The organism is Nocardia sp. AB354 (assembly GCF_049538315.1).
GTDB classification, from domain to species: Bacteria; Actinomycetota; Actinomycetes; order Mycobacteriales; family Mycobacteriaceae; genus Nocardia; species Nocardia nova.
Genome location: NZ_JBMVFU010000004.1, coordinates 1 through 57,671, shown reverse-complemented (window position 1 = coordinate 57,671; position 57,671 = coordinate 1). Strand labels below are relative to the sequence as shown.

Below are 57,671 nucleotides of genomic sequence, written 5' to 3'. Positions count from 1 at the left end.
TCGAAGCGCTCAGTTGGTGCGAACCCGCAGACCCGGGTTGTCGGAGAGCACCTGGTTCACCGGCTGCGCGAACAGCTGGGGCGCGTCACCGGTCAGGGCGCCGATCAGGTTCGGGATCTCGCAGATCGGGTAGTCGGCGACCGAGGAGGCGCTGGAGATGCCCAGGGCCATGGTGCCGGTGACGATCGGGCCGCCCGAATCACCCGGCAGCGCACAGATGTTCGCCGAGAAGGCCTGGGTCAGGTCACGGTCACCGACCTGCACGGTCTGATCCACGGCGTTGACCACGCCGCAGCTGAAGCCGGTGCGCGAACCCGACTTGCAGACCGGGGCGCCGACGACGGGATCGGCCACACCGGTGATCGCGATCGGCGCGGCACCGGGGACCCGGACCAGGTTGTTGGCGAAGCGATCCCGGCTGCCGCCATCGATCGAGACGATCGAGTAGTCCTGGTTGCCCAGGATCGACTTCTGGAACGAGCCCAGCTGGGCGCCGATGTGGTTGCCCGGCAGCAGCTCGAACATGCCCGGCGCGTTCGCGGTACCGGCGGCCGGAATGTTCGGATCGCAGTGTCCGGCAGTGATGTTCACCGGGTTGCCGTTGCGGTCCTCACCGTTGAAGCCGGTGGAGCAGACCAGCTGCATCTTGCCGGCCACCGAGGCGTAGGCGTCGCCGCCGGCGCGGGGAGCGTTGGGCTGCTCACCGGCAACCGGCTTCACCTGCGCGTCGGACTCCGGCGGGCCGACCGGGGGAGCGGCCATCACGATCACGTGCGCCGGGTCGACGAAGCCCGGCATCGGCACGCCGGCCTTGTCCACGCGCACCGCGATGCTGTTGTTGACGGTATCGATCACGACGCCGCGCACGGCCTGCACGACGGCCTCGGGCTGGCCCGAGAGCCACTGCTGGAAGGCGTTCTTCTCGCTGCGCAGCACGGTCTGGCTCTTGGCCACGTCCTTCACGCCGAATCCGGCGTCCTGAGCGGCCTTCTTCGCCTCGTCGAGGCCCTGGCCCGGGGCCAGCGCCACCACGGCCTTGCCGGCGTCGTCGAGCCACGCGCCCGCGAACGCCTGCGGGAACTGACGCTGCGCGGTGGCCGTGAAGGCCGCCACGTGCTGCGCCACATCGGCGCGGTGCAGGTACTCCTCCGGCGAGATCTTCAGGTCGCGCTGCACGGCCGCGACGAGATCGGCAGGCAGGTTCGGGGCCGGGGCGGGCGCGGGGTCCGCGGACGAGGTCGCCGCGAGCGGCCCGAGAACCAGAACCGCCGCCGAGGCGGCGACGGCCGCGCTGCGGAGGCGGGTGCGCGGGGCACGTCCCGCGGCGGACGAAAGTCGGATGCGTGGCAGGAGCATGAGGCGACTATATGGGGTTTGCGCGGCTATGCCTACTTGTCGCGGACTTTGGCCGAACTCACACCGGGCATACCGGAAATCGATACCCGCTGTTCACCCGGTCCGTATCGCACCGAGGGGCACGTCCGCTCCGGCGGACGTGCCCCTCGGCGCAGTGGAAGGATCGTCAGCCCGCGTTCGGGCGCGTACGCACCGTGATGCCGGCGCCCAGGCCGCCACCGGAATTGGCGTCGATATCGCTCAGGATCTGCCGGATCGGAATGCCCAGCGTGGCGGTGCCGCCGTACTGCGCCAGATCCATGTTGGCGGCCTTGCAATCCGGTGCGTCGGCGGCGTTGGAACCGCTGGTGATGCCCAGGGCGAGGGTGCCCGAGACGATCGCCCCGCCGCTGTCGCCACCGAGCGTGCACGCCGAGCTGGCGAAGCCGCGCACGGTCTTCGATTCGCCCTCGGCGGTGAACAGCGCCGTCTCGACCCGGTCGGCCACCACGAACCCGCAGGTGAAGGTGGACGACTGTCCCGACTTGCAGATCGGGGCGCCGGTGATCGGTTCGGCGGTTCCGGTCAGTGTGAGGGTGGTGCCGTTGCCGCCACGCACCGAGGGCTGGTCCATGCCGGCGGTGATCGCCCGCTCGTTGAGCTTGATCACCGAGTAGTCCAGTCCGGTGCTGCCGCCCAGCTGCGCCTTCACGAAGGTGCCGAACTGTGGGCTGGCCTTCAGGTTGCGCACGTTCGGCAGGTAGACCCCGGCCTCGGAGTTGCCCTTGCCCACGTTCGGATCACAGTGTCCGGCACTGATATTCAGCGCGTTCCCGGCGGCGTCGATGCTGTTGAAGCCGAAGGAGCAGACGTCCACCGACTTCAGCGCGGAATCGTCGAGGGAGGTAGGAGCGCTGATGTAGGTGTCGCCCGCCATCGGTCGGTGCTCGACCGGGCCGCCGCCGTCGGGCGAGAGCACGACCTTGACGTTGGCGATCAGGGTCGGAAGGTTCAGCAGGTGACCGGCCGGGGTGTTCGCGACGCTCAGCACCAGCTGGCTGTTCAGGAAATCGATGGCGACCGAATTGATCCCGGCCGACAGTTCCCGCGGCAGCCCGCCGATCCACTTGACCAGCTGGTCGAGCGAGCTCTCCAGATTGTCGGCCGAAATCGGCGCCAGGCGAGTCTGATATCCGGCGGAGTTGGCGATGCGCGCGGCGTCGAGCGAGGTCACCGCCATCACCGGCTTGCCGTCGGCGCCGAGCCACGCCCCGGCGAAAGCCTGCGGGTGTGAGGAGCGGAATTCGCGGGCGTAGTCGCGCAACTGCTGGGCCCGGGCGGCACGGTCCAGATACTCCGCGGGCGACATCTTCAGATCGCGGCCGATGGCCTGCACCAGTTCGGGCGGCAGCGTGTCGGCCGCCGACTGGGCCGGCGCCGGATCGGCGAGCGCGGGCGATGTGGCGATCCACGGGCCGAGAAGCAGAGTCGAAGCGAGGGCGACAGCAGCAGTTTTCACCGACGCGCGTGCCACCGAGGCGCGTCCGACCGTGGCGCGACGCGCCGCCAACTTGCGCATGGAGTCCCTTCGTCAGGCACATACGTGCCGGCCACCCGTGGGCGGTAAACCATTGGGTGGCAACAGCCCTCGACCATCAAACAGACCGCTCGCCCGGTGCGACGTCCGGAACGACCGGTCAGCGCATCACTTTAGGGCACAACGGCGTGAGTTTCGCTACGAAATCATCACGGAGTCGGTGACTAGGAGAACTGCAGGCCCGGCGGCAGCGGCAATCCGGGCACCGGTTCCAGACCGTTGGGCGTGGTCGTGGTGGTGCGCGGAGTGGTCGTGGGCCGTTGCCACGTGGTGGTCCCCGGCGGCGTGGTCGGCGTCGGAGTCACGGTCGGCGTGGGCGGCGGCGGTGGCGGCGGGGTGGTCGTCGTCTCCGTCGTCGTCTCCGGGTACTCCTGCGGGGCGGGTTCCGGCGCAACGGGGGGCGGGGGTGGTGCGACCGTCGTCGTCACCGGCGGCGTGGGGGCCTCCGCCCGGCCGGAAACTCCGGTCGTGGGGACCGGAGTGGCGGCGTCGTCGTGCAGCAGCAGGGCCGCCGCGATGCCACCGAGGACGAGACCGGCGATGGCCGCGGCCGCGGCGATGAGCAGCGGGGTGCGTCGACTGCGCTTCGGCTCGGCCGGTGGCACTTCCGCCGGGGCGGCCACGGTGGCCGCGACGGTCATGGCGGCGGGTTCGGCCTCGGGCGCGGGTTCGGCGGCGGGCATCGCCGCCGAATACGCCTGAACCGTCCCGTCGGCGGCGTGGACAGCGGGCAGCACATCGGTGACCACCAGCGCGTTCTCGGTGCCGGTCGGATCGGGCGGGGTGGTCCCGGCCGGAGTCGCGAGCACGGCTGTCAGGGCGGCGCGGGCAGCGTCGCGCGCATGACCGCGGCTGTCCTCGGAGGCCGGCAGGTCGGCGTCGCTGACCAGAACCACCGAGCGCAGCCCCAGGTAGTCGAGGGCCTCGCGCAAACCGCGCACATACTCGGCCGGCCAGTCGCCGGGATGGGTGGCGTAGAACTCGGCCGGGCCGCTCAGATGCTCGGCGGCCAGGTTGATCAGGCAGAAGATCGCCGTTGCCACCAGATCCTCGGCGCGGTAGGCCTCCCCGTCGTCGACGGTGATACCGGCGGGATCACCGACCGACCGGACGAATCCGGTGATCGAGTGGGTATGTCCGGGCGGCGCCTCACCACCGAGCGCGGTATCGCCCTCGTCGGACATGTGCAGCACCGACTCGCGCGCGATGTACAGGGGTTCGGGCGTCTCGTCGGTTTCGCCACCGCTGGTGACGATCGCCGCGATGCACTCATCCTCGGCGATCCGCAGGCCCACCCCTGTGGCCATCCTCAATACCTCGCTTCGGTGTCTCGAGCGCGCCGATCACACGAGTAGCGAACCGTGTCCCATTGCGCGGAGCATCGACAATAACTCCGAGCGCGATCCGGCTCCGATTCGACGCCGGATCCGCGCGACATGATGCTCCACCGTCTTCGCGGAGATGTACAGTCGAGCGCCGATTTCCCGGTAGGTGAGGCCCAGCAGGACCAGCTCGGCCACCTCGCGCTCGCGCTCACTGAGGACCGAGGCCGCCGCCGGTTCGGGGGTCGCGGTACGCGGAGCGGCCGGAGTCCCCTCGGGCGCGGCCGTGGGCCGGGAGCCGGTGCGGACCGTGCGGGCCAGTTTCAGCAGGGCTGTCGCGGTGGCCGGATCGCCGGCGCTCAACGCCGCCTCACTGGCCAGCCGGGCCGCATCCCAGACCATGCCGATCGCGGCCAGCCGTCGCACCGCGGCCGTCACCCGATCCTCGGCGACCTCACCGCGCAGCACCAGCACCCAGGTGCGGCCCGCGTCGGCGAGGATCGCGGCATGCGGATCACCTGCCTGCGCGGCCGTTTTCAGCAGTCGAGCGGGTGGCATCAGTTCGTCCGGGCGCTCGTGGGCGATCGCGGCCTGAATCTCGTACCAGTGGAACACATTTGCCCAGGCCGGGGGATTTCCCGCACTGCGCAACACATTTCGCGCCGCCTCGACCAGCCGGGCTATCCGTTCCTGCTCGCCGAGGCGGATGGCGGCCAGCCACAGCTCACCGATCGGCAGCAGCGCGGGCAGATCGGCGTCGACCTCGTCGAAGGTCGGATAGGCGGCCTCCCAGGCGCGCAACAGGATTCCGTGGTCTCCCGCGCGGCGGGCCAGGCCGACCAGGACGCCGTGCGCGAGCAGGCGATCGCGCGGGGCCAAGGCGGTGGTGTCGACGGCCGCGACCGTCCCGGCGGCGGTCTGTTCGTCGCCGCCGAGCATCGCCGTCCATGCCGTCAGCACCCGGATCTGCGGATCGTGCGGATCGGTGCCGCGCAGGGCGTCGGCGGCGCGGCGGGGTTCACCCATGCTCAGGCACAGCAGCGTCGCGAGCGCGACCGGCGCGCACGGCAGCATGCGATCCTCCGGCGCGGCCGTGCGGGCCAGCTGGATCAGGGCGGCCGCGGCCGACGTTGCGGCACTGCGAGATTCGCCGGTGATGCTCTGCGCCAGCGCGGTGGCGAAACGGCCGGTGCGGGCATTGGATTCCGTGGGCGGCCACTGCGCCGCCGAACCCGACACCGCTTGCGCGTCGCCGACCGCTCCGGCGAGGTGGAACACCGCCGCGGCGGTCGCCCAGTCGGCGCCGGTGCGGGCGGTGCCGAGCCAGGCGTACAGCTGCACCGCCCGGCCGATCAGTCCCCGGCGGGCATGGACGCTCGCGCTGATCCGCACGGCGGCGGCGAGATCCGCGGGTGGCGCGTCGCTGCGCGCGAGTACGGGTTCGGCCAAGCGCAAAGCGGATTCGTCGTCACCGCCGAGGGCGGCCGCGGTGGCGCGGGGGATGGCGATCCGCTGTGCGTCGTACCCGCTGGCCACGGCGGCGGTGTAGTACCGGCTCGCGTCGCTGCCCGCGTTTTCGGCTGCGGCGCGCAGGAATTCGGCCAGCCGATCGTCGCGGACCCCGGATTCGGCGAGCTGCAAGGCCGTGTGGTCGCGCAACAGCCCGGCCTCGAGGCGGGCGGTGAGCAGGCGGCGCTGAATCGAGACGAAACGGCGTTCGCCGACCAGGGTGCGCAACGGTTCGATCGCGGGACCCAGCAACAGGTCGGCATCGGTGATCAGGGCCCCGGCGCGGGCCCGGTCGACGAGTCCGACCGCCGTCGTCTCGTCGGTGCCGAGCACCTCCGCCAGCTCACTCGGATCGAGGCCGGCGCCCGTGGTGGCGACCGTCAGCACCTCGAGCAGTTGCGGTTCGGTATCGTCGAGAAGAGCTCGCGCCCAGCTGGTTACGGCCTGGTCGACGGCCTCGATGCCGCCCTCGAGCCGGGTGGCGCAGGCGGCGGTGAGCGCGGCCACCACGCCACCCGGTATGCCGCCGGTGTGCCGGTGAATGTGGTCGGCGACCGGACGCGGCACGGTCATTCCCAATTCGCGGGCGAACGGAGCGATATCGGCGGTGCCCAGCGGCCGGAGTTCGATCACCCGGCCGCGTCGCGACACCGCGTCCGCCAGCGCGCGCAGGGCGCTGTCGTGCGGTTGCGGCCGGGTCGCGACGATGATCGTGCGCGAATCCGATTCCACGGCGGCGCACAGCTTTTCCAGCTGTAGCTGGTCCAGGGTGTGGGCGTCGTCGACGACCACGGCGGCGCGGGTATCGGGCGGGGTGGTGGTCGCGCTCACATCGTCGAAGCAGCCGATACCGCTGCGCCGCAGGCGATTTCGCACCGCGGCTAGCAGCGTGGACTTCCCGGTGCCGCACCGTCCCCGAATCAGGTAGACGAGCGGATCCGGGGAGTCCGAATCCAGTTCCCGAAGAATCTCCCGCGCGCCCGGAAGGGCGCCGTATGCCACCGCGAGGTTGCCGACCACTGTCACCGATCCTCAGTTGCCTTCGTGGGGCAGCACCTTGCCCGGTGCCTGCAGCACCGTGCCGAGGGTGTTGCCTGTCTGGTCGAGACCATCGTTCAGCGTGTTGCCCAGCGTATTTCCCAGCGAACCACCGGGAGAGCTCGGAGTGGTGGGCTGGGAGGGCACCGAGGGCGCGGACGGCGTCTGGACGGGCGTCTGCGGGGGTGCCTGCGGGGCAGGGGAATTGGGTGCCGGGGAGTTCTGTGCCGGCGTGTCCGGGGCCGCCGCGGAGGCGGGGGCCGGTGAATTCGGGGCCGGGGAGTTCGGGCCGGCGGAATTCGGTGCGGCCGTGCCCGTGGCCGGGGCACTTGCCGAGTTCTCGGCGGCCGTGCCGGCGCGGGTGGTGCCGGTGTTGTTCGCGGCCGTCACCGGGCTCCCGGCCGTCGGATGCGCGGGGTCGGTGGCGCCGGCCGGGGCGACACCCGCCGAGGTCGCCGCATGAGCCGCGGACGTCGCCGCCGCGGGAGCGGGCGACGAATTCGACGGACTTCCCGCGGTGCCCAGGGCCAGGGTGCCGGTGGCCACCGCGCCCACGGCGATCGCGGCGCCGGCGATGAAGGCGACGCGGCGCCACCGGTTGGTTCCTGCCGGCGGGGCGGTATCGGCGGGCGGCGGTTCGACGACGGTCCGGTCGCCGATCGCCGGCAGGGCCGTGGTCGTGGCATCGTCGGAAAGAGCTTGTGGCTCGGTCGAATCGAGCGCGAGATCGGGTACGGCCAGGGCCGCGGCGTGATGCTGCGCGTCGGTGTACAGGTCCGCCGCGAGCAACGTCGCTCCCCGGGCGCTGAGCGAACCGGGATCGGCGACCGGGGCGATCGGGATCGCGAACTCGCCGGAGATCAGTTCGGTGAGCAGGCCGATGGATGCGCCGCCACCGGTGAGCAGGATCCGGCCGACCTGGTCGATGCCCACTCCCGCGCGCCGCACCGCCTCGTGCACGAGGTTCAGCGAATCCGTGAGCGGTCCGCGGAACAGATCCTCCACATCGTCACGCACCAGGCGCACATCGCGCGCGATACCGGCCAGACGGACCGGAACCATCGTGGCGGTCTCGGTCGAAAGCCGGTGTTTCGCATCGGCGCAACGGTTTCGCAGTATCGACAATTCGCGCTCGACAACCGGGTCGAACGGGTCGAAATCCGTTTCTCCCAATGCATTTGCCAGCACGTAGCGCATCGTCAGTAGATCGAATTCCGCGCCGGAGACCTCGGTGGAGCGAACCGGTTCGCCCAGCAACCCCGAGTGCGGGCCCGAACCCACGACCGACACCGTGGTGCCGGTGGCGCCGGAGTCGTAGATCACGACGGGGGTGTCGGGCGGGAAGGGCGTGCTCGCCTCGAGCCGACGGAGCGCGGCGAGTGGTTCCGCGACCAGTACCACCGCTTCGCCGCCTACGCGGTCGAGCGCGCGGCGCTGTGCCTCGACGATGTGTGCGGGCCACCACGCCGGTACGGTCGCGACCACGGAATCCGGATCGAAATCGGCGACGACCTGGGAGATCGTCTCGGCGACCAGATCGGCGGCTGCGACCGAAGAGCCGTCGGGCAGGAGAATATCGACCGGATCGCCCACGCGGGACAATAGATTCTCCGACAATTCGGGCGCCGATCCGAAACGGTGGCGACGAATGTGAACAGAGACATTTTCCGGGTCGGCGCTCGCGGAAGTGGAGCCGGTCGCGGCGACTGTGCGCGACGACCCGACCGTGATGCCGAGCGTCAGGCCCTGAGTCATTCGAGAACCCCTGTCGTTGGTATTTGCGGTCGTCACGAATATTTGCGGTCGTCACGATCTATCCCACTGTCGGTTGCCGGGGGGCCGCCGTTACCCCTGATCCGGAAGCTTTGGGGAAAGTCCCCTAATGCGCCGGATTCCCCTATCGAGGCCGATACGGAAATCAGGGGATTCGCCCCGTTTCGCGTAACGCCGGGGCTTCTTAGCGTGAAAGGCAATTCGACTGCTGCGGATCGACGATGGTCCGCCGATCCAGGAGACGATCTGCGATGACCCCCAACGCCATTCTCGAATTCATCCTCAACCTGTTGCGCGACCACGAGGCCGCCGTCGGTTACTGCACCAACCCGACCGAATCGCTGTGCGCGGCCGGACTCGAGGCGGTGACGCCGGAGGATATCGCCGCCGTGGCGCCGATGGTCGCCGAATCCGCCCTGGTCACGGGCGGCTCGCAGCTCGCCGCCATCGTGGCGGCCGGTGGCGGCGCGGCAGCCGGCGGTGGTCTCGGCGCGGCGGCCGGCGGCACCGGTGGGCTCGCGGGCGGCCTGGCCGGCGAAGCGGGTGCGATCAGCGAGGCCAACCTGGGCGCCGGGGCCGCGCTCGGTGGTGAAACCGGAATCGAGGCCGGCGCGGGCCTCGGGCTCGGTGCGGGACTGGGTGCCGACCTGGGGGCGGGGCTGTCCGCCGGACTGGGCGCCGCCGCATCGGTGGGCGCGGGCGCCGCGGCCGGGCTCACCGCCGGACTGGGCGCCCTGACCGGGGTCGCGGTCGGACTCGGCGGCGCGCTCTCGGGCACCGGCACCGCCGGCACCGATCTCGGCCTCTCCGCCGGAATCGAAGGCGCCGCCGACACCATCGCGCAGGCGGGTGCCGACCTCTCCACCGAGATCGGCACCGGAATCCAGGCCGGAATCTCCTCCACCGCAACAGGTTTGACCGAAGCGACGGCAGGTCTCGGCGCCGGCATCTCCGGCCTCGGCGCCGGGCTCGGCGGAGCGCTGAGCGGCGCGGCCGAAGCCGGCGCGGGCTTGGGAACCGAACTCAACGGAGCGCTCGGGGGTGCGGCCGAAGCCGGTGCCGGCCTCGGCGCAGCCCTCGGAGGTGCCCTGAACGCCGGAGGTGAACTCGGCACCGGACTCGAAACCGGTCTGGGCGCGGGCCTCGGCGGTGCCCTGGGGGGCGCGGCGGAAGCCGGTGCCGGCCTCGGGGCCGCCCTGGGCGGTGCGGCAGCAGCGGGCGCGGGCCTCGGAGGTGCGCTGGGCGGTGCGCTGAATGCGGCGGGTGACCTGGGTGCGGGGCTGTCCGGTGCGGCGGGCGCCGCGACCGGGGTGGGCTCCGAACTCGGTGGCGCGTTGGGCGGTGCGGCCAACGCCGGTGCCGGTCTCGGTGGCGCGCTGGGCGGTGTTGCCGAGGCGGGAGCGGGTCTCGGTGGTGCGCTCGGCGGCGCGGCGGAGGCCGGTACGGGTCTCGGCGGTGCGCTGGGTGGTGCGCTGAATGCGGCGGGTGACTTGGGTGCGGGGTTGTCCGGTGCTGCGGGTGCGGCGACCGGGGTGGGCTCCGAGCTGGGTGGCGCGTTGGGTGGCGCGGCGAATGCCGGTGCCGGTCTCGGTGGCGCGCTGAACGTGGCGGGTGACTTGGGTGCGAGGTTGTCCGGTGCTGCCGATGCCGCGACCGGCACGGGCTCCGAACTCGGTGGTGCTTTGGGTGGCGCGGCCGACGCGGGTGCTGGGCTCGGTGGTGCGGCGGAGGCCGGTGCGGGGCTCGGCGGTGCGCTGGGCGGTGCGCTGAATGCGGCCGGTGACCTGGGCGCGGGGTTGTCCGGTGCGGCGGGTGCGGTGACCGGCGTGGGCTCTGAGCTGGGAGGTGCCTTGGACGGTGCTGCCAACGCGGGTGCTGGTCTGGGAGGTGCGCTGAGTGGTGCGGCGAATGCCGGTGCGGGTGTGGGTGGTGCGCTGAACGCGGCCGGTGACTTGGGTGCCGGGCTGTCCGGTGCGGCGGGTGACGCGACCGGGGTGGGGTCCGAACTCGGTGGCGCGTTGGGCGGCGCGGCGAATGCCGGTGCAGGACTGGGAGGCGCGCTGGGCGGTGTTGCCGACGCCGGTGCCGGACTGGGCGGTGCCTTGGGTGGTGCCGTCAATGCTGGTGCGGGGCTGGAAGGTTCGTTCGGGAATTCGGTCCATACGGGTGGCGATCTGGGTGGTGCGCTCGGCGGTGCGGCCCACGCGGGTGCCGGACTCGGTGGAGAACTCGGGGGCGGCGCTGGGCTCGGTGGCGCACTCGGGGGAGCGGCGAATGCGGCTGCGGGCCTTGGTGGTTCACTCAGCGGGGCGGCCGATGCCGGTGCCGGGATCGGGGGCGATCTGTCGGATGCGACACAGGCGGCCGGAGATTTGGGCGGGGCGCTGAGCGGTGCTGCGCAGGGTGGTATCGGTGGTGCACTGAACGGTGCCGCGAATGCCGGAGCAGGACTGGGTGGTGCTGCGAATGCCGGTGCGGGGCTCGGTGGTGCCTTGGGTGGTGCTGCGAATGCCGGTGCGGGACTGGGTGGTGCCTTGGGTGTTGCTGCGAATGCCGGTGCGGGACTGGGTGGTGCCTTGGGTGGTGCTGCGAATGCCGGTGCGGGACTGGGTGGTGCCTTGGGTGGTGCTGCGAATGCCGGTGCGGGACTGGGTGGTGCCTTGGGTGGTGCCGCGAATGCCGGTGCGGGACTGGGTGGTGCCTTGGGTGGTGCCGCGAATGCCGGTGCCGGTCTCGGTGGGGCGCTCGGCGGTGCTGCGAATGCCGCCGCGGGACTCGGGGGTGCCGCCGGTATCGGAGCGGGGCTCGGCGGGGCGGTGGCTTCGGGGGCGCAGGGTGCGACCGGGTTGGAGACCGGGTTGTCCGGTGGTCTCGGCAGCGGTGTGCACACCGGGGCGGATCTGTCCGGGGCCGCGGCCTCGGGTGCGCATGCGGCCGGGGATCTGTCGTCCTCGCTGTCGGGTGCGGCGACGTCCGGTGTGAACAGCGCGACCGGCCTCGGAACCTCCCTGTCCGGATCAGCGGATGCGGGCGTCCACGGTGCCGGCGACTTGGCGACGTCGCTCTCGGGAGCGGGCGCCAGTGCCGTGCACAGTGCGGGCGACCTGGGCACCTCGTTGTCCGGCGCCGGTGCCGGGGCTGTGCACAGTGCGGGCGACCTGGGGACATCGCTGTCCGGGACCGCCGCGGCGGGTGTGCACAGTGCCGGTGACCTCGGGACCTCCTTGTCGGGGACCGCGGAGTCCGGTCTCCACGGTGCGGGCGATCTGTCGACCTCGCTGTCGGGCGCGGCGGATTCGGGGTTGCACGCGGGCGCCGATGCGAGCTCGGGTCTGACGGGTTCGGTCGACTCGGGGCTGCACGCGGGCACGGATGCGTCCTCGGCACTCTCGGGTACGGCCGCCGGCACCTGGTCCGGTGTCGATGTATCGCACGCGTTCGGCAGCGGTGTCGGCACCGATATCTCCGGCGTCGGCGCCTCGGGTATCGGCGGCGGCGTGGACAGCGCCCTCGGTGCGCACAGCGGCATCGACAGCACCCTGGCGGCGGGCGGCAACAGCTCGCTGTCGGGCGGGCTCGACACCGGCGGTCACACGGATTCGAGCCTGTTCGGTGACACCTCCGGCCATGCCTCGACCGTCACCGATACGCACGCCTCCGGCGACATCACCGGCGGACTGCTGCACTGAGGGTAGCGAAGAATCGGTTCGGTCAACGAAACAGGTTGGGGTGCAACGAAAATGAGCAGTGTGGTCGTGGCGGATACCGCCCCGGAGGCGCCTGCCTCACCGCTGTCGCGGATTCTCGCCGAAACCATCACCGCCGCGCGCACCGCCGATCGCGACGATCTGGTCGGCCGGCTGGAGGTGCTGGCCGACCGGATCCGCGACCCCCGCCGCCGCATCGTGGTGGTGGGCCTGGGCAACCAGGGCAAGAGTCAATTCGTCAACGCGCTGCTGAATCTCGACATCAGCCCGGTCGGAGACGATGCGACTACCGGGGTACCGATCGTGCTCTCGCACGGCGCGCAGGCCCGGGCCGAGACCGTCGTCACCACGCCGTCCGGTGACGAGCGGGACAACCGGCGAATTCCGCTGCCGCTCGGCGATATTCACACCGTCACGCCGCAGTCTCCGCACGGCCGCGTGGCGCGGGTGGAGATCGAGTTGCCGAATCCGCTGCTGGCCGACGGGATCGTCGTCATCGACACCCCGCCGGTCGGCGGCCACGCAACCGCCACGGCCGCAGCGGTTCTCGCCCTGGCCCCGGCCGCCGATGCGGTGCTGCTGCTCTCGGATGCCTCCACCGAGCTGACCGAACCGGAGGTCGACTTCCTGCGGCAGGTGCGCGAACTGTGCCCGGCCGTGGCGCTGATCCTCAGCAAGATCGATCTGTATCCGCATTGGCGGCAGGTATTGCAGGCCGACCAGGCGCATCTGGAGCGCAATCGCCTGGCGCTGCCGATCATCCCGGTCTCGGCGCTGCTGCGCAGCCACGCCATGCGGCTGCAGGATCAGCAGCTGGGCCGGGAATCCGGTTTCGGTGTCCTGTTCGACTTCCTGCGGGAGCAGGTGGTCGCCCGGGACAAGGCGGCGGCGCAACGCGCGGTGGCTCTCGACATCTCCTCTGCCGCAGAACATCTCGCACTGGCGCTGAGCAGTGAACTGGTCCCACTGCGCGACCCCGAACGCGGTGCGGCCGCCATCCGCGAACTGCGCACCGCCAAGGCGCAGGCCGAGGAGCTGCATCGCCGGACCGCGGCCTGGCAGCAGACGCTGGGCGACGGCGTCACCGATCTGGCCGGCGATATCGACCACGACCTGCGAGACCGGTTGCGCGCCATCGGCAGAACCGCCGAGGAATGGATCGACGAGAACGATCCCGGCCGGCTGTGGGATCAATTGGAACAGTGGCTGATGCAAACGACCGACACCGCCATCGGCGACAATCTGCTGTGGACGCATCATCGCGCCATCCACTTGGCCGAGCGGGTGGCCGAGCACTTCCTCGAATTCGGTGCGGTGGATCTGCCTGCGGTGCGGTCGGGTTCGGAGTTGGAGGAGTCCCGGGTGGCGGCGGTGACGCTGGCCGATCTCGAGCCGGATCTCGGCATCGGCCACAAGTTGCTCGTCGGTATGCGTGGTTCCTACGGCGGTATGGTGATGATCGGCCTGGCCAGTACGGTCGCGGGCCTGGCGCTGATCAATCCGGTGTCGCTGGGCGCGGGTGTGTTGCTGGGCGGCAAGGCGTTTCGCGACGACAAGCGAGAACGGCTGGCGCGCAAGCGAAGCGAGGCGAAGATGGCGGTGCGCCGCTACCTCGACGATGTGAGTTTCGAGGCGGGCAAGGAGTCGCGCGACCGGCTGCATCGCATCCATCGCATTCTGCGCGATCACTTCACCGGCATCGCCGACCGCAGTCTGCGTTCGATCAACGATTCGCTGCAGGCCGCGCAGGATGCCGCCGGAGTGGCCAACGCCCAGCGCACGCAGCGGGGCGCGGAACTCGAGCGGCAATTGCGAGTGGTGGCCGAGCTGCGACGTCATGCCGATGCGATGCTGCCGCCGGCGGGCCCGTCCGGACGTCATGCGCGCGGGGTACAGTCCTGACCCACGGCACCGGGACTCCGAGCCTGCGGCCCTGGGATTCCCAGCCCACGGCACCGGGATTCACAGCCTGCTCGGGTACGGTCGACGCGTGAGTTACCAGGTCAGCGACCAGACGCCGGGCATCGTGGGGGAGGCGCGCCGGTTGGTTTCGGCGGCCCGCCACGCCTATGCGCCGCGGTCGCGCCCCGCCGCGATGCTCGGTGACTGTGCGCGCCGCCTCGACCAACCGCTGCGGGTGGCGCTGGCCGGGCAGCTCAAGGCCGGTAAATCGACGCTGCTCAATGCGCTGGTCGGACAGGACATCGCACCGACCGACGCCACCGAGTGCACGCGGATGGTGACCTGGTACCGCCACGGCCCGGCCCCGCGCGTGAGCGCCCTGGCCGCCGACGGCGCGAGCGCCGATGTGGTGGTGCGGCGCACTCCCGGCGCCGACGGCCTGCCCGGGGCGCACGGTCTGAGTTTCGACCTGTCGGCGCTGCGCTGGAACGCCGCCGGTGAGCACGAGGTCGACCATCTGGATGTGCAGTGGCCGGCCGCCACCCTGGCTCGCACCACCATCATCGATACCCCGGGCACCTCGTCGCTGTCGCGGGAGGTGTCGCTGCGCACCTCACGGCTGCTCACGCCCGACGAGAATGCGGCGGTGACCGTCCCCGAGGCCGACGCGGTCGTCTATCTGCTGCGCCGGCTGGACGCCTCCGATATCGGGTTCCTGGAACGCATCGGCGCCGGAGGTACTGCCCGGCAGGGTGTTTCGGGTCCGCTCGGCGTGATCGGGGTGGTCTCCCGGGCCGACGAGATCGGCGCCGGCCGCATCGATGCCCTGCATTCGGCCCGCGAGGTCTCGGCCCGCTTCGCCACCGAACTGGAGCGAACCGGATTGTGCCAGGCGGTCATTCCGGTCGCCGGCCTGCTCGCCTTCGCCGGCGCGACGCTGCGGCAGCGCGAATTCGATGCCTTCGAGGCGCTGGCGCGGATCTCCGTGGACGATCTGAGCATCGCGCTACTGTCCGCGGACCGATTCGCGCATCCGGAGTTGCCCCTGCCGGTGCCGACGGAACTGCGGGCCCATCTCGCAGCCCGGTTCGGCCTGTTCGGCATTCGCATGGCGGTGACGCTGATCCGGCTGGGCGTGCGCGACTCCGCCACGCTGGCACGCGAACTCGGCGAGCGCAGCGGCGTGGAGGAACTGCGCACGGTGCTCGACGTGCAGTTCGCCCAGCGAGCCGATCAACTGAAGGCGCATTCGGCGTTGACCGCCGTGGCGCGGATCGTGGCCGCCCATCCGGGAACGCGCGCCGACGACCTGCTCCCCCATATCAACAGCCTGTTGGCGGATGTGCACGGATTCGCCGAGCTGCGGCTGCTCGGGCGGTTGCGCACCGATGAATTGCCCCTGCCCGCAGACGATGTCACCGAGTTGTACAGGCTGGTCGGCGGATCCGGTGTGGCACCGCATCTGCGCCTGGGATTGCCCCCGGACGCTCCGGGCGGCGAAGTGCAGGCACATGCGGTGGCGGCGGTGCGGAAGTGGCGTGGTCGGGCGCGCCACCCGCTGGCCGACCGATTCACCACCGAAGCCTGCCTGACGGCGGCGCGGAGCGCGGAGGGAATCGTCGACCAGTTGCGGGAACCGGAAACCACCCCGATGAGCCGCGTGCGTCCGCCTCGCGCCCGCTGATCCCTCGGCGCTGTGATGTGTCTCGCATCACAGCGGGGGCCGGTCACAACCTCGTCCTGCCCGTGTCGAAACCGGATGTAAGGGCCGAAAACTCGGCCGGGCACCGATCCGAGGACACATCATGCCGACCGTCGTGACTCTCGATTCCTTCGTCAACTACCGCGAGAGCGGCACCGGACCGGTTCCGGTGGTCTTCCTGCACGGCAACCCGACCTCGTCGTATCTGTGGCGCAACGTGATTCCGCACGTCGACCCGCTGACCCGGGTGCTCGCGCCGGATCTGATCGGCATGGGGGATTCGGGCAAGCCCGGTATCGCCTACCGATTCGCCGATCACGCCCGCTACCTCGACGCCTGGTTCGACGCCCTGGAGCTGGACGAGGTGGTGCTCGTCGGGCACGACTGGGGCGGCGCGCTGGGTATGGACTGGGCCGCGCGCCACGCCGACCGGGTGCGCGGCGTCGCGGTGGTGGAGACATTCCTGCGACCGCTGCGCTGGTCCGAGATGCCCGAGCAGGGGGCGGAGCTGTTCCGTCGGTTCCGGTCACCGGAGGGGGAGCAGATGATTCTGCGCGACAACATGTTCATCGAATTCAATCTCCCGTTCGGCGCGCGCAGCCTGACTCCGGCCGATCTGGACGTGTACCGAGCGCCGTACCCGACGCCGGAGTCGCGGCGGCCGATGTTGGTGTGGCCGCGCGAGATTCCGTTCGACGGAGAGCCCGCCGATGTCGCCGCCGTCATGGACGACTACGGCCGCTGGATGGCTTCCACACCGGATATCCCCAAGCTGGTGATGGCTGTGGATGCCGGCGTCGGCCTCGGATCGTCGGACGCGGTGGATTGGGCGCGGCGGACCTTCGCGGCGGTCGAGGTCGTCGGGATCGGTCCGGCCGGACATCACGCACCCGAGGACCGTCCCGACGCCATCGGCGCGGCCGTGGCGACCTGGCTGCGCGACTCGCGGCTCACCGAACCCCGCACCGCGGTCCGGACAACGCCGCGGTGACCTGCGCCGTTGCGGTGCCGCTCGCGGCACCGCACGATAGGTCGATGAGCGTTGACGGGCCCGACGAGCGGGCGGCCGAGACCGCACTGGTCGATCGCGCCGTGGCCGGCGACCGGACCGCCATCGCCGACGTGGTGCGGCTGTTGCAGGATCCGTTGTACCGCTTGGCGTTACGGATGACGGGAAATCCGCCCGATGCCGAGGACGCGGTGCAGGAAATCCTGCTGCGTGCTGTCGGAAATCTCGCGAGTTGGCGCGGCGAGGCGAAACTGACGACCTGGGCCTATCGCATCGGCGTCAACTATCTGCTGAACCAGCGCCGGCGCAGCCCGCAGGAAGCGGCGCGGCTGGACCTGGACGGCTTCGCCGCCAATCTGCTCGAGGGGCTGGCCGAACAGGAGTACCGGGGGCCCGAGGCGACGGTGCTCACCCGCGAGGTGCGGCTCGTCTGCAGCCAGGCGATGCTGCAATGCCTCGCCCGTGACGAGCGGGTCGCGTTCGTGCTCGCCGATGTCTTCGAACTGAGCTCGGCCGAGGCCGCGTGGATTCTCGGCATCGGCGCCCCGGCCTATCGGAAACGGCTGGAACGGGCGAGGACTCGGCTCGGCAACTTCCTGAACGCCACCTGCGGTGTGGCGAATCCGGCAGCGCCGTGCCGCTGCGCGCGCCGCGTGCGGACCGCCGTCGACCAGGGCCGGGTGCGGCCCGGCGCACACGGCCTGGGCGGTCATCCGGTGGCGCCCGGTGGCCGCAGCGCGGCCGATGCCGAGAAGCAGATGATCGGCCTGCACGATGCCGCGTCGATACTGCGTGCCCACCCGGACTACGCACTGCCGCCGGCGCGGCTGGACGCGATCGCGAAACTGCTCGATTCCGGACGCTTCCCGCTGCTCGACCGCTGAGCGATCACACGTCGGACGACGAACTCGACGGGTCCACAAGGATTTTCGCGTGATGCTCGGGACTGCCCAGGGCGGTGAAGGCGTTGTCGACACCCGCCAGCCCCACGGTTCCGGTGATCAGCGGAGCCGGGTCGACCTTACCGCCGGCGATCATGTGCAGGGTATCGCGGAACTCGCCCGGATCGTAGCCGAAGGCGAAGCGCAGTTCGATCTCCTTGTTGATCGCCATCGCGGGCCGGAAACGGTCGGTCTCCATACAGACCCCGACCACCACGATGCGCGTCAGAGGCGGTGCGTCGGTGAGCAATTGGTCGATGATCCCCGGCACGCCCACACATTCGAACACCACCGGCCCGCCCGGCGCCGCGTCCAGGCTGTGCGCGAGGCGGAACAGATACCACCAGGGCAGTTTCGGGATGCTGCGCAGTCGCGTCATGGTGTCGAAACCGAGATTGAGGATATCGGTGACGCCGGAGATGCGACCCTTCGCGGGGTTGGCCGTCCACGGTGATTCCAGATTCGGATCCACCACCACGTTGGCGCCACACCGGCGCGCCAGTTCACGGCGACGCGGTGAGAAGTCGCTGGCGACAATGTTCTTCACGCCGGCGGCGCGCAGCATGCTGATGACCGCCAGGCCGATCGGTCCGCACCCCACCACGAACGCGGGCTGGTTGCGGCCCACCCGACTTTTGCGCACCGCATGCCAGGCGACGGCCATCGGTTCGGTCAGCGCCGCATGGTCGGTGGCCAGCCCGTTCGGCACCGGGAACGTCATGGATTCCTGCACCACGACCTGTTCGGCGTAGCCGCCGGGCGCCTGCTCCGACAGTCCGGTCAGTTCCGGGTCGCGGCCGTTGCGCACGATCGGCAATGCCACCACGCGGGTGCCCGGCTGCCAGCGTTTGCGGCAGTCGGGCCCGTATTCGACTATCTCCCCGACGAATTCGTGGCCGAGCACCACACGCTGATGGGAGCGCATGAAATTCCGGTAACCGGTGGCGGCCGCGAGTTCGGCCAGTTCGTCACAGTGCAGACGGGCGTGCAGATCGGAGCCGCAGATCCCGCATCGCGACACCGCGATCACCAACTGGCCGGGCCCGGGTTTCGGCGCCGGGATATCCGCGACTTCCAGCTTGCCTTCCGAACACACCACGGCCTTCATATCCGCACGGTACCGCGCGGGATGGGCCGAATCAGCGGGATTGCGGAGGAACACCCGCGGACAAACTGTCCAAAGATCCCAGCAGGTCGACCAGCAGGAATTTCACCAGCGGCGAGGTGCAGCCCCGTTCGGTGCAGCCCACATCCGAGGACCCCAGCATCGGGCCGTCGGTGAAGCCGGGCTGCGCGGCGGCCGCGTTCCCGGCGGCGAACAATCCGCCCGTCGTGAGTGCGGCGGCCACACCGGCGGCGGCGAGACTGCGTTTCATCGATTCCTCCATAGTCGATCGGTCCCGACCACATCGACGCGACTGTATGGGCGGCCGCCATCTGCCGGAAAGACCCCAGAGGTCGGGGGTCGCCCGAATCCCGCACCGACACGCCGTGATGCGGATGCCGAGTCGCTACCATCCAGGGGTGAGCTCTTCTGGGTCCGGAATGCCGGGTATGCCCGCACCCGGCAGCATGCGGGCCCGCGATATGGACCGAGTTCAAGCGCGCACCCTGCTCGATGCCGCATTCGACGAGGGCCAACTCGGCGCCGACGAATACCACGACCGGTCCGACCGTGCGGCCACCGCGAAGACCGTCGGCGAACTGCGGAATCTGGTCGACGACCTGCAACCGCCCGCCGGTGGTGCGCAATGGACACAGCCGCCGGGCCCGCCCCGGCGAGCGGGCCGCTATCCGGCTCATATCCGTGCCCGCGACGCCGACCGTGCCGAAACCTGCCGTGCCCTCGACACCGCACTGGCCGACGGTCAGCTCTCGGCGGAGGAACATCAGACCCTCACCGATCTGACCACGGCCGCCGAAACCCTGGGCGATCTGGCCGAACTGACCGCGGACCTGCAGCGCCCGGCCGAGGCGCCGATCGATCCGCGGGCGGGAGTGCAGAGCGGGACGGCGTGGTTCGCGGGCACCGCGGCGGTGGTCGTGCTGGCCGCCGCGGTCGGCGGATATCTGCTGACGCATCGAGCCGCCCCCGAGCCCGCTCCGATCGCGGCCGCGGCGCCGCAGGTGATACGACCCGTGGTGATCGAGACGCCCGACCTCACCACGGTGGCCGGCTTCGAGAAGTTCCGCAGCGACTATCAGGCGAAATTCGGCGACACCACTGTCGACGACCTGACCCTGTTTCCCGATTTCGCGTCGGTCGACCGCACCTCGGCGCGGCAGCCGAATCGGGTGGCCGACTACTCCTATCGGGGCGGTTTCATGGCCTCGACCGCCGTCACCACCCGCTCGGCCGACAAGCCGATATTCGACCTCGCCGCGGTGAACACGTCCGCGCTGGGTGATCTGATCGCGCGGGCGGTACCGCTGCTGAAGGTCCCCGGCGGCGCGGTGAGTCATATCGGCATGGGTATCGACACCATTACCAAGGTGCCCACGATCAGCATCTACGTCGGGAATTCGTTCAACGAGAACGCATACCTGGAAGCCACGCCCGCGGGCGATCCGATTCGCGTCTACCCGTTCCACACATAGGTGCAGCCGATGGGAACCTTCGCCACATCCCGCCGACCGGGCGCGCCGGCCGGGGCCGCGAACAGCCGTCTGCGCGTGCGTGATTCGGATCGCGTCGACGCCTGCGCACTGCTGGACGCCGCCCGCGACGACGGTCAGCTCTCCGACTCCGAGCACGGGCGGCGCACCGCCGCGGCGATGCGGGCGCGCACCTTCGCCGACGTGGAGAAGGTCATCGGCGATCTGCAGATTCCGGCAAATATGGCCGACGCCCCCGTCGTGCGCCCGGCGCGACGACGGCGTGCCCGACGGTGGGTACTGGCGGGCGGTGCGGTGGCGGCTGCGGCCCTGATCGGCATGTTCTGCGGCTGGGTGAGCAGCGACGACGGTCCGCTCGCCGACCACACGCCGCCGGATATGACGACCGCCGCCGGTATCGAGGCGTTTCTGTCCGATTACCGTCAGCACTACGGCGATCTGCTCGCCGACGACGTGACGCTGATGCCGGAGAACGCCTCGATCGAACGGCCCCGCACGGGGGATCGGTCGATTTCCGAAAGAGCTTCCTACAAGGGCGAATTCGACACCTGGACGACCAGCAGCCGGGATCCGAAACTCGAGCCGATAGACCTCGCCACGATCGATGTGCCGAAATTGGTGGCCCTGCTGGCCGGAGCTCCGCGAACCGTCGGGTCGCCGCAGACGAAGGTCAGCCATCTGATCATCGGTCGCGACAGCTCCGCGCCGGATCACCCGCCGACGGTCACCATCTTCACCGAAGGCGCCCGCAGCGGGCATCTGGTGGTCGCGCCGTCCGGTGAACCGCTGGTGGTCTACAAATCCCAGCCGTGAGGCAGGAGACGTCGGCCGTCCTCGCCGGCGGGTTTGACCTGCGCGTCTCGGGTTAGCCGGATAGTGAATCGCCGGGTCGACGAAAGTGGGGTGTCGCAGATGAGCGCGAACGAGGATCGGATCGCCCGGGAACTGCTCGACCGAGCGGGGACCACCTATGCGGCCGAGGCGGGAATCACTCTCGCCGACAAACCCGCTCCGCTGTTCCAGCTCCTGGTGCTGGCCCAGCTCATGAGCGCCCGGATCACCGCCGATATCGCGGTCGCCGCCGCGCGTGAACTGAGATCGAGCGGCTACCGCACCCCGCAGCGCGTCGCCGAGGCCGACTGGCAGGACCTCGTCGATGCGCTGGGGCGCGGCCACTACCGCCGCTACGACGAATCCACCGCCACCCGGCTCGGTGAGAACGCCACCATCCTGCTCGACCGCTACCACGGTGATCTGCGGAAACTGGCCGCCGAAGCGGAGCGGGATCCGGACCGGCTGGCCGAATCGCTGCAGCAGTTCAAGGGCATCGGCCCGACCGGCGCCGAAATCTTCCTGCGCGAAGTTCAGGATGTCTGGACCTGGGTGCGCCCGCATTTCGACGACCGGGCCCGCAAAGGCGCCGATCTGCTGCATCTGTCGACCGATCCGAAGCGCCTCGACCGCCTCGGCCCTTCCGGCCACGACGCGGAATTGGCCGCCGCCCTGGTCCGGGTGAGTCTCGACAAGGATCTCGCCGACCGGGTACTCGCGGCCGCAGGCTGAGCATCGGCCGGTCGAAATGCCTGGTCATTCGCGTATTGCGGGACCGGGCGCGGTGACCGCCGCGTCCGCTCCGCCGGGCCGGGAAATTTTTTCCTCCGGCCGGGAATGAACCGTCCGCCCCGCTCGTTGAGCTGATCGACGCAAGGTTGAGTGAAAGCGACTCAAGTCTCTGGTTGACTCCGACGGGATCGGGGGGCAGGATTGAGCCGACCACGCTCAGTGTTGCTGAGGACCGTGCTCCGTGCGGTGTCAGGGGCGAGGTCCGGCCGGCACGAACAGTGCCACGCGCAGGGTCGCCCCTGCACCACACACAGTTACATCACCTAGGAGGAACCACTATGGCTCGTGCGGTCGGTATCGACCTCGGGACCACGAACTCGGTCATCGCTGTTCTCGAAGGCGGTGAGCCGGTCGTCGTCGCCAACTCGGAAGGTTCGCGCACCACCCCGTCGGTCGTCGCGTTCGCCAAGAACGGAGAGGTTCTCGTCGGGCAGCCGGCAAAGAACCAGGCGGTGACCAACGTCGATCGCACCATCAAGTCCGTCAAGCGCCACATGGGCGAGGACTGGACCGTGGAGATCGACGACAAGAAGTACACGGCGCAGGAGATCAGCGCCCGTACCCTCATGAAGCTCAAGCGCGACGCCGAGTCCTACCTGGGCGAGGAGATCACCGACGCGGTGATCACCGTGCCCGCGTACTTCGAGGACGCGCAGCGCCAGGCCACCAAGGAGGCCGGCCAGATCGCGGGTCTGAACGTCCTGCGCATCGTCAACGAGCCGACCGCCGCCGCGCTGGCCTACGGCCTGGACAAGGGCGACAAAGAGCAGACCATCCTGGTCTTCGACCTCGGTGGCGGCACCTTCGACGTCTCGCTGCTGGAAATCGGCGAGGGCGTCGTCGAGGTTCGTGCCACCTCCGGCGACAACCACCTCGGTGGCGACGACTGGGACAACCGGATCGTCACCTGGCTGGTCGACAAGTTCAAGGCCAGCTCGGGCATCGACCTGACCAAGGACAAGATGGCCCTGCAGCGTCTGCGTGAGGCCGCGGAGAAGGCCAAGATCGAACTGAGCTCCTCGCAGAGCACCTCGATCAACCTGCCCTACATCACCGTGGACGCGGAGAAGAACCCGCTGTTCCTCGACGAGCAGCTGACCCGCGCCGAGTTCCAGAAGATCACCTCCGATCTGCTGGACCGCACCCGCGCGCCGTTCCAGTCGGTGATCAAGGACGCCGGTATCTCGGTCAAGGACATCGACCACGTCGTGCTCGTCGGTGGCTCCACCCGTATGCCCGCGGTCTCCGAGCTGGTCAAGGAACTGACCGGCGGCAAGGAGCCCAACAAGGGCGTGAACCCGGACGAGGTCGTCGCCGTCGGCGCGGCCCTGCAGGCCGGTGTGCTCAAGGGTGAGGTCAAGGACGTCCTGCTGCTCGACGTCACCCCGCTGTCGCTGGGTATCGAGACCAAGGGTGGCGTGATGACCAAGCTCATCGAGCGCAACACCACCATCCCGACCAAGCGGTCGGAGACCTTCACCACGGCCGACGACAACCAGCCGTCGGTGCAGATCCAGGTCTTCCAGGGTGAGCGCGAAATCGCCTCGCACAACAAGCTGCTCGGCTCCTTCGAGCTGACCGGCATCCCGCCGGCCCCGCGCGGCGTGCCGCAGATCGAGGTCACCTTCGACATCGACGCCAACGGCATCGTCCACGTCACCGCGAAGGACAAGGGCACCGGTAAGGAGAACACGATCAAGATCCAGGACGGCTCCGGCCTGTCCAAGGAGGAGATCGACCGGATGATCAAGGACGCCGAGGCGCACGCGGCCGAGGACAAGTCGCGTCGCGAGGAGGCGGAGACCCGCAACCAGGCGGAGTCGCTGGTCCACCAGACCGAGAAGTTCATCGCGGACAACTCCGACAAGGTGCCGGCCGAGACCAAGGAGAAGGTCGAAGCGGCCATCGCCGAGGCCAAGCAGGCCCTGCAGGGCAGCGATATCGCCGCGGTGAAGTCCGCGGTGGAGAAGCTGGCCACCGAATCGCAGGCGCTGGGTCAGGCGATCTACGAGGCTTCGGCTGCCGAGGGTGGCGCCGCCGCCGACGGTGCGGGCAACGCGTCCGCCGGTGACGACACCGTGGTCGACGCAGAGGTCGTGGAAGAGCCGGAGAAGAAGTGACGGAACAGAACCCGAAAGAGGAGCCGGTCACCATCGTCGACAACCGAAAGATCGACCAGGACGGGAAACCGTCCGCTCCGCAGGGTGATGTGAGCGAGGCCGTAGCCGGAAACGACACGGCTTCGGCCTCCGCTTCGGTCGGCGAGGGCGACGCCCTCGCCGACAGCATCAGCGCCGAATTGTCCGAGCGCACTGCGGATCTGCAGCGGCTGACCGCGGAGTACGCGAACTACCGCCGCCGCGTCGACCGCGACCGCAAGGCCGCCATCGACTCGGCCAAGGCCGCGGTGGTCACCGAATTGCTCGGTGTGCTCGACGATCTGGATCGTGCCCGTGCCCACGGAGATCTCGAGTCCGGACCGCTGAAGTCGGTCGCGGACAAGCTCGCCGACGCGCTGCAGAAGCAGGGCCTCGAGGAATTCGGTGTCGAGGGTGAATCTTTCGACCCGACCCTGCATGAGGCCGTGCAGCACGAGGGTGAGGGACACAACCCGGTGATCGGGGTGGTCATGCGTAAGGGTTACCGCTTCGGCGACCGCGTCCTGCGCCATGCGCTGGTCGGAGTCACCGATGGGGTAGCGGATCTGTCCGATTCGTCGGACACTGCGAATGCCGGCCGAGATGCCGACGGTGCCGAGTAACACACAGTCGCGCAATGTGACGGAAGGAGGAGATGCCCGGTGAATCGGGAGTGGCTGGAAAAGGACTTCTACAAAGAGCTGGGTATTTCCTCCAGCGCGACCCAGGACGAGATCAAGAAGGCCTACCGGAAACTGGCCCGGGATCTGCATCCGGACAAGAATCCGGGAGATACCAAGGCCGAGGAGCGCTTCAAAGCGGTCAGCGAGGCGCATGCCGTGCTGGCCGATCCGGAGAAGCGCAAGGAGTACGACGAGGCCCGGCGGTTGTTCGCCAGCGGCGGCTTCGGCCGCGGCGGCTACGCCCCGGGCGGCGGCTACACCGGCGGTGGCGGCTTCTCCAACGAATTCAACCTGGGTGACATCTTCGGTGGTGCGGCCGCCGGCGCGGGTGACGGCGGTCTGGGGGATATCCTCGGCGGCCTGTTCAACCGCGGTGGCACACGGACCACGTCGCGCCCGCGACGGGGCAGCGACGTGGAGACCGAGACGACTCTCGGGTTCCGCGAGGCGGCCCAGGGCGTGACCGTTCCGCTGCGGATGACCAGTCCGTCGCCGTGTACGACCTGTCACGGCAGCGGCGCCAAGCCGGGCACCAGCCCGCGAGTGTGCCCGCACTGCAACGGAACCGGCGTGATCAGCCGCAACCAGGGCGCGTTCGGGTTCAGCGAACCCTGCGACGACTGCCGTGGCACCGGCTCGATCATCGACGACCCGTGCACCGACTGTCACGGCACCGGCATCCAGAACCGGACCCGCACCATCACCGTGCGCATCCCCCCCGGGGTGCGCGACGGGCAGCGGATTCGGCTGGCGGGCCAGGGCGAGGCGGGTCTGCGGGGCGCGCCCGCAGGTGACCTGTACGTCACCGTGCACGTCAGCCAGGACAAGGTCTTCGGCCGCAACGGCGACGATCTGACCCTTGTGCTGCCGGTCAGCTACAGCGAATTGGTGCTGGGTACAACGGTTTCCGTGCCTACACTGGAAGGCAGAGTCGGAGTGAAGGTGCCACCCGGCACCGCCGACGGCCGGACGCTGCGAGTGCGCGGGCGCGGTGTGCCCAAGCGCGGCGGCGGCGCCGGTGACCTGCTGGTCACGGTGAAGGTCGCGGTACCGCAGAAGCTGGACGACGAAGCAACCGAGGCGCTGCGGCGCTACGCGGAGGCGGAGAAGGCCGGCGGGTTCGACCCGCGCGCAGGTTGGGCAGGTGCTTAATGAACGGTGATCCGAAGAATCGGGCAACCGGCACCGAGTACTTCATGATCTCGGTGGCGGCTCAGCTGGCGGGAATGCACGCGCAGACGCTGCGGACCTACGACAGGCTGGGATTGGTTACGCCGCAACGCACTTCCGGCGGCGGCCGACGTTATTCGTCCCGGGATGTGGAACTGCTCCGCGAGGTGCAGCGCCTGTCCCAGGACGAGGGCGTCAACCTGGCCGGGATCAAGCGGATCATCGAACTCACCAATCAGGTCGAGGCGTTGCAGCAGCGCGTGGGTGAATTGACCGCCGAGGTCGAACGCCTGCGCGCCGGGCATCGCCCCGATATGGCTCCGCCGCAACGCAGTACCGCACTGGTGGTGTGGCAGCCACGCAACAAACGGCGGTAGGCGGTTTCGGCTCTGTGCCGTTCCGCGACCGAACACACCGTGCGACAGCGCCCCCAGAGCGGGGGCGCTGTTCGCGTATCCGGGCCTCGTTCCGGCGCTCAGCATGCACCCGGCAAATGTGAAAATCGCATATCGAGTCGTGCACAACCGCTCTCGAACACGCCGAAATACATGGCGTGTCACGGTCTTTGAGTCGGTTTCCAGGGGCCTACACACTACTGGACCTCGGTTCTGCCGAATTACTTCCCTGTTGTTCCTTCAGTGCGTCCCGCGCCCGGCAAACCTCGCCTACACTCGGTCTCCATCGGCTGCGCCGCGTGTCCGGCGGCACCGCGCTCACCGGACCGGCCCGAGTTCGACGTGCGAAATGGGGTTGTGGACAGATGGATTCGCGGACCGTCGCGCTGATCAGAACCACGTTCAAGGCGGTGGCCGCGGAGGAAGGCGGCCCCGAACAGCTCGCCCGATCCTTCTACGCCCTGCTGTTCACCGAATATCCGCAGCTCCGGGATTTCTTCCCCGCCGCTCTGGAGGTGCAGCGCGACCGGCTGGTCAAGGCCATCGGGTATGCCGTGGACCGGCTGGAGGAGCCCGAGCAACTGCTGCCCTTCCTGGCGCAGCTCGGCCGCGACCATCGCAAATACGGTGTGGTGGCCGAACACTATGCGGCCGTGGGTAATTCGCTCAAGAGCGCCCTGCGTGCACATGCCGGCACCGAATTGTGGACCGATGAGGTGGAACAGGCCTGGGACGCCGGCCTCGCGTTGATCACCCAGACGATGATCGGCGCCGCCGACCAGGAGACGACGCCGCCGGTCTGGACCGGAACCGTCGTCGAACATCGCGAGGTGCTGTGCAATCTGGCCGTCGTCCGGCTGCAGCTCGACCAGCCCATGACCTATGCGGCCGGACAATATGTGAGTGTGCAGATCCCGGCCCGCCCGCGGATGTGGCGGTACCTGTCCCCGGCGATTCCGGCGAATCCCCAGGGCGAGATCGAATTCCATATCCGCAGCGTCAGTGGCGGCTGGGTCAGTCCGGCGATGGTCGGCCATACCGCGATCGGCGACCAGTGGCTGCTGGGGGCGCCGCTCGGCGGGCTGGGGGTGCCGCGCAACACGCGCCGCAAGATGCTGATGGTCGGCTGCGGCACCGGAATCGCTCCGCTGCGCGCGCAGTTGCTGGCGATGTCGCACCGCCGGTCCAATCCGAAGGTCCACCTGTTCGTCGGCGGACACCATCCGTGCGATCTCTACGATCTGCCGACGTTGAGCGAACTGGCCGTCGCGAACAAATGGCTCACCGTCGTTCCGGTCACCGAAAGCGACGAAAACCCCTGGTGGTATTACCATCCGGAACGTGTCGAGCCCGATCTTCCGGGCATAGCGCCGCGCGAAACGGGACAGATCGGAGCGGTCGTGGCCCGCGGCGGCGACTGGTCGGACTGCGATGTCCAGATCGTCGGATCACCGAGTACGGTGCAGACCACCAAATTCCGGTTGATGGCGGCGGGCACGCCCACCGAGAACATTCGCCACGATCCGCTGTTCTAGCCGGCGCGGATCAGAGCCCGTCGAAGCGGATCGCCTCCGGCGGCGTACCCGTATTGACCAGCACTTCCAGTGTGGCCTGGGTCATTCCGGGCGAACCGCACACCAGGACCTGGTGGTGCAGCAGCGGGCCCATATCGCCCACCACGTCGGCCAGCGTGCCCTCCATCATCTCGTCGACATCGAATCCGACATCCACGCGGCAGCTCTCGTACCACTGGTCGACCCAATTCGGGTCCTCGGCCCTCTCGACCACGGGAATCACCGTGAGCCAGGGCATTTCGCCGGCGAGCAGGTAGAGCATGTCGGAGGCGTAGAGGTCGCGCGGGCTGCGTCCGCCGATGAACAGATGCGTGCGCGGCGGCTCCGGGCGACGGGACAGATCCAGCAGGAGCGAGCGCATCGGCGCCAGACCCGTTCCGCCGGCGATCATCACGAGGTCGGTGGTGCCGGGGTCGACGCTCAGCCACCCCGCGGGAGCGCTGATCCGCCACTCGTCGCCGGGAGCCGTTTCGGTGACGATCGATCCGCTGCACCATCCGCCCGGGACGGTGCGGACGTGGAATTCGAGTTTGCCGTCCAGCGAGGGCGGCAGCGCGGGCGACAGCCGGCGGCGCATACCGGGATGCTGCGGAATCTGGACCTCGACCGATTGGCCCGCCTCGAACGGGACGAATTCGCCGATCAACCGGACCACGGCGAGATCGTGGCGCAGCCGATGATGTCCGACGACGGTCGACGACCATTCCGTCGGCGCGTCCAGCCGAATCTCCCCGGTCTCATCCGGACCCAACGTCACCGTTCCTCCTGTGATCCGAGGGACAGCTCCCGCCCCCGAAAAGTCTTGTGCCGGGCGCAGTCCCGTGCGCTCGCGCCCGCCCACCAAGGTACGCCGCGGACGCCGGGTTGCCTACCGATTGCCGCTCACACCGGGTCGGCGCTGATGATGTGTTCGGGGGTGCCGACCGCCAGCAGCGCCCGCTTGGTGTCGGCGATCATCCGCGCCGATCCGGCGATCTGGATCTGCCGATCCGACCACGAGCCGAAGCTGGCCACGACCGCGCCCAGATTCCCGATCAGCCGCCGATGCATGCCGTATGGCGGGTCCGCGGGCGGATGCGGATGCCACCACGGATTCGTGTCGCTCTCACAGACCGGCACCACCGTCAGCCACGGATTGCTCAGCGACAGCTGCCACATGTTCTCCACGTCGTACAGATCGCACGGATAGCGGCCGCCGATGAAGAAGTGCACGCGCGGGTTCACGCCGCGCCGGCCCATCTCGATCAACTGCGCGCGCAGCGGCGCGATTCCGGTCCCGGAGCCGATCATCAGCACGTCGCGCTGGGATTCGGTGTCGATGTGCAGGCCGCCCAGCGGCCCGGCGATCAACCAGGTGTCGCCGACCTCGGTTTCGCCGACGATCGCGGGACTGACCCAGCCGGTGCGGATCTTGCGGACGTGGAATTCGATCTCGCCGTACGGGTTGGTGGGAATGGCCGGGGACAGATACCGCCACATCTTCGGCCGCTGCGGGATCGAGACCGGTACGTACTGCCCGGCCTGGTAGGGGATCGGCTCGTCGGACTGCAGGCGCACGATCGCCAGGTCGTCGAGTACGCGCCGATGGCCGACCACCGTCGCTTCCCAATACGGTCGCGAGGTGTCGGAATTGGCGCCGATGGCCATCGAGGCCGAGATCAGGATGGCGATATCGCGCCAGCCGTCCTCCAGATCGGGTGTCCAGAGCGGACCGTTGTAGGTGACGAAGGCAGCGAGCAACGCGCGTCCGGCGGCATCGTAATGTGCCGCCGCGACACCGTATTTGCGGTGGTCGAGGGCCAACTGTTCCAGGAACCGCTGCGCGCGGTCCCAGTTCTCCAGATGATCCAGCACGAACTGGATGGCGGTGACAACCCGCTTGGGCTGCATATCCATCGTGTGCGGGAACAATTCGCGCAGGCCGGGAGCCTCCGCGAACAGATGCCTGTAAAACGCGCCGATCAATCGTTCGGGCCCTTGCGGCGCCTCGACGGTCGACCGGAAGTTGGCGCGGACCAGCGCTGCCGAACGCGCATCCACGACGTCGAGCTTCCTTTCCTTCAATGTGTCCGACTACAGCTGCCGTGTCGTCGGCCCCCGCGGACCAGTATCCCCGAAAAAACCGTGGTCGTGCGGTGATGAGCGGATCACTTTACCCAGATCCACCAAGGGTGAAACGATTGGCCACAGGTTCCTGAAATATGTCAAACTTGAGTGGAACAGACTCAACTCCTACCGCGTTGGACTACTCAGAAGAGTCGGACCGCCCGGACCCGACCGACCACAACGCGAGACGACCGTAGGAAGGTGATCGTGGACTCGTTCAACCCCACCACCAAGACTCAGGCTGCCCTGACGGCTGCCCTGCAGGCGGCTTCGGCCGCCGGAAATCCGGAGATTCGTCCGGCTCACTTGCTGGTGGCGCTGCTGGATCAAACCGACGGCATCGCCGCCCCCCTGCTCAAGGCTGTCGCGGTCGACCCGGCAACCGTGCGACGCGAGGCACAGGACATCGTCGACCGGCTGCCCCGCGCGACCGGCGCCACCACGCAGCCGCAGCTCGGCCGGGAAGCGCTCGCCGCGCTCACCGCCGGCCAGCGCCTCGCCACCGAACTCGGTGACGAGTACGTCTCCACCGAGCATGTCGTGGTGGGTCTCGCCGAAGGCGACTCCGATGTCTCGCAGCTGCTGCTGAAGTACGGCGCCACCGCGGACGCGCTGCGCGAGGCGTTCACCGCCGTGCGTGGCAACACCCGCGTGACCAGCGCGGACCCCGAGGGCACCTATCAGGCGCTGGAGAAGTACTCCACGGACCTCACCGCCGCCGCGCGCGAGGGCAAACTCGATCCGGTCATCGGCCGCGACACCGAGATCCGGCGCGTGGTACAGGTGCTGAGCCGGCGCACGAAGAACAACCCGGTCCTCATCGGCGAGCCCGGTGTCGGTAAGACCGCCATCGTCGAGGGGCTGGCCCAGCGCATCGTCGCCGGGGACGTTCCGGAATCGCTGCGCGGGAAGACGCTGGTCTCGCTGGACCTCGGTGCGATGGTGGCCGGCGCGAAGTATCGCGGTGAGTTCGAGGAACGGCTCAAGGCGGTGCTGGAGGAGATCAAATCCAGTGCCGGACAGATCATTACGTTCATCGACGAGCTACACACCATCGTCGGCGCCGGCGCGACCGGCGAATCGGCGATGGACGCCGGCAACATGATCAAGCCGATGCTGGCACGCGGTGAACTGCGCCTGGTCGGTGCGACCACGCTCGACGAATACCGTCAGCACATCGAGAAGGACGCCGCCCTGGAGCGCCGCTTCCAGCAAGTGCTGGTCGGCGAGCCGTCGGTGGAGGACACCATCGGCATTCTGCGCGGACTCAAGGAGCGCTACGAGGTACACCACGGCGTGCGGATCACCGACTCCGCGCTGGTGGCGGCCGCGACCCTCAGCGATCGCTACATCACCTCCCGGTTCCTGCCCGACAAGGCGATCGACCTGGTCGACGAGTCGGCCTCGCGGCTGCGCATGGAGATCGACTCGCGTCCGGTCGAGATCGACGAGGTCGAACGGGCGGTGCGCCGCCTCGAGATCGAGGAGGTCGCCCTCGCCAAGGAAACCGACGAGGCGTCCAAGCAGCGACTCGACAAGTTGCGCCAGGAACTGGCCGACGACCGCGAGAAGCTGAACCAGCTGATGGCGCGCTGGCAGAACGAGAAGCAGGCCATCGACTCGGTCCGCACCATCAAGGAGCAGCTGGAATCGCTGCGCGGTGAATCCGAGCGCGCCGAACGCGACGGTGATCTCGGCAAGGCCGCCGAACTGCGGTACGGCCGCATCCCGCAGCTGGAGAAGCAGCTCGCGGAGGCCGAGAAGAACGCGGGCAAGGCCGGCAGCGGCAGCCTCGAGGACGAGGTGATGCTCAAGGAGGAGGTCGGTCCGGACGACATCGCCGAAGTGGTCTCCTCGTGGACCGGCATCCCGGTCGGCCGCATGCTCGAGGGTGAAACCCAGAAGCTGCTGCGGATGGAGGAGGAACTCGGGCATCGAGTGGTCGGACAGGCCGAGGCCGTCACAGCGGTCTCCGACGCGGTGCGCCGCGCCCGGGCCGGGGTCGCCGACCCCAACCGGCCGACGGGCTCGTTCATGTTCGTCGGACCCACCGGTGTCGGTAAGACCGAGCTGGCGAAGGCCCTCGCGGACTTCCTGTTCGACGACGAGCGCGCGATGACCCGCATCGATATGAGCGAGTACTCCGAGAAGCATTCGGTGGCTCGCCTCGTCGGCGCCCCGCCCGGATATGTCGGCTACGACCAGGGCGGCCAGCTCACCGAGGCGGTCCGGCGACGGCCGTACACGGTGGTGCTGTTCGACGAGATCGAGAAGGCGCACCCCGACGTCTTCGACATCCTGCTGCAGGTACTGGACGAGGGGCGGCTCACCGACGGCCAAGGCCGCACGGTGGATTTCCGCAACACCATCCTCATCCTCACCTCCAACCTGGGTGCCGGTGGCGACAAGGAGTTCGTGATGAACGCCGTGCGCTCGGCGTTCAAACCGGAATTCCTCAACCGCCTCGACGACGTGGTGATGTTCTCCGCGCTCAACGAGGAGCAGCTCGAGAACATCGTCGACATCCAGTTGGCGCAGCTGCAGAAGCGGCTCTCGCAGCGGCGGCTGAAGCTGGACGTCAGCGATTCGGCGCGGTTCTGGCTGGCCGTGCGCGGCTACGACCCGGTCTACGGCGCCCGGCCGCTGCGCCGGCTGATCCAGCAGGCCATCGGCGATTCGCTCGCCAAGGAGCTGCTGGCCGGTGAGGTCACCGACGGCGACCTGGTGAAGGTCAACGTCGCACCCGACGGCGACGGGCTGATCGTCGGACGGTGACGACCGAGCCGTCCGGGATTCGATGAACGGGGCGCGGTGTGTGAGTGAATCGCACACCGCGTATCCGCCGGATTCCGCCCGCGCAGGTTCCGGATTCCGCTCGCTCGGGCTTCCGAGGTTGTCGCACTTCGCTGAAGCAACGCCGATCTGCACCTACCCTGGTGAGCATGACGAATCCGAGCGACCCGTGGGCGCAGCGTCCGGATTCACCCGATACGCCGACCGAGAAGCTCGGCGCATCGGGCCGGCATCCGGACGACGGCGCTGACCACACGACGGAATACTCGGAAGCGTACGGTCGGAGCCCCGGGCCGTACGAGAACACTCGCCCCTACGGACATCCCGGGCCCTACGAACAGACCGCGCCCTACGAATTCCCGTCCCATCCCGAATATGAGGGCCGGTACTTCGAACAATCGCCCGGCCCGAACGCGACCCGCGAACTTCCGCCCTACGACAGCCAATGGGGCGCCTACGAATCCGGGTACAGCGAACCGGGTGAATACCCCCCTTACGGTTCCGGCGCCCCCGGCCCCACCGGCCCCCAGGGAGCAGTCGGCCCGACCGGACTGCCCGTCGAACCGCCGCGGCGACACCGCACCGGCCTGTGGATCGCGCTGACCGCGGCCGTCTTCGTTCTCGTGGTCCTCGGCGGCATCGCCGCGGGCCTGCTGCTCGCCGGCAACGACTCCTCGTCCTCCGATGCGGCCGCCACCGGCCGGCCCGCGCCGACGCGCGTACCGGTCGTCCCGCCGAACCCGTCCGGCGGTGCGCAACCCAGCCTCCCGCAGCTACCGGGCCTCGGCGACATCGACGGTCTCGGGGCGACCATGGGGACCGTGAACAGCAACGACGGAACGACCATCATGCTGCAGTCGATGCTGGGCAACTCGGTCACCGTGCACACGGACGCGCAGACCCAGGTGATCTCGATGGGATCCGGGAAGGTCTCCGATCTGAAACAGGGCGACATGGTGGTCGTGCAGGGCGACAAGAACCCGGACGGGTCCATCAAGGCGAAGATCATCATCAGCACCCAGTTGCCGAGGTAATCCGCCTCCGCATCGCTGCGGCGGGATCGTCGTCACTGCCGCATGGAGGCGGGGGTCGTGCCGGTCATGCGGCGGTAGAACTTCACGAAGTTGGTGGCCTCGGAGAAACCGAGTTCGCGCGCCAGCGCTGCGACGGTGACGTCGGTGGTGGCCAGGCGGCGGCGGGCTTCCAGCGCCAGTCGTTCGTCGAGATACCGCTTCGCGCTGATACCCCGGGCCCGGCGCACCGACCGGTCGATGGTCTTGGCGCCGGCGTGCACGGCTCGCTCGTAGTCGCCGACCCGATGCCGTCGTGGAAATTCGGCTTCGACCGCCGCCGCGAAACGCGCGAAGACCGCGGACACCGGCCCGTTGTCCGCCGCAGCGCCCGGCGCCGCGGCCACCAGTGGGGTGAGCGCCAGGCGGAGTGCGTCGGCGATATCGCGAGCGCACGACGGCGCGGCGAGCACCAATTCCAGATGTCGCAGTGCCGTCGTGACGAGCGGATCTCGCGGATCCGTCGCCCATCGGCTCGGCCGGGCCGGATCGTCGGCGAACGTCGCGACCCGATTGCCGGGGGCGAGGGCGTCGGGGGTGAACAGGATCGCGGTTCCGTGCAGCCGGTCGGCATCGAGCACCTGATGAACCTGTCCGGGCCGCAACCAGAACACCGCGCCCGCGGCCAGATCGTCCGGACGGAAGTCGACGGCATGGCGGCCCGCGCCACCGGTGATCACACCGACGACGTGGAAATCCGGGCGAACCGGCCGGTGCCGCACCACGCCCCGGAAAACATCCGGGAGGCGCCGCAGCTCGACCGCACGGCCCGCAGCAGCGGGTGCGTAGCCGACGCCGAGTACGTGTTGACCTGTTTCGACCATGACCGGTCGTAAAACTACCTCGTCATGGCGTCCTGAGCGGAGTGGGATGGAGATATCCGACCAGAACGGAGCACGATGAACACCCTCGCCACCCGCGCCCGGCGCTTCCATCTCCGCGACTCGGGCGGCACCGGCCCGGCCGTACTCTTCTTGCACGGCAACCTCATGGACTCGACCATGTGGGACGGCGTCGTCTCGAACCTCTCCGGCTACCGCAGCATCCGCTTCGACTTCCGGCTGCACGGTGATACCGAGGACGACGGTCTGCCCTTCACCTATTGGGACGCCGCGCGCGACGCCCTGAGCGTCCTGGACGCGCTCGACGTGCCGGCCGCTCACATCGTCGGTCACTCGCAGGGCGGATTCACCGCGCTGCGGGCGGCCCTGCTGGCCCCGGCACGTATTCGGAGCTTGACACTCATCGATACCGCCGCGGATCCGTTCCCCGGCCCGGCGCTGGAACAAATGGCTCGCATCCGGGACGGTTTCGCCGCCGGTGCGGTCGAGGCGACCGGGGGCGCGGTTCTCGATCTGCTGCTGGGTGACGCCGCGGCGGTCGAGCATTGGCTGGCCCGGATACGACGGCAGCCTGCCGATCGACTCGCTCGCGCAGTCGGTGTGCTGATGGGCGCCGACGGAATCGCCGGCCGCCTCGCCGAGATCACCGCCCCGGCGTTGGTCGTCCACGGCGGCGCCGACCTGCCCATTCCCGCTGCGTCCGGCACCGCCCTCGCCGCCGCGCTACCCGGCGCGGAACCGCTGGAATTGCTGGACGGTGTCGCGCACACCCCGCCCGTGACCCACCCCGCCGCGGTCGCCGCGCTGCTGCGCACCTTCCTCGATGCGGCGGCCGACGATGCCCCACAACGAGTTTCGGCAACCGCACCCGCGCCGTGAGTGCGACGCCGCGGGTGCGGCGCCTCCGCCGTGCCCGCTCGGGGGTGTGACGTCGGAAGGCAGGCGCGAACCGCGGGACGAACGGGCGCGAGCAATTGCACCCGAACCCACTAGACTCAGGTGCGATGACAGCAGCAATCTGGTTCGGCCTCGCGGCGATCGCACTGGTAGGTGCGATCGTACTGCTGTATTTCGATCGCGTGCAGCGGCAGCGGACCGGACACGTACGGCAGGTCTGGGCCAAATCCCAGGGATACACCTACGTTTCGGTCGAACCTTCGCTGGCATCGACATGGCGGCGGGGCGCGATGGCCAAACTGGGGTATCTGTCCGCGATCGATGTGGTTTCCGGTAATCGCAAGGGCGAGAAGTTCGTTCTGTTCGATCTGGAGGACGCCGCGACGCTGGTCGCCGTGCGCCGCCAGATCGGCTCGGACATCGATATCGACCTGCGCCTGAAAACCGCCGCCCCGCCCAAGGACGCCGATCTGGAACTGCTCGGCGCGATCGGCGACCGCGTGGTCTTCGCCACCAATCCGGACGTCGCTCGCCACGCCGTCGACCAGCGGATGGTCCACTTCATCGAAACGCTGCCGCATACCGTGCAGCAGTTGTGGAGTGAGGGCAACTGGACGCTGGGCATGTTGCCGGTCGGCACCGCGTCCAAGGATTGGGAGGCCGCGATCGATGCCGTGCTGCGGCTCTCGGGTCTGCTGCACGTGCTGCCGCCGGTGGCCGGCGGCGACCGCGGCCGCCTGGAATCCGATCAGCACGATCCCGGTCGTCCGCGCCCGAATGCCGAGGAACCCGGTGAAGCCGACCAGGGCTACCGCGAGCAGGGCTACGCCGACCAGGGCTACCGGGACCAGAGCTACGACGACCGGGCCGACCGCGACTTCCGCGATCAGGATTACGGCGACCGGTTCGAGCGCTACGAAGACGACGGATTCGACGACGAGCAAGGTCCAGGCGACCGGTTCGACGACGACCGCGATTTCCGTGACGAGCGCGCATCCGGGCCCCGGGACGGCGACGCACACGGCGGCCGGAGCCGGTTCGCGCACGAGAACGTGGACGGCAACGACCGCGGAAACATCGCTCGTGGCGGCACCGACGCACCGGCCGGCCCCCGCCCCGGCGACGCTCGCCCCGGCGACACTCGTAACGCCGGTGAGCGCCCGGCATCCGATTCGGCGGACCGCGAGTCCGGTGTGATCGCCGCGCCGGTCGGCGATCTCGCGGGCGAGGCCGAGCAGCAGCCGCCGCGCCGCCCGGCGCTCGCGGTGGTGCCGGATCCCCGCAACCGGGTCCGCCGTAACTGGCCGCCCGCCGAGGAATTCCTCGAGGACGAGGAAAACAATTCGGCCGCAGCGGATTCCGATGAACCGCAGGCCGAGGACGAGCTGCCGCAGCGGCCGGGCGGTCCGTTCCATCCGGGGTTCCGTCCCTATCAGGGCCCCGCACCGCGGTGACCGGTCCGGTTCGCGAACCGGTGTCCGGGCACCGGGATTATCCGCCCGACACTAGGTGGTTGACGACCCATGACCGATAGCCCCGCAGATCCGGGGGCCGCACGCCTCCCCGGTGCCACCCGTCCGGTCGCCCTGGTGACCGGACCGACCTCCGGTATCGGCCAGGGCTACGCCACCCGCCTGGCTTCCCTCGGCTACGACCTGGTGCTGGTGGCGCGCGACGAGCAACGCTTGACCGCCCTCGCCGCGGAATTGCAGCACCGCTTCGATACCCGCAGCGAGATCCTGGCCGCGGATCTGGCGCGCGAGCAGGACCGAAACACCGTCGCCGAACGGCTCGGCGAGGGCGTGGACTTCCTGGTCAACAATGCCGGATTCGGTATCTCGGGTGAGTTCTGGACCGTGGATCCGCGGGAATTGCAGGCCCAACTGGATGTCAATGTCACCGCGGTGCTGCAATTGACGCGTGCCGCACTGCCGCCGATGATCGCCGCCGCCAAGGGTTCGGTGGTCAATGTCGCCAGTGTGGCCGGGCTGGTACCGGGCCGCGGCTCGACCTATTCGGCCTCCAAGGCCTACGTCATATCCTTGACCGAGGGCCTGGCCGGCGGACTGGCCGGGACCGGGGTCCGGGTGCAGGCGCTGTGCCCGGGATTCGTGCACACGGAATTTCACGAGCGTGCCGGAATCGAGATGTCGTCGCTACCGAAGCCGATGTGGCTCGACGTCGATCAGGTGGTGTCCGGTTCGCTGCAGGATTTGGAGAAGGACCGGGTGATCAGTGTGCCCGGGGTGCAGTACAAGGTGCTCACCACCGTCGCCGGGCTGATCCCGCGGAATCTGGTGACCCGGCTCAACCGAGGCATGTTCAACGCACGGGGAAGGACATAAACCCACATGATCGAATCCACCACCGACCGCGACAGATTGGCCGAGCTGGTCCGGGAGCTCGCCGTCGTGCACGGCCGGGTGACCCTGTCCTCCGGTAAGGAGGCCGACTACTACGTCGATCTGCGCCGGGCGACCCTGCATCATCAGGCGGCGCCGCTGATCGGCACCCTGCTGCGAGAGCTGGTGTCGGACTGGGAATTCGACGCCGTCGGCGGGCTCACCATGGGCGCGGATCCGGTGGCGCTGGCGATGCTGCACGCCCCCGGCCGCCCGCTGAACGCGTTCGTGGTGCGCAAGGCCGCCAAGACTCACGGCATGCAGCGCCAGATCGAGGGGCCGGAAATCTCCGGTAAGCGTGTGCTGGTCGTCGAGGACACCACGACCACCGGCAATTCGCCGCTGACCGCCGTCCGGGCACTGCGCGAGGCCGGTGCGACCGTGGTCGGCGTCGCCACCGTGGTCGATCGCGAGACCGGCGCCGACCAGGTGATTGCCGAGGAGGGACTGGAGTACCGCTCCATTCTGGGCCTGAAGGATCTGGCTCTGGGTTGATATTTGGGCCTGGGTTAGCCTGGACGCTGGTCTTATGTACGACAGCGTGAAGGGTCGAGTGAGTCTCCTGTGGTGAGCATTGCAATCAACGAGGGTCGCAAGAATGTTGCGATGCTCGGCATCGGGGCATACCGGCCGAAGCGTGTCGTCAGCAACGCCGACGTCTGCGAGGTTCTCGATTCCACCCCGGAGTGGATCTTCGAGCGCACCGGCATCCGCAATCGTCGCTGGATCAGCGGTGACGAGACCCTGCGCTCCATGTCGGCGGCCGCCGGGGAGCGGGCCGTCATCAACAGCGGTATCGATCGCAGCAAGATCAGCGCGCTGATTCTGGCTACCTCCAGCTGGCTCAAGCTCACCCCGCACGGCGCGCCCTCGGTGGCCTTCGATCTCGGGATGAACGGCATCCCGGCTTTCGACCTCACTTCCGGTTGCGGCGGATTCGGCTATGCCCTCGGTGTGGCGGCCGATCTGATCCGGGCCGGTTCCGCCGAATACGTGCTGGTGATCGGCGCGGAAACCATGACGGTCGGCCTGGACCCGACCGACCGCGGCACCGCCATGATCTTCGGCGACGGCGCCGGTGCGGTCGTGGTCGGCCCGAGCGACGTCAACGGCATCTCCCCGACGGTGTGGGGCAGCGACGGGGAGAGCGCCGAGGCGATCTCCCAGGACGTCAACTTCTTCGACTACATGGACCGGGCGGAGCGACTGCAGGGCACCGATCCCGAGGTGGAGCCGGTGGGCCGGATGGCGCTGCGGATGGAGGGGCCGCGCGTATTCCGTTGGGCCGCAGTCACTCTGCCCCGCGCCCTGTCGACCGCACTGGAGGTGTCGGGCGTGGCGAAGGAGGATATCGAGGTCTTCGTGCCGCATCAGGCCAACGCGCGCATCAACGAGCTGATGAAGAAGAATCTAGGCCTCGCCGACGACATCCCGATGGCCAACGACATCGAGAACACCGGCAACACCTCCGCCGCGTCCATCCCGCTGGCCATGGAGGAGATGCTGGTGACCGGTAAGGCCAAGGGCGGACAGCTGGCCCTGCTGCTCGGCTTCGGCGCCGGGCTGAGCTACGCCGGGCAGGTGGTCACCCTCCCGCCCAAGCCGATCGAACCCAGTTTCTGACCGGCCGCGACCGTCGCACCGGTCCACCGTCGTCGTGGATTGATGAGGAGATTCCGAATGGCGCGACCGTTCCGTGCTGCGTACGTGGGTGCCGCGGTGATCACCGTCCTCGGCGCGGCCACCGGGCGGGACCGGTGGCAGTGGGCGACGAAGCCGCTGCTCATGCCCCTGCTGGCGGCCGATGCGATCCAGGCCGGGCGCGCGTCGAGCGCTGGTGAGGTCTCCCCTGGTGAGACGGACCGGCGAGGGGGCGAGCACGCCTCCGAGACGGCCGGCCATGGCAACGCCGAGCCTGCTCGCGCGACGGGTGACCGGGGATCGCCGCAGTCTGATCGGGCTCTTCTGCTCGGGTCGCTGGCGGCCGCCACCGTCGGCGATGTACTCCTGATGGATCCCGACGACGACCGCCGTCTGGTCGCGGGCGCTTCGGCTTTCGCGGTCATGCAGTGCGGATACTCGGCGCTGTGGTGGCGGCGCGGTGCGCGGCCGCAGCCGATGGTCGCGGCACCCCGGCTCTTGGCGTGGCTGGGCGCCGCCATGCTGTTGCGGGCGCGCGCGCCTCGCATCGCCGCGCCGCTGACCGCCTACGGTGCGACACTGGGCACGGCGGCGACTCTCGCCTCCGATCCGGCCCTGGCTCCCGACGCGAAAGTCGTTGCGGGGACCGTGGTTCCGGGAAGCGACCCGCGCAGCCGCCTGGCTCTGGGTGCGCTGTTGTTCACACTCTCCGACGGCATGATCGTGCTGCGTCGCCTCTTCGCTCGGACGACACGGTCGCGCCGCGCGAGCGAGGCCGTCATCCTCGCGACCTATGCCGGTGCGCAGTATCTGCTGACGGCGCCGACCCACTTCGACTGAACCCCACCGCCATCGCGCGACCGCGCGGGCGGCTGCTCACAGGCAGAGCATGATCCGATCGCGGTCGGCCGGATCCACTCGGATCGAAATCGTCTCACCCACATGCATTCTCGGCCGGTCGATCGGTGCGACGTCGAAAACGACCGTGCCCCGATAGGTTTCCGAACCGGGAACGGTCAGCTCCAGATCGAGTTCGGTCAGTTCCGTGTGGTGATCGGTGTACTGCAGCGGATGCACCCCCTCGATGGTCGCCCACCCCTCCAGCCCGTGCCGCAACAACCGCCGATCCGACCGCGACGGCCGCTGCGCCAGCAACATTCCGATCCCCACACACGATCCGAACGCCCCCACCATCGCCATGATCTGATACGGCTCGGTCCCCGGCGGCGTGTGCTGATGCACCCACCCCAGCCAGACCCCGAGCACGATCACATACCCGACCGTCACCCCGAGCACGGTCCGAAGAATGCGTACGTGGTCCATAACCGCCTCCACCACCCCGCGGATACCTCAAGAATAAGCCTCACCCCTCCCACCCCGCCCACATAGCGCATAACGGACAGACACGTTTCGGCCACCCGGCGGCTACGGTGCCCAACCTTGCGACGCTCACCGCGCACGGGCAGCCGCCCGGCCCGTCGCCGATCTTGTCTATTCGGCTCGGGATCCGTTCAGTGCGTGCAGATCAATGGCCACCGGAGTCCCGGAGAGGTCGAGCCGGATCTCCGAGCAATTGTCCGCGACCAGCTCGTAATAGTCGCCGACCAATCGGTAGGCGGTGAGCGTAGGCGGTGCGTCGAGATCGACGAGCCAGTAGTGCGCGATCCCGACCTCGGCGTATTCGGCGAATTTGGCGACGCGATCGGTGCGCCGGGAACCTGGCGACAAGATCTCGACCGCCACCGTGACATCTTCGGGGCGCGCACGCGGAAGGTTGTCGGCTATGGCGGAGCGATTCAGAACCATCACGTCAGGGACACGCACCGTGGGCGGGTTGTCGGCATCGATCGCGATTTCCGCCTCGGTCACGACGGCTAGGTCGCCGGGAAGCTGAGGCTGGATTTGCGCAGCCAACTGCCAAATTGCGAACTGATGCCGCAGCACCGGCCTCGGTGACACGATGAGTACCCCCTCCACGAGCTCGTAGCTACGGCTGTTGTCCTCCGGCAGCGCCTCCCAGTCCGCCATCGTCAGTAGACGATCGGGCCAATACATAACCACGTGCTCACCTCCTCTCGTTTGCCCTGGTCCTCTCAGTGTTCCACAGGTGACCGAGGGCTCCGGGCAGTCCAGCGGCGAGCCGCTGCCGCAACGCCTATCCCCGTAGGCGCAGCACCGCCATGACCCGGCGGTGGTGGGTGTCGGACGGGGGGAGGTCCAACTTCAGGAAGATGTTGCCGATGTGTTTTTCCACCGCGCGTTCGGTCACGGTGAGGGTGGTGGCGATGGAGGCGTTGGTGAGGCCCTGGGCCATCAGCTCCAGGACTTCGCGTTCGCGCGGGGTGAGGCGGGCGAGCGAATCCTGTTGCCGGGCAGCGCCGAACAGCTGGCTCACCACCTCGGGGTCGAGAGCCGTACCGCCGGTGGCGACGCGCTGCAGGGCGTCGACGAATTCGCGGACGTCTGCTACCCGGTCCTTGAGCAGGTAGCCGACACCGCCCGCACCGCCGGCGAGAAGTTCGGTGGCATAACGGGTTTCGACCCATTGGGAGAATACGAGCACTCCGGTGGCGGGAAATTTCCGGCGCAGTTCGATGGCGGCGAGCAGACCTTCGTCGGTGAACGAGGGCGGCATCCGCACGTCGACCACGGCGACGTCGGGACGGGTTTCGGCCACGATCTCGCTCAGCCGGATCCCGTCGCCGACCATGGCCACGATCTCGTGACCGCGGTCGGTGAGCAGGCCGGCCAGACCGTCCCGCAGGATCGCGCTGTCCTCGGCGATCACGATCCGCAGGGCGTCGGCGGTGCGGCCGGCCTCGGCCGTACTCATTGCGGGCCCGCGATCGGCAGGGTGACGGTGATGTTGGTGGGCCCTCCGATCGGGCTGTCGACGGTCAGGTTGCCGTCGACGGAGCGCGCCCGTGCGGCGAGACCGGCCAGACCACCGCCGACCAGCCGCTCGGTCGGCGCATCGGCCCCGGCCTCGGATTCACCGCCCATCGGACCGGGCTGTCGCACCCCACCGTGACCGTTGTCGCGCACGCTCACCATCATCGTCGCGGCGCCCGCCGGCGCGACCGACACCCACGCCGCGGTCGCCCCCGAATGCTTCACCACGTTGGTGAGCAGTTCCGCGACCGAGAAATACGCGATCGCCTCGATCGCCGGACTGGGCCGCTGCGGCAGGTGGACGCGCAGTTCGACCGGTATCGCACAGCGCGCGGTCAGCGTCTCCAGCGCCGGTTCCAGTCCCAGTTCGAGTGCGGGGGGATGGATGCCGCGCACCAGTTCCCGCAGCTCGGCGATGGCGTCCTTCGAGCTCGCCCGGGCATCGGCGATCAGCGCGGCCGGGTCGGCGCCCGCGGCGAGTCGCTCCTCGGCACGCCCCAGCGTCATCGCGATACTCACCAGCCGTGCCTGGGTGCCGTCGTGCAGATCGCGTTCCAGCCGCCGCAGCGTCGCCGCGGAATCCTCGACCGCGACGCGCCGGCTCTCCTGCAGTTCGACCATCCGCCGATCGCCCGCGGTGGGTGTCAGCAACACCAGCATCAGCCCGCGATGCGCCCAGCACACCGCGCGCACGAGCCACGGCAGCAGGAAGCAGCCGATGACGCCCAGTGCCGCCAGACCGAGTACACGCGGCCAGGTGTCGATGTAGTAGTCGCCGAATTGCGCCATCGAATGATGTTCGCGCCCTTGCGGATCCACGTTGACGGGGTGGAAAACCGCCCACGGGACGGGGGAGATCGCGGTGAAGACGGTCACCGCGATCACGGTCAGCACCACGTATCCGACGAACACCCCGAGGACCGCCTCGGCGACCAGGAAGGCCAGTGCCCGCCATGCGGTGCGATCGGTGAAGACGCTGCGGAACCAGCCCACCAGTCCCGGCCGGGCGGCGAAATTCGGCGGAGCCGGCAGATCGGCGGACAGTAGCGCGGCACCCACGGCCCGGTAGACCCGTCCCCAGATCCGCCCGCCCAGCAGCACCCCGGCCAGCAGCGGAGCGCCGATGATCAGGATCGAACTGTAGAGCCCGACGCCGTAGCCGACGAACAGATAGGCCAGCACCAGACAGCCCAGAATCGCGGCGACGACCAGGTAGGCCAGCTCTTTCCAGGTGCGTGCCTGGAACGGGGCGCGCAGGATCGCCCGCAGCACCGACCCGGCGGTCGGGCGCGAGCCCGGACGGTCGAGTACGAGCGTCGGTTCGGCGAGTGTTTCGGTCATAGCTTCCATGCTGGTCGGAGCCGATCCGCGCAGCGAGGGAGCAGACCGGCGAATCGACGGTGTGGACAGCACCACCATCGGATCCGACGGTACCGGGCGCGGCTACGATGACCGGCGTGAATCACCCGCTCCAGCCGCTGCCCGACCCATCGGACGGCGATGTGCCGGGCCCGACCGAATGGGGCGAGCATCCGCACGGCGTGGGTCCGTGGCGCGACGAATTCGGCACTGAACCGCCGGACGATCCGCGTCTGGATCCGGAACTGCTCGCGCACGGCGACCGGCGCAACGTGGTCGACGCCTACCGGTACTGGTCGCGCGCGGCGATCGTCGCCGATATCGATAGCCGTCGCCATCCGTTCCACATCGCGATCGAGAATTTCGGGCACGACGCCAATATCGGCACGGTGGTTCGCACCGCGAATGCCTTCGCCGCGGCGGCGGTCCATATCGTCGGACGCCGGCGCTGGAATCGGCGCGGCGCCATGGTGACCGACCGGTATCAGCACATCGTGCACCACAGCGATATCGCCGAACTGCTGGAGTTCGCCGAGCGCGAGAATCTCACCGTGGTGGCCGTCGACAACGTGCCGGGTTCGGTGCCGCTGGAAACCGCCGCGCTGCCGCGTGATTGCCTGCTTCTGTTCGGCCAGGAGGGTCCGGGCGTCACCGAGGCCGCCAAACGGGCCGCGGTCATGACGGTATCGATCGCGCAGTTCGGCTCGACCCGCAGTATCAACGCGGGTGTCGCCGCCGGAATCGCCATGCACGCGTGGATAACTCAGCATGCGGACCTCGAACGTTCTTGGTGATCATCGGGAATCACGCAGTGCCGCGGCCGTCGCGGATTCGCGGCAGCGCAGCAGTTCTTCCGGAGTGCCCTGGAAGACGATCCGGCCGCCGTGCCGGCCGGGGCCCGGCCCGAGGTCGATAATCCGGTCGGCCGCGCGGACGACGTCGAGATTGTGTTCGATGACGACCACGGTGTTGCCCCGGTCGATCAGATGGTCGAACAGCTGGGTCAGCGTATCGATATCGCGCAGGTGCAGCCCCGTCGTCGGCTCGTCGAGGACATAGAGGGTGTGCCGGTCGCCGCGCGCGAGTTCCCTGGCGATCTTCAGCCGCTGACATTCCCCGCCGGACAGCGTGGTCAGCGACTGTCCGAGCCGCAGATATCCGAGTCCGACCTCGTCGAGATGCCGCAGACCCCGCGCGACCGCGGGCAGTCGCCGCATCGCCTCGGCGATGGTCAGATCGTCGATATCGGCGATGGTCAAGCCGTCGACGGTGTAACCGAGCACCCGATCGGTGAACCGGCGTCCGCCGCACGCCGAGCACACCGTTTCCTGACCGTCCATGAACGCCAGGTCGGTATAGATCACACCGGCGCCCTCGCACACCGGGCAGGCTCCCTCGGAATTCGCGCTGAACAGGGCGGCACTCACGCCGTTGCGCTTCGCGAACATGGTGCGTACCGCGCCGGCGATCCCGGCGTAGGTGAGCGGGGTGGACCGCCGATTGGTGCCGACCGGACGCTGATCGACCACGGTGGCCGGATGCCGCTGCACCAGTTCCGCGGCCAGACTGGACTTACCCGAACCCGCGACGCCGATGAGCACGGTCAGCACACCGGTCGCGATGTCGACCGAGATGTCGCGCAGATTGTTGCGAGTCGCGTTGTCGATCCGCAGTTTTCCGGTCGGCACCCGCGGGGTGCGGCCGGTCCGCCGGATCCGCAACGCCTGCCCGGTAGGTGTGTCCACGGTCGCCAACCGCTCGAAGTCGCCGGTGAACACGATTCGCCCGCCCTCGGCCCCCGCCCCCGGACCGACCTCGACGATATGGTCGGCCACCCGCATCACATCCGGATCGTGTTCCACCACCAGAACGCTGTTGCCCTTGTCCCGCAACGATTTCAGCAGTTCGGTCATCGGCCGCACATCGTGCGGATGCAATCCGACGGTGGGTTCGTCGAAGACGTAGAGCATTTCGGTCAGACTGCTGCCGAGATGGCGAACGGTCTTGATGCGCTGCGATTCTCCGCCGGACAGTGTCGTCGTCGGACGTGACAGCGACAGGTAACCGAGGCCGATGTGCGCGAGGGCGCGGAGCCGCTCGTGCAGCGCGGACACCACCGAAACCATTTCGGGGTCGCGCACCTCGGTGATCAGCTCGGCGAGTTCGCCGATCTCCATCCGGCTCATCTCGACGATGGTGTGGTCGAGTACCCGCGCCGAGCGGGCCGCCGGATTCAACCGTTGCCCGTCGCATTCCGGACACGGTCCCGAGTGGGTGAACCGCTGCAGCACAGCCTGTTTGCGTTCGGACAGGTTGTCGGAGGTGTGCAGATACACCCGCTCGAACAGCTCGATCACGCCTTCGTAATCCTTCGGCGGACTCGGCCGCAGGGCCGCGGCGGCGGGCCCGCCGTGCAGCAGTGCGTCGCGTTCGGCGGGCGACCATTCCCGCAGCGGCACGGTCGCATCGAAGGCTCCGAGTTCGGCGTAGCGGCGGTACCAGTACTGACCGGCGGCGAAGCCGGGCAATCGGATCGCGCCCTGCTCCAGCGAGAGATCCGGGTCGAGCACCTGCTCCAGATCGGGAACCAGCGTTTCGCCGAGACCGGAACAGGCCGGGCACATTCCGGCCGGATCGTTGAACGAGAAGTGATTGGATTCCCCGACGTACGGCTGCCCGATACGGGAGAACAACAGCCGCAGATAGGTGTACGCATCGGTGATGGTGCCGACCGTCGAACGGGCGTTGCCGCCGAGCCGCTTCTGATCGATCACCACCACCGGCGAGAGGCCGTCGATCAGGTCCACCTCCGGACGCGTCCACCGCGGCAGCCGATTGCGCACGAACGGCGGATAGGTCTCGTTGACCTGATATCCCGCCTCGGCCGCGATGGTGTCGAAAACCAGCGACGATTTGCCCGAACCGGACACCCCGGCGAACACCACCAGCCGGCCCCGCGGCACATCGATATCCACACTTTTCAGGTTGTTGGTACGCGCTGCGCGAATGCGGATCGAAGTCATATCTCGACGCTAGGGACAGATGTGGCCGGCTTCTGACCGCAATTGCCGGAGGATGGAGTCATGAGCGCCACTCGCCGCCTGCTCGATCTGCTCGCTTATCTGCAGACCGGCCGCCGCTATACCGGCGCCGAACTGGCCGCCCGCCTGGAGACCAGCCCGCGCACCGTCCGCCGCGATGTCGAGCGGCTGCGCGAATACGGCTATCCGGTCGCCAACCGACCCGGCCCGGGCGGCTTCTACCAACTCACCGCCGGCCGCATCCTCCCGCCGCTGGTCTTCGACGACGACGAGGCGATCGCCACCGTCGTCGCCCTCGGCATGCTCGCGGCGACGTCGGAACCGCACAGCCAGGGGGAGCGCCAGGGCTCGTCGGATATCGGCGCCGCTGCCCTGCGCGCCTTCGGCAAGATCGATCAGTTGCTGCCGAAGCGGTTGCGGGGCCGGGCGAACGCGGTCCGGGCGACGGTGGAGACGGCGGCGGTCGTGGCGCCCGCGGTCGACGCGGCGGTGCTGGCGCTGGTGGCCAGGGCCGCGGCCGGACACGAACACCTCGTCTTCGACTACCGCACCCGCACCGGCGGGCTCGCCCGGCGCCGGGTCGAACCGTATCGGCAGGTGTATCAGCATCTGCGCTGGTATCTGCTCGCCTGGGACCGCGATCGTGGGGATTGGCGCACCTTCCGCCTGGATCGGATCGCCGATATCGCCGCTACCGGAACCTTTTTCGAGCCGCGCCCGCTACCGGCCGAGACGGCCGCGGGCTATCTCCGGCGCGAACTCACCGCCGGGCGGCATCGCGCGGTCGTCACCGTGGAGGCTGCGGCCACGGCGGTCGCCGACGTCCTGAAATTCCAGGACTGCGATATCGAGTCGCGCGGACCGCAGCGCTGCCGGATCACCACATGGGTGGATTCGTTCGAATGGCTGGTGCTCAATCTCGCCTTCCTCGACGCCGATTTCGTGATCGAGGAGCCGCCCACGTTCCGCGACCGCTGTCGCGCTCTCGCAGCACGTATGGAACGCGCGTCCGTCGCCGTGGAACCGGGCTGACACGCCGCGCGTACCGGGCCGACTCGGCACGTCGCGGACACGAGTCGATCGCGTAACAAATCGGGCGCGAAATCGGGGCTCGGACTGGCACGATGTACCCATGAATTCGCGGAGCGACGACGTGCAACCGCGTCCGCATCTGCGGCGGGGGCGCGCACGAGTCGATTCCGCTGCCGAGCCGGGCGCCGATATCTGGGCACAGCGAGCCGATTCGGCCGAATCGGCCATCGTGTCCCGGCATCTGCGGCGGCTGTGGCTGCTGCCGGGGGCCGAGCTGGGCGTGGTGGGCTGGCCCGCGACCACCGCGGAACGATTGTTCATCAGCTGGAACTACTGGTGGCAGGCTCATCTCGTCGACTGCGCGATCGATGCCGCCGACCGGGAGGCCACCGCGGACCGCACCGGACGTATCGCCGCCATCGCGCATGCCCACCGGCTGCGCAACATCACCGGCTGGACCAACAACTACTACGACGATATGGCTTGGCTCGCACTCGCTTTGGAGCGCGCCGAACGCACCCGGGGCATCACCGACGTGCGCGGCGGGCTGATCGCGCTCGAGCAGCAACTCATGGCGGGATGGCAGCCGGAGATCGGCGCGGTGCCGTGGCGTAAGGGCTCCGACTACTTCAACGCTCCCGCCAACGGCCCGGTCGCCATCGCACTCGCGCGCCTGGGGCATCACGAGCGCGCCGCGCAGATCGCCGACTGGATCGACGCCACCCTGCGCGATCCGGAAACGGGACTGATCCTCGACGGCATCCACCTGCCCTCGGGCCGGATCGAACGGCCGACGTTCAGCTACTGCCAGGGCGTGGTCCTCGGGCTGGAAACCGAACTGGCGGTCCGGACCGGAGACGTTCGTCACCTCGAGCGCGTGCAGCGATTGCTCCGCGCGGTCGAGGACCGGATGACGGAACGGAATGTCGTCACCGGCGGGGGCGGCGGAGACGGTGGTCTGTTCAACGGGATCCTGGCCCGCTATCTCGCGCTGGTGGCGATCATGCTGCCGGGAGACGAGGTTGCGCACCGCTCGGCCCGTCGCTCGGCCGCCGCGATCGTGAAGGCCTCGGCCCGCGCCGCCTGGGACCATCGGCTCGAGGTCGAGGGCGATCCGCTGTTCGGCCACGACTGGAACGAACCGGCACGGCTGCCGGGCGGCATCGCCGGGGCGGCCCGGTCTACCCCGGGTGGTTCGGTCACCTCGTCGCGGACACCGGAACGAGATCTGTCGGTGCAGCTGTCGGGCTGGATGTTGATGGAGGCCGCACACGTGGTGACGGCCGCCGGACTCTAGCGGGCGCCGGCGGCCCCAGGGCAGATCACTGCCGGGGATCGGTCCACACGATGCGCGCGGGCGCCGCGGTGGCCGCGCGCTCGGGGCGGACGGTGCGCAGCGGCACGGTGTCCGGATAGTCGGCGGTCCGGATCTCGAGAGGCAGCGTGTCGAGGGCGTCCGAATCGAAAGCCGCCCGGTCGAAGCCCTGGACGTCGAAGTTCTGGCCGTCGGATTCGAGCTCGACATCGAAGTCCTCGGCCGGACGCGACATCTCCGCGCGGTACTGCCGCAGGCCGATGATCGTGCCGATGATCAGCACCACGACCAGCGAGCCGCTCACGGTCGGCATCAGCCAGGACACCTTGTTCAGATAGCCGCCGGTGTAGTAGCCGAGCAGCAGCAGAATCGGCGCCCAGATCACCGCGCCGATCGAACTGGCCACGGTGTAGCGGCGGTGGTCCATCCCGGCTGCCCCGGCGACCAGCGGGCACAGCGTGCGCACCCACGGAATCCAGCGGGCGATGAGTACCGCCACGAACCCGTGCCGGTGCAGCAGATCCGATACCCGGGCCAGATTCTCGGCGTTGACGTATTTGCCGTTCTTACGGGCGATCAGGCGATGGCCGGTGCGCGTGCCGATCACGTACCCCACCTGGTTACCTGCGATAGCGGCGAGCATGGTCGCCACCACCAGCGCCCACACCTGCGTATGCCCGGTCTCGTGTGAGGCGAAGATGATGCCGGCGGTCAGCAGCATCGAATCGCCGGGCAGGAACAGGCCGATGATCACCGCGCACTCGAGGAAGACGAAGACCAGGACGACGGTCCAGACGAGTGCCGGCCCGGCGGACTGCAGCGGATCGAATCCGCCCAGTGCAAGGGGTAACGGCGTAGCAGGCAATGGTGTCAGTGCGTGGGTTCGTTCGTCGGTACGGACATCGTGGGCTCCTCGATCTCGAGCACCGGCTCGTGGTTACGCAGCTTCTTCGCCACGGAGATGATGGCGGGCAGGATCGAGACGAACACGATCAGCAGGAAGATGGCCTCGACGTGATCGCGAATGAACCCGACGTTCCCCAGGAAGTACCCGAGGACCGTGATGCCGCCGGCCCACAGAATGCCACCGATGATGTCGAACGTGAGGAATTTGCGGTAATCCATTTTCGACACGCCCGCGAGTACCGGCATGAAGGTCCGCACGATCGGCACGAAGCGCGCCAGGATGATCGTCTTCGGACCGTACTTCTCGAAGAAGGCGTGCGTCTCGGTGATGTAGCGCTGTTTGAAGAAGCGCCCATCCTCCTTGTGGAACAGTGCCGGCCCGATGGCCCGGCCGATCCAGTAGGCGCACTGATCGCCCGCGATCGCGGTCACCGCCACCGCCGGAACGAGCACCCAGATCGACACCGGCGGATGTTCGAGCGCCGCGAGCAGGCCGCCGGTGAACAGCAGCGAATCGCCCGGCAGGATCGGGAACAGCAGCCCTGTCTCGATGAAGACGATGACCAGGATGGCCGGCAGCACCGCATTCGACATCCAGGTATCCGTCAGCAGATACATGGGGTCGAGCAGCTTGTGGACGGAGAATCCGTCGGCGAGAGTGTTCGTGATGGCCAGCGTGGTCACGGGCCCCACAGTACCGGTCACCGTGCGATCTCACCGAACCTCACGGGAACCTCTCAGGCGTTGGCGAATTTCGGTCAACCGAGTTTCGGACCGCTCCCGGCGGTCGACGTGGGTGCGCGCCCGGCCCGGCAAGTCCGCCGCAAGCACTCCCGATCCCGGGCCGCCTTTCGCGACAACGGGCCATGAACTTAGGGTATGGGCTGACAGAATTGTTGTTCGCAGCACACATACGGAGGTCACTCAGTGCCCATCGCGACTCCGGAGGTCTACGCCGAGATGCTCGGTCGGGCCAAAGAGAACTCCTTCGCCTTCCCCGCGATCAACTGCACCTCCTCGGAGACCATCAACGCGGCCATCCGCGGGTTCGCCGAGGCCGGCAGTGACGGCATCATCCAGTTCTCCACCGGCGGCGCCGAATTCGGTTCCGGCCAGGGTGTGAAGGATATGGTCACCGGTGCGGTCGCGCTGGCGGAGTTCGCTCATGTGGTGGCAGCCAAGTACGACGTGACGATCGCGCTGCACACCGACCACTGCCCCAAGGACAAGCTGGACGGCTTCGTCCGTCCGCTGCTGGCCATCTCGCAGGAGCGGGTGAAGGCCGGGCAGAACCCGCTGTTCCAGTCCCACATGTGGGACGGCTCGGCCATCCCGATCGACGAGAACCTCGAGATCGCCAAGGAACTGCTGAAGCAGGCCGCCGCGGCGAACATCATTCTCGAGGTCGAGATCGGTGTCGTCGGCGGTGAAGAGGACGGTGTCGAGGCCGAGATCAACGAGAAGCTCTACACCTCCTCCGAGGACTTCGCCAAGACCATCGACGCCCTGGGCGCCGGTGAGAACGGCAAGTATCTGCTCGCCGCCACCTTCGGCAACGTGCACGGCGTCTACAAGCCGGGCAACGTGGTGCTCAAGCCCGAGGTGCTGGCCGAGGGCCAGCGCGTGGCCGCGGCCAAGCTCGGCCTGGGCGACGGCGCGAAGCCGTTCGACTTCGTCTTCCACGGCGGCTCGGGCTCGCTGAAGTCGGAGATCGACGACTCGCTGAAGTACGGCGTGGTGAAGATGAACGTCGACACCGACACCCAGTACGCCTTCACCCGTCCGATCGCGGCGCACATGTTCACCAACTACGACGGTGTGCTGAAGATCGACGGCGAGGTCGGCAACAAGAAGACCTACGACCCGCGCAGCTACCTCAAGAAGGCCGAGACCTCGATGGCCGAGCGGGTCATCGAGGCCTGCAACGACCTGCGGTCGGCCGGCAAGTCGGTCAGCGCGAAGTAGTAGTTCCCGCAGCGGAACGGATCGAGGGTGCGTCGTCCGATGGGCGGCGCACCCTCGGCGTTCGCGGCCGCCACCGTGACGGCGGGTTGTCCCAGCCGCAAGGGCACGAGATGATCTTCTCCGTGAGCAGATGGACACTGTGCCGAGAATCCGGACGACACGAGGCGCTGGACCGGTGAGCAATCCGACCGGCCCCCAATCCATTCCGCCCACCGGGCTCGACGTCCGCGTGCTCGGGCCCGTACAACTCTCGGTCGGCGGCACGGCCGTACCCGTGGGCGGACCCAAGCCGCGAGCGCTGCTGGCCGCGCTGGCGGTGAACCGGCGGCGTGCCGTCTCGTCACAGGCGCTGGCCGATATCGTCTGGAACGAGGAGCCGCCGGATTCCTATCAGGCGAGTCTGCAGGTATTCGTCTCCAATATTCGTAAGGCGCTGCGTAATTCGGGAGTCGACCCGGCAACGGTGCTGCGCACCGAATCCTCCGGCTACCGGCTCGACATCACCGACGACGAATGCGATCTGGGCCGCTTCGAGGCCACCCACAAGGCCGCGATCGAGGCCGGCGCGGCGGGCGACCACGAGAGCGCGTCGCGGCTGTACGGTGCGGCACTGGAACAGTGGAGCGGTAGAGCGCTCGACGATCTGTCCGGCACCCGCTTCGCCGACACCTTCGCCACCGCGATGGACGAGGAACGCCTGCTCGTCGCCTCCGCCCGCATCGATGCCGAAATCACCTGCGGCCGCGCCTCTTCGGTGGTCGGCGAACTGGTGGCGATGACGAACGAGCATCCGATGCGGGAACCGCTGTGGGTGCAGCTCATCACCGCGCTGTATCTGTCCGGCCGCCAGGCCGACGCGCTGGAGGCATGCCGCCGGGTCCGGGCTGTTCTCGCCGACGAACTCGGGATCGATCCCGGTCCGGCGCTGGCCGAACTGGAGAAGCGCGTCCTGCGGCAGGAACCGCTCAATACGATGGCCATCGCCCAGGTCGAGCGAATGGCCAAGGCGATGACCGAAACCGTCACCGAGACCCCGCGCAGCGCCCACGCCGGACGGCTGCGGCTGGCGGACGGCCGGGTTTTTCCGATTGCCAAGGGCGGCTTGAAGATCGGCCGCATGACCGACAACGATCTGATCCTCGACGATCCGAAGGTCAGCCGCTATCACGCGCACGTCCTGCCCAGCCGGGCCGGGATGCTGATCAAGGATCTGGCCTCGGCCAACGGCATCTACGTCGACGACGAGGTCGTCGACAGCGGCACCATGCTGTTCGGCGGGGAACTCATCCGGATCGGTTCGACGGTGCTGAGTTTCGAGGCGGATACCGAGTAGGTCGCGCCGAACACACCCGCGGTTGCGCGATAACCGCCGTTCCAAGGCGTTTCCCGGGTAGGGTCGGCGCGGGTGCCGTCCGCGGGATGAGGTCGCGGGTAGGGGAAATCGATCGGTCCGAGGGGTTGCTGATGCGTGTGCGCGTGCCGGCTTCGGCCGCAGTGGTGTTGCTGAGTGCCGGACTGCTGGTCGGGCTGCCCGGATCTGCCGTCGCCGAACCCGGGACAGGTTCGGCGGCAACGGTTCCCGGCACGGGGCCGTGTGCCACCGACCCCGTCCCCGTGCACGAGCCGGTGGTGCCGAAGACCCTCGAGGTGCCGATCCCGTATCCGGTGGTGACCGTCGATCAACCCCCGCCACCCGCGATACCGAAGCGCATGAGCGTGCAGCTGCCGGTCGATCCGTGCGTCAGCCCGTGCCCGGATCTCACCGACGGTCCGACGCCCGCGCCCGGTCTGCTGAACCGGCTCGGCGTGCCGGAGGTGCTGCTGAAGCCGAAGCCGTTCTATTTCGCGCTGCCGCCCGGGCCCTCGCCCGAACCCGGGCCGCCTCCGCCGCCGCGAGCCGCACCGCCGACCGAACCGGGGCCGGCGGTGGCCGCGCGGCCGGCGCCGAGGGTGAGTCAGGTCCGCGAGGTCGCCAAGGAGACCGGCGCGAATTCGGTGAACCGCACCGACAAGCGCTGGCAGGTCAATGGGACCGACCTGGGCATCATGTGGGAAAGCGCGCCGGGGGAGATCGCGACGGCCTTCGGCGATACCGTCGGGCACGGGTTCCACCCGCCGGGCGGGATGGGCGAGGACTGGCGCAGCAATCTGCTCGCCTTCAGCACGAATCGCGACCTCGGCAAGGGCATGATCTTCGACCGCATGGTCACCGACGATCGTTGTCACGCCGCCGAGGTGCTCGCCAGTCGCAAGAAGGACAATATCGAGATCACCACGATTCCGACCTCCGGTTTCGCGCTGCCGCATCGAGGTTCGGCCGACGGCATCCGGCAGTTCATGAGCTACATGTCGATTCGGACCTGGAACAGCCTGCCGGGCACCTTCTACACCAACTACGGCGGTATCGCGTACTCCGACGACCACGGGCAGACCTGGACCAAGGATCCGCACGCGCACTGGGACAACATCTTCGGCCTCGCGAATTTCCAGGTGTCGGCGATGGTTCCGCAGGGCGACTACGTCTACCTGTTCGGCACGCCGAATACGCGGCTCGGCTCGGTCGGCCTCGCCCGGGTGCCCACGGAGCACGTGCTCGACACCTCCGCCTACCAGTACTGGCGCGACGGCACCTGGACTCCGGTCGGCGGAGCCGCTTCCGCCACACCGATCGTCGACGGACCGGCCGGCGAACTGTCGGTGCGCTACGACAACGCACGCGGTGTCTGGCAGATGAGTTATCTCGACACCGCGAAGGCGGCGGTCGTCGTGCGCGAATCGAACACGCCGCAGGGTCTGTGGTCGCCGAGTTCGCCGCTGTTGCACGTCTCGGCCGAATACCCCGAACTCTACGGCGGATTCATCCACCCGTGGTCGACGTCCTCGGATCTGTACTTCACCGTCAGCACCTGGAGCGACTACAACGTCTACCTGATGCACGCCCGGCTGGACTGACGTTCGAGCCGGCGCCTCAGGACAGTTGGACCTCGGCCAGCGCGCGGCCGAACAGCTTCTTCCCCGCCGAGGTGGCGCTCAGCAGAATCGTCGCGACCCGACGCTCCGGATCCAGCGACTTGATCTTGGCGGAGAAGTCGATCTGCGCCGGCGAATGACGTTCCACCGGAACGTATCCGGAGAAGCGGACACTGTAGCTTTCGATCGCGCCCGGATCTCCGAGCCACGAGGTCAGATACTGCGCACCCAGGCCCATGGTGAGCATGCCGTGCGCGACCACGGTGGGCAGGCCGGCCAGTTCGGCCGCGCGGTCGCTGAAGTGGATCGGGTTGGAATCACCCGCCACACCGGCGTAGTTGACCAGATCGCCGCGGGTGAGCCGCATCGTGGCGGGGGGCAGTTGGTCGCCCACCGCGATATCGTCGAAATTCGGCTGGGTCTCGACGGTGACGTTCCTGCGCGATTCGGCGAGCCCGGGTTCGGGGCTGGCCTCCTCGGCGGCGATCGGGATCAGCACCTCAGGGGTGGTCGCGCCGACCTCCCGGCGATGCATGACCACACCTTCGACCAGCCGCACGATATCGGCGTCGACCTCGGCGCCCAGGCGCGCCACGATGGTGGTGAGTCCCACCTGAACGACGGTGTCCTCGGCATCGAGGATGGTGGCCTTCACGGTGATGAAATCGTTTCCGCGCAGGTGGCGGATCGATTCGATCTCCGCCTCGCTGCGCAGGGCGTCGCCGGCCAGGATCGGGCGGTGAATGTGGAAGACCTGGTCGGTCTGCAGGATCTGCGACAGGTCGTATTCGCTGAGCACGCTGTCGAGCAGGGCCTGGGTGGTCGCCATGCCGAGCACCGAGGCGAAGGTCGGCGGCGCCACGACGGCATCCCAGCCGAGCTTGGCGGCGTCGGCCTCGAAGTGGTGGGCCGGGTGATGGTTCTGCACGGCCCGCGCGAATTCGCGGACCTTCTCCCTGCCCACCTCGTAGCGGTCCCGAATCCGGTAATGCCGACCGGCCAGTGCCGTGGATGCCGGCGCGTCGGGTGCCAGCTCCGGCATGTCCCTTGCTCCCTGCTCGATTCTTACTGCGTAAACGACAGCACCGGTCGACCGCCCCGGAACAGATCGGCGGAGGGTCGGCGGGTGACAATCCGAGCCATGCTATCGGCGGACCGGACCGCTGACCAGGTGTCTGTGACGTGCATCGCCGGGAAGCGGCGCGATGTGACACCAAGGTGACGCACGTCATCGACTCCGGCGCGTCTACTGCGCGGCACCGGCGGGATCGCACACCTTCCAGCCGCCGTCGGTCTGCTGCAGATCGAAGGTGCGGGCGGTCGAGCGGCTCGGATCGGCATCGGTGTAGATGTCGACCTGAGCGACGGCCTTGTCCCCGGTGATCTGGACGCCGTCCACGCCCGCGACCTTCGGGATCTTCTTCTGATCCACCGCCAGCTTGTGCACGCCGGCGTACTGATCGGGCGCGATGTTCTGATAGAAGTCGTGCAGTTTGCCGCACGTCGCGGATTGCAGCTGACTCAGGTTTCCGGACGCCAGTGCGTTGGTGTAGCTGTTGACCGCGCCCTTGACCTGTGCCTCCGGCGAATTGTCGGATCCGCCGGTGACGAGTGCGACCACCGCCACGATCGCGACGATCACCACCACGACCGCGCCGCCGGCGAGCAGCAGCCAGCGCTTACTGCGCGCGGGCTGTCCCGGCGCGGCGTCCGGTCCCGGTTCCGGCGCCGGTACTCGCTGGGGCTGCGCCACCGGGCGCGGTGCACCCAGCTGGCCCGGTCCGCCCGGTTGTCCCGGTGCGCCCGGCCGGTTCGGTCCACCCGGGCCGGCCGGCTGCGCGGACAGTGTCGGCGCTGTCATCTTGGTATCGGCGGGTGACGATGCGCCGCCGGGGCGCTGGCCTTGTTCACCTTGCGCCGCAGGACCTTTCAGGCCCTGCGCGCCGAGTGCCGCCGCCGCTCCCAGCTGCCCCGGCCCACCGGGACGCTGCTGGCCGGGCGCTCCCGGGCCTTGCGCGCCTGGCCCCTGCGCGCCGGGACCCTGCTGGCCTGGGCCCTGCGCACCTGGACCCTGCGGTCCCGGCCGCCCGGCCCCCTGTGCACCCGGGCCCTGGGGGTTCTGCCCGCCGGGACGCTGCGGACCTTGTCCACGTCCCTGCGCGCCGGGGCCACCGGGGCCCTGCTGAGCAGGTCCGTTCGGACCGGCTCCGGGGCCCTGTCCCGGCCCGCCCGGAACCTGCTGCCCCGGGGCGTTCGACCCGCTCGCAGCGGATTGCGGTCCCGGTCGACCCGGACCTTGCTGCCCTGGTCCACCGGGGCCGCCCGCCGGAGCCTGCCCCGGTGCGCCGCCTGCCGGGCCCTGCTGGCCCGGTCCCCCGGAACCGCTCGTCCGCGCCTGTCCCGGTG

At 68.9% G+C, this 57,671-nt stretch carries 46 protein-coding genes and 1 pseudogene; 28 read left to right on the top strand and 19 right to left on the bottom strand.

The genetic code is table 11. The annotated features are described in order from the left end of the window. Nucleotides 1–9 precede the first annotated feature (9 nt). From ACPCUW_RS07110 to ACPCUW_RS07090, 5 genes are all read right to left on the bottom strand, one after another. A complete protein-coding gene (locus ACPCUW_RS07110) occupies nt 10–1,356 on the bottom strand; it encodes a S1 family peptidase (RefSeq protein ID WP_063019369.1) in 1,347 nt (448 codons plus the stop codon). A gap of 166 nt (nt 1,357–1,522) precedes the next feature. Continuing rightward, a complete protein-coding gene (locus tag ACPCUW_RS07105) occupies nt 1,523–2,914 on the bottom strand; it encodes a S1 family peptidase (protein ID WP_064911154.1) in 1,392 nt (463 codons plus the stop codon). A gap of 182 nt (nt 2,915–3,096) precedes the next feature. Next, nucleotides 3,097–4,239 carry a hypothetical protein gene (locus ACPCUW_RS07100; protein ID WP_423424065.1) on the bottom strand — a complete coding sequence of 381 codons (1,143 nt, stop codon included), beginning with the start codon at nt 4,237–4,239 and terminating at the stop codon, nt 3,097–3,099. 36 nt (nt 4,240–4,275) lie between these two features. Continuing rightward, nucleotides 4,276–6,783: a LuxR C-terminal-related transcriptional regulator gene (locus ACPCUW_RS07095; protein WP_423424064.1), complete on the bottom strand. Its 2,508-nt coding sequence runs from the start codon at nt 6,781–6,783 to the stop codon at nt 4,276–4,278. A 12-nt stretch (nt 6,784–6,795) separates the two neighbouring features. Beyond that, the gene (locus tag ACPCUW_RS07090) at nt 6,796–8,394 is read right to left on the bottom strand and encodes an Hsp70 family protein (RefSeq protein WP_423424063.1); all 1,599 of its coding nucleotides are present in this window, start codon (nt 8,392–8,394) and stop codon (nt 6,796–6,798) included. Nucleotides 8,395–8,825: 431 nt separating this feature from the next. On the opposite strand from ACPCUW_RS07090, the gene ACPCUW_RS07085 reads away from it, so the two are divergent. From ACPCUW_RS07085 to ACPCUW_RS07065, 5 genes are all read left to right on the top strand, one after another. Continuing rightward, nucleotides 8,826–12,263 carry an IniB N-terminal domain-containing protein gene (locus ACPCUW_RS07085; RefSeq protein ID WP_423424062.1) on the top strand — a complete coding sequence of 1,146 codons (3,438 nt, stop codon included), beginning with the start codon at nt 8,826–8,828 and terminating at the stop codon, nt 12,261–12,263. A gap of 51 nt (nt 12,264–12,314) precedes the next feature. After that, on the top strand, nt 12,315–14,183 hold the full coding sequence (locus ACPCUW_RS07080) for a dynamin family protein (RefSeq protein ID WP_423424061.1): 1,869 nt from the start codon (nt 12,315–12,317) through the stop codon (nt 14,181–14,183). An 88-nt stretch (nt 14,184–14,271) separates the two neighbouring features. Then, complete coding sequence (locus ACPCUW_RS07075) at nt 14,272–15,867, top strand: dynamin family protein (RefSeq protein ID WP_423424060.1); 1,596 nt, start codon at nt 14,272–14,274, stop codon at nt 15,865–15,867. Nucleotides 15,868–15,988: 121 nt separating this feature from the next. Beyond that, nucleotides 15,989–16,876, top strand: a complete 888-nt coding sequence (locus ACPCUW_RS07070) for a haloalkane dehalogenase (protein WP_423424059.1) — start codon at nt 15,989–15,991, stop codon at nt 16,874–16,876. A 44-nt stretch (nt 16,877–16,920) separates the two neighbouring features. After that, the gene (locus tag ACPCUW_RS07065; protein WP_423424058.1) at nt 16,921–17,778 is read left to right on the top strand and encodes an RNA polymerase sigma factor; all 858 of its coding nucleotides are present in this window, start codon (nt 16,921–16,923) and stop codon (nt 17,776–17,778) included. A 4-nt stretch (nt 17,779–17,782) separates the two neighbouring features. On the opposite strand, the gene ACPCUW_RS07060 is transcribed toward ACPCUW_RS07065, so the two are convergent. Next, entirely contained in the window at nt 17,783–18,943 is a 1,161-nt protein-coding gene (locus tag ACPCUW_RS07060; protein ID WP_104394264.1) for a zinc-binding dehydrogenase, read from the bottom strand. A 31-nt stretch (nt 18,944–18,974) separates the two neighbouring features. Then, a complete protein-coding gene (locus tag ACPCUW_RS07055) occupies nt 18,975–19,211 on the bottom strand; it encodes a hypothetical protein (RefSeq protein ID WP_423424057.1) in 237 nt (78 codons plus the stop codon). A gap of 148 nt (nt 19,212–19,359) precedes the next feature. Between ACPCUW_RS07055 and ACPCUW_RS07050 the strand changes: the two genes are divergently transcribed. From ACPCUW_RS07050 to ACPCUW_RS07015, 8 genes are all read left to right on the top strand, one after another. Further along, on the top strand, nt 19,360–20,433 hold the full coding sequence (locus ACPCUW_RS07050) for a DUF1707 SHOCT-like domain-containing protein (protein WP_423424056.1): 1,074 nt from the start codon (nt 19,360–19,362) through the stop codon (nt 20,431–20,433). A gap of 9 nt (nt 20,434–20,442) precedes the next feature. Further along, nucleotides 20,443–21,264, top strand: coding sequence for a DUF1707 domain-containing protein (locus tag ACPCUW_RS07045; protein ID WP_423424055.1), 822 nt, complete (start codon nt 20,443–20,445; stop codon nt 21,262–21,264). Between the two features lie 99 nt (nt 21,265–21,363). After that, nucleotides 21,364–22,014 carry an endonuclease gene (locus ACPCUW_RS07040; RefSeq protein ID WP_423424054.1) on the top strand — a complete coding sequence of 217 codons (651 nt, stop codon included), beginning with the start codon at nt 21,364–21,366 and terminating at the stop codon, nt 22,012–22,014. 338 nt (nt 22,015–22,352) lie between these two features. After that, nucleotides 22,353–24,194: a molecular chaperone DnaK gene (gene dnaK / locus ACPCUW_RS07035; RefSeq protein ID WP_036506545.1), complete on the top strand. Its 1,842-nt coding sequence runs from the start codon at nt 22,353–22,355 to the stop codon at nt 24,192–24,194. Further along, nucleotides 24,191–24,835: a nucleotide exchange factor GrpE gene (gene grpE, locus ACPCUW_RS07030; protein WP_104364703.1), complete on the top strand. Its 645-nt coding sequence runs from the start codon at nt 24,191–24,193 to the stop codon at nt 24,833–24,835. The genes dnaK and grpE overlap by 4 nt, the downstream gene beginning before the upstream one ends. 39 nt (nt 24,836–24,874) lie before the next feature. Then, on the top strand, nt 24,875–26,047 hold the full coding sequence (dnaJ, locus tag ACPCUW_RS07025) for a molecular chaperone DnaJ (RefSeq protein ID WP_063017336.1): 1,173 nt from the start codon (nt 24,875–24,877) through the stop codon (nt 26,045–26,047). After that, nucleotides 26,047–26,442, top strand: coding sequence for a heat shock protein transcriptional repressor HspR (locus tag ACPCUW_RS07020; RefSeq protein WP_063017334.1), 396 nt, complete (start codon nt 26,047–26,049; stop codon nt 26,440–26,442). Before dnaJ ends, ACPCUW_RS07020 begins: the two co-directional genes overlap by 1 nt. A gap of 383 nt (nt 26,443–26,825) precedes the next feature. Then, complete coding sequence (locus ACPCUW_RS07015; protein WP_423424053.1) at nt 26,826–27,995, top strand: globin domain-containing protein; 1,170 nt, start codon at nt 26,826–26,828, stop codon at nt 27,993–27,995. Nucleotides 27,996–28,005: 10 nt separating this feature from the next. On the opposite strand, the gene ACPCUW_RS07010 is transcribed toward ACPCUW_RS07015, so the two are convergent. Both ACPCUW_RS07010 and ACPCUW_RS07005 read right to left on the bottom strand, forming a co-directional pair. Then, on the bottom strand, nt 28,006–28,791 hold the full coding sequence (locus ACPCUW_RS07010) for an FAD-binding oxidoreductase (protein ID WP_081879635.1): 786 nt from the start codon (nt 28,789–28,791) through the stop codon (nt 28,006–28,008). A gap of 125 nt (nt 28,792–28,916) precedes the next feature. After that, entirely contained in the window at nt 28,917–30,074 is a 1,158-nt protein-coding gene (locus ACPCUW_RS07005) for an FAD-binding oxidoreductase (protein ID WP_423424052.1), read from the bottom strand. 273 nt (nt 30,075–30,347) lie between these two features. Here ACPCUW_RS07005 and clpB point away from each other — a divergent pair, with 273 nt between their 5' ends. Then, nucleotides 30,348–32,915 carry an ATP-dependent chaperone ClpB gene (gene clpB, locus ACPCUW_RS07000; RefSeq protein WP_063031653.1) on the top strand — a complete coding sequence of 856 codons (2,568 nt, stop codon included), beginning with the start codon at nt 30,348–30,350 and terminating at the stop codon, nt 32,913–32,915. 167 nt (nt 32,916–33,082) lie between these two features. Continuing rightward, complete coding sequence (locus ACPCUW_RS06995) at nt 33,083–33,967, top strand: DUF5666 domain-containing protein (RefSeq protein ID WP_423424051.1); 885 nt, start codon at nt 33,083–33,085, stop codon at nt 33,965–33,967. A 32-nt stretch (nt 33,968–33,999) separates the two neighbouring features. Here ACPCUW_RS06995 and ACPCUW_RS06990 read toward each other — a convergent pair whose 3' ends face one another. Next, a complete protein-coding gene (locus ACPCUW_RS06990) occupies nt 34,000–34,827 on the bottom strand; it encodes an AraC family transcriptional regulator (protein ID WP_423424050.1) in 828 nt (275 codons plus the stop codon). Between the two features lie 75 nt (nt 34,828–34,902). Between ACPCUW_RS06990 and ACPCUW_RS06985 the strand changes: the two genes are divergently transcribed. The 6 genes from ACPCUW_RS06985 to ACPCUW_RS06960 all read left to right on the top strand — a co-directional run bounded on the left by ACPCUW_RS06985 (nt 34,903) and on the right by ACPCUW_RS06960 (nt 40,625). Continuing rightward, nucleotides 34,903–35,724 (top strand): alpha/beta fold hydrolase, encoded by an 822-nt coding sequence (locus ACPCUW_RS06985; RefSeq protein WP_423424049.1) that lies wholly within the window; start codon nt 34,903–34,905, stop codon nt 35,722–35,724. 125 nt (nt 35,725–35,849) lie between these two features. Continuing rightward, the gene (locus tag ACPCUW_RS06980) at nt 35,850–37,196 is read left to right on the top strand and encodes a hypothetical protein (RefSeq protein ID WP_423424048.1); all 1,347 of its coding nucleotides are present in this window, start codon (nt 35,850–35,852) and stop codon (nt 37,194–37,196) included. Nucleotides 37,197–37,265: 69 nt separating this feature from the next. Next, nucleotides 37,266–38,087 (top strand): SDR family NAD(P)-dependent oxidoreductase, encoded by an 822-nt coding sequence (locus tag ACPCUW_RS06975; protein ID WP_063017322.1) that lies wholly within the window; start codon nt 37,266–37,268, stop codon nt 38,085–38,087. 6 nt (nt 38,088–38,093) lie between these two features. Further along, nucleotides 38,094–38,639: an orotate phosphoribosyltransferase gene (pyrE, locus tag ACPCUW_RS06970; RefSeq protein WP_030516665.1), complete on the top strand. Its 546-nt coding sequence runs from the start codon at nt 38,094–38,096 to the stop codon at nt 38,637–38,639. Between the two features lie 69 nt (nt 38,640–38,708). Next, nucleotides 38,709–39,767, top strand: coding sequence for a beta-ketoacyl-ACP synthase III (locus tag ACPCUW_RS06965; protein WP_063017320.1), 1,059 nt, complete (start codon nt 38,709–38,711; stop codon nt 39,765–39,767). Between the two features lie 57 nt (nt 39,768–39,824). Next, nucleotides 39,825–40,625, top strand: a complete 801-nt coding sequence (locus ACPCUW_RS06960; RefSeq protein WP_423424047.1) for a lysoplasmalogenase family protein — start codon at nt 39,825–39,827, stop codon at nt 40,623–40,625. Nucleotides 40,626–40,661: 36 nt separating this feature from the next. Here ACPCUW_RS06960 and ACPCUW_RS06955 read toward each other — a convergent pair whose 3' ends face one another. The 4 genes from ACPCUW_RS06955 to ACPCUW_RS06940 all read right to left on the bottom strand — a co-directional run bounded on the left by ACPCUW_RS06955 (nt 40,662) and on the right by ACPCUW_RS06940 (nt 44,018). Further along, a complete protein-coding gene (locus ACPCUW_RS06955) occupies nt 40,662–41,108 on the bottom strand; it encodes a hypothetical protein (protein WP_063017316.1) in 447 nt (148 codons plus the stop codon). A gap of 168 nt (nt 41,109–41,276) precedes the next feature. Then, nucleotides 41,277–41,813: a Uma2 family endonuclease gene (locus tag ACPCUW_RS06950; RefSeq protein ID WP_423424046.1), complete on the bottom strand. Its 537-nt coding sequence runs from the start codon at nt 41,811–41,813 to the stop codon at nt 41,277–41,279. 127 nt (nt 41,814–41,940) lie between these two features. Continuing rightward, nucleotides 41,941–42,618, bottom strand: coding sequence for a LuxR C-terminal-related transcriptional regulator (locus tag ACPCUW_RS06945; RefSeq protein ID WP_174555025.1), 678 nt, complete (start codon nt 42,616–42,618; stop codon nt 41,941–41,943). Next, complete coding sequence (locus ACPCUW_RS06940) at nt 42,615–44,018, bottom strand: sensor histidine kinase (protein ID WP_423424045.1); 1,404 nt, start codon at nt 44,016–44,018, stop codon at nt 42,615–42,617. Before ACPCUW_RS06940 ends, ACPCUW_RS06945 begins: the two co-directional genes overlap by 4 nt. A 107-nt stretch (nt 44,019–44,125) precedes the next feature. Between ACPCUW_RS06940 and ACPCUW_RS06935 the strand changes: the two genes are divergently transcribed. Next, nucleotides 44,126–44,830: a TrmH family RNA methyltransferase gene (locus ACPCUW_RS06935; protein ID WP_063017312.1), complete on the top strand. Its 705-nt coding sequence runs from the start codon at nt 44,126–44,128 to the stop codon at nt 44,828–44,830. Here ACPCUW_RS06935 and ACPCUW_RS06930 read toward each other — a convergent pair whose 3' ends face one another. Beyond that, nucleotides 44,831–47,059, bottom strand: a complete 2,229-nt coding sequence (locus tag ACPCUW_RS06930; RefSeq protein WP_423424044.1) for an ATP-binding cassette domain-containing protein — start codon at nt 47,057–47,059, stop codon at nt 44,831–44,833. A gap of 60 nt (nt 47,060–47,119) precedes the next feature. On the opposite strand from ACPCUW_RS06930, the gene ACPCUW_RS06925 reads away from it, so the two are divergent. Next, nucleotides 47,120–48,109, top strand: coding sequence for a helix-turn-helix transcriptional regulator (locus tag ACPCUW_RS06925; protein ID WP_423424043.1), 990 nt, complete (start codon nt 47,120–47,122; stop codon nt 48,107–48,109). Nucleotides 48,110–48,209: 100 nt separating this feature from the next. Beyond that, entirely contained in the window at nt 48,210–49,406 is a 1,197-nt protein-coding gene (locus ACPCUW_RS06920; RefSeq protein ID WP_423424042.1) for a glycoside hydrolase family 76 protein, read from the top strand. A gap of 220 nt (nt 49,407–49,626) precedes the next feature. On the opposite strand, the pseudogene ACPCUW_RS06915 reads toward ACPCUW_RS06920, so the two are convergent. Both ACPCUW_RS06915 and ACPCUW_RS06910 read right to left on the bottom strand, forming a co-directional pair. Continuing rightward, nucleotides 49,627–50,298, bottom strand: a pseudogene (locus ACPCUW_RS06915) (DedA family protein); the annotation flags it as partial. Continuing rightward, nucleotides 50,295–50,948 carry a DedA family protein gene (locus ACPCUW_RS06910; RefSeq protein ID WP_051756587.1) on the bottom strand — a complete coding sequence of 218 codons (654 nt, stop codon included), beginning with the start codon at nt 50,946–50,948 and terminating at the stop codon, nt 50,295–50,297. The gene ACPCUW_RS06910 and the pseudogene ACPCUW_RS06915, both read right to left, overlap by 4 nt. Nucleotides 50,949–51,257: 309 nt before the next feature. On the opposite strand from ACPCUW_RS06910, the gene fbaA reads away from it, so the two are divergent. The 3 genes from fbaA (at nt 51,258) to ACPCUW_RS06895 (ending at nt 55,247) form a co-directional block, all read left to right on the top strand. Then, nucleotides 51,258–52,295 carry a class II fructose-bisphosphate aldolase gene (gene fbaA, locus ACPCUW_RS06905; protein WP_030516652.1) on the top strand — a complete coding sequence of 346 codons (1,038 nt, stop codon included), beginning with the start codon at nt 51,258–51,260 and terminating at the stop codon, nt 52,293–52,295. Nucleotides 52,296–52,470: 175 nt separating this feature from the next. Next, nucleotides 52,471–53,628, top strand: a complete 1,158-nt coding sequence (locus ACPCUW_RS06900; RefSeq protein ID WP_423424041.1) for a BTAD domain-containing putative transcriptional regulator — start codon at nt 52,471–52,473, stop codon at nt 53,626–53,628. Between the two features lie 131 nt (nt 53,629–53,759). Beyond that, on the top strand, nt 53,760–55,247 hold the full coding sequence (locus tag ACPCUW_RS06895; RefSeq protein ID WP_423424040.1) for a DUF4185 domain-containing protein: 1,488 nt from the start codon (nt 53,760–53,762) through the stop codon (nt 55,245–55,247). 16 nt (nt 55,248–55,263) lie between these two features. Here ACPCUW_RS06895 and ACPCUW_RS06890 read toward each other — a convergent pair whose 3' ends face one another. Both ACPCUW_RS06890 and ACPCUW_RS06885 read right to left on the bottom strand, forming a co-directional pair. Next, complete coding sequence (locus tag ACPCUW_RS06890) at nt 55,264–56,307, bottom strand: fused (3R)-hydroxyacyl-ACP dehydratase subunits HadA/HadB (RefSeq protein ID WP_305781377.1); 1,044 nt, start codon at nt 56,305–56,307, stop codon at nt 55,264–55,266. A gap of 204 nt (nt 56,308–56,511) precedes the next feature. Continuing rightward, nucleotides 56,512–57,126 (bottom strand): hypothetical protein, encoded by a 615-nt coding sequence (locus ACPCUW_RS06885; protein WP_064906159.1) that lies wholly within the window; start codon nt 57,124–57,126, stop codon nt 56,512–56,514. 42 nt (nt 57,127–57,168) lie between these two features. Here ACPCUW_RS06885 and ACPCUW_RS06880 point away from each other — a divergent pair. Continuing rightward, on the top strand, nt 57,169–57,671 hold a 503-nt coding region (locus ACPCUW_RS06880), incomplete at its 3' end, for a hypothetical protein (RefSeq protein WP_423424039.1).

Excerpts from the sequence above, each read along its gene's own strand:
- ACPCUW_RS07085 (WP_423424062.1), top strand. The coding sequence starts at position 8,826 with ATGACCCCCAACGCCATTCTCGAATTCATCCTCAACCTGTTGCGCGAC.
- ACPCUW_RS07055 (WP_423424057.1), bottom strand. The coding sequence starts at position 19,211 with ATGAAACGCAGTCTCGCCGCCGCCGGTGTGGCCGCCGCACTCACGACG.
- ACPCUW_RS06960 (WP_423424047.1), top strand. The coding sequence starts at position 39,825 with ATGGCGCGACCGTTCCGTGCTGCGTACGTGGGTGCCGCGGTGATCACC.
- ACPCUW_RS07065 (WP_423424058.1), top strand. The coding sequence starts at position 16,921 with ATGAGCGTTGACGGGCCCGACGAGCGGGCGGCCGAGACCGCACTGGTC.
- ACPCUW_RS06940 (WP_423424045.1), bottom strand. The coding sequence starts at position 44,018 with ATGACCGAAACACTCGCCGAACCGACGCTCGTACTCGACCGTCCGGGC.
- ACPCUW_RS07110 (WP_063019369.1), bottom strand. The coding sequence starts at position 1,356 with ATGCTCCTGCCACGCATCCGACTTTCGTCCGCCGCGGGACGTGCCCCG.
- ACPCUW_RS06895 (WP_423424040.1), top strand. The coding sequence starts at position 53,760 with ATGCGTGTGCGCGTGCCGGCTTCGGCCGCAGTGGTGTTGCTGAGTGCC.
- ACPCUW_RS06930 (WP_423424044.1), bottom strand. The coding sequence starts at position 47,059 with ATGACTTCGATCCGCATTCGCGCAGCGCGTACCAACAACCTGAAAAGT.
- ACPCUW_RS07060 (WP_104394264.1), bottom strand. The coding sequence starts at position 18,943 with ATGAAGGCCGTGGTGTGTTCGGAAGGCAAGCTGGAAGTCGCGGATATC.
- ACPCUW_RS07020 (WP_063017334.1), top strand. The coding sequence starts at position 26,047 with ATGAACGGTGATCCGAAGAATCGGGCAACCGGCACCGAGTACTTCATG.
- ACPCUW_RS07100 (WP_423424065.1), bottom strand. The coding sequence starts at position 4,239 with ATGGCCACAGGGGTGGGCCTGCGGATCGCCGAGGATGAGTGCATCGCG.
- ACPCUW_RS06955 (WP_063017316.1), bottom strand. The coding sequence starts at position 41,108 with ATGGACCACGTACGCATTCTTCGGACCGTGCTCGGGGTGACGGTCGGG.
- ACPCUW_RS06945 (WP_174555025.1), bottom strand. The coding sequence starts at position 42,618 with ATGAGTACGGCCGAGGCCGGCCGCACCGCCGACGCCCTGCGGATCGTG.
- pyrE (WP_030516665.1), top strand. The coding sequence starts at position 38,094 with ATGATCGAATCCACCACCGACCGCGACAGATTGGCCGAGCTGGTCCGG.
- ACPCUW_RS06975 (WP_063017322.1), top strand. The coding sequence starts at position 37,266 with ATGACCGATAGCCCCGCAGATCCGGGGGCCGCACGCCTCCCCGGTGCC.
- ACPCUW_RS07015 (WP_423424053.1), top strand. The coding sequence starts at position 26,826 with ATGGATTCGCGGACCGTCGCGCTGATCAGAACCACGTTCAAGGCGGTG.
- ACPCUW_RS07070 (WP_423424059.1), top strand. The coding sequence starts at position 15,989 with ATGCCGACCGTCGTGACTCTCGATTCCTTCGTCAACTACCGCGAGAGC.
- ACPCUW_RS06920 (WP_423424042.1), top strand. The coding sequence starts at position 48,210 with ATGAATTCGCGGAGCGACGACGTGCAACCGCGTCCGCATCTGCGGCGG.
- ACPCUW_RS06985 (WP_423424049.1), top strand. The coding sequence starts at position 34,903 with ATGAACACCCTCGCCACCCGCGCCCGGCGCTTCCATCTCCGCGACTCG.
- ACPCUW_RS06885 (WP_064906159.1), bottom strand. The coding sequence starts at position 57,126 with ATGACAGCGCCGACACTGTCCGCGCAGCCGGCCGGCCCGGGTGGACCG.
- ACPCUW_RS07045 (WP_423424055.1), top strand. The coding sequence starts at position 20,443 with ATGGGAACCTTCGCCACATCCCGCCGACCGGGCGCGCCGGCCGGGGCC.
- ACPCUW_RS06925 (WP_423424043.1), top strand. The coding sequence starts at position 47,120 with ATGAGCGCCACTCGCCGCCTGCTCGATCTGCTCGCTTATCTGCAGACC.
- ACPCUW_RS07080 (WP_423424061.1), top strand. The coding sequence starts at position 12,315 with ATGAGCAGTGTGGTCGTGGCGGATACCGCCCCGGAGGCGCCTGCCTCA.
- ACPCUW_RS06980 (WP_423424048.1), top strand. The coding sequence starts at position 35,850 with ATGACAGCAGCAATCTGGTTCGGCCTCGCGGCGATCGCACTGGTAGGT.
- ACPCUW_RS06950 (WP_423424046.1), bottom strand. The coding sequence starts at position 41,813 with ATGGCGGACTGGGAGGCGCTGCCGGAGGACAACAGCCGTAGCTACGAG.
- ACPCUW_RS06995 (WP_423424051.1), top strand. The coding sequence starts at position 33,083 with ATGACGAATCCGAGCGACCCGTGGGCGCAGCGTCCGGATTCACCCGAT.
- ACPCUW_RS06990 (WP_423424050.1), bottom strand. The coding sequence starts at position 34,827 with ATGGTCGAAACAGGTCAACACGTACTCGGCGTCGGCTACGCACCCGCT.
- ACPCUW_RS07105 (WP_064911154.1), bottom strand. The coding sequence starts at position 2,914 with ATGCGCAAGTTGGCGGCGCGTCGCGCCACGGTCGGACGCGCCTCGGTG.
- ACPCUW_RS06910 (WP_051756587.1), bottom strand. The coding sequence starts at position 50,948 with ATGTATCTGCTGACGGATACCTGGATGTCGAATGCGGTGCTGCCGGCC.
- ACPCUW_RS07040 (WP_423424054.1), top strand. The coding sequence starts at position 21,364 with ATGAGCGCGAACGAGGATCGGATCGCCCGGGAACTGCTCGACCGAGCG.
- ACPCUW_RS06935 (WP_063017312.1), top strand. The coding sequence starts at position 44,126 with ATGACCGGCGTGAATCACCCGCTCCAGCCGCTGCCCGACCCATCGGAC.
- dnaK (WP_036506545.1), top strand. The coding sequence starts at position 22,353 with ATGGCTCGTGCGGTCGGTATCGACCTCGGGACCACGAACTCGGTCATC.
- ACPCUW_RS06890 (WP_305781377.1), bottom strand. The coding sequence starts at position 56,307 with ATGCCGGAGCTGGCACCCGACGCGCCGGCATCCACGGCACTGGCCGGT.